Below are 57671 nucleotides of genomic sequence, written 5' to 3' on the forward strand. Positions count from 1 at the left end.
TTCAACTCTAAAATTTCGCCTTTCACATCAACGGTGATTTTCTTAGAAAGATCACCGTTTGCAACAGCTGTTGTCACAGCAGCAATGTTGCGGACTTGTGCTGTTAAGGAACCCGCCATAAAGTTAACGCTGTCTGTTAAATCTTTCCAAGTCCCCGCAACACCTTTAACGTCTGCTTGCACACCGAGTTTTCCTTCCGATCCGACTTCTCTCGCAACCCGTGTGACTTCACTTGCAAAAGAGTTGAGTTGATCCACCATTATATTGATGGTGTTTTTCAGCTCCAGAATTTCCCCTTTCACCTGCACAGTAATTTTTTTAGAAAGATCACCATTGGCGATCGCTGTTGCAACCTCTGCAATACTCCGCACTTGGTCTGTGAGATTACCCGCCATCATATTTACTGCACCGGTTAAATCTTGCCAAGTCCCCGCAACACCTTTAACTTCTGCTTGGACGCCGAGTTTACCTTCGGTTCCTACTTCTCTCGCAACTCGCGTCACTTCACTGGCAAAAGAACTAAGTTGATCTACCATCGTGTTGATGGTGTTTTTCAACTCTAGAATTTCGCCTTTCACATCAACGGTAATTTTTTTAGAAAGATCACCGTTTGCAACAGCAGTAGTGACATCAGCAATGTTCCGCACCTGTGCTGTTAAGGAACCCGCCATAAAATTAACGCTATCAGTTAAATCTTTCCAAGTTCCCGCAACACCTCTCACCTCCGCTTGCACACCGAGTTTACCCTCTGCACCCACTTCTCTCGCCACCCGCGTCACTTCCCCAGCAAAGGAGTTGAGTTGATCGACCATTGTGTTGATGGTGTTTTTCAACTCGCGAATTTCACCTTTAACATCGACGGTAATTTTTTTAGAAAGATCACCATTCGCAACAGCTGTGGTAACTTCGGCAATATTTCTTACCTGTGCTGTTAACGAACCCGCCATAAAGTTGACGCTATCAGTTAAATCTTTCCAAGTCCCACCCACACCTTTGACTTCTGCTTGAACACCGAGTTTACCTTCAGTTCCCACTTCTCTTGCAACTCGTGTTACTTCAGATGCAAAAGAATTGAGTTGATCCACCATGATGTTCACGGTGTTTTTCAACTCTAAAATTTCACCTTTGACATCGACGGTGATTTTCTTAGAAAGATCACCATTCGCAACAGCTGTAGTCACTTCAGCAATATTACGGACTTGGGCTGTTAAATTCCCTGCCATCAAGTTGACGCTATCAGTTAAATCTTTCCAAGTACCAGCCACCCCTGGGACTTCTGCTTGGACGCCGAGTTTACCTTCAGTTCCCACTTCCCTCGCCACCCGCGTCACTTCGCTGGCGAACCCATTCAACTGACCCACCATGGTGTTTACCATTTGGGCTGTTTGGAGAAATTCTCCCTTGAGGGGTCTACCGTCCATCTCTGGCGCGATCGTTTGGGAAAGATCACCATTTGCCACTGCTCGGATCACACGCGCTGTTTCCGCAGTCGGCTGGACTAAATCGGTAATGAGTGTATTGACAGAATCAACACAGCTAGACCATCCACCCCGCATGTTGCCCAGAGTTGCACGCTCACTAATTTTGCCGTCTTTACCAACAACATTACCAATGCGCTGTAGCTCTGCTGTTAGTCGCTCATTTTGATCAATAATATCGTTGAGTGTATCAGCAATCTTTCCTGCCATTCCAGTTTGATCAATAGGCATCCGTGCCGAAAAGTCGCCTTTCTTGACTGCTGATAGTGTTCTGAGCAGTTGTTTTAAATCTAAATTGTCGCTTTCTTTGGTTAACTGTTCAGTGGCCATACGGATGCCTATAAAATAGATTATACTTTTTTGTGGTTGCCTGCTACTAGTTTCAATTACACTTTGCTGACATTGCTAAAGATATATCAACCAAATAGTTAGGCTACAGGAAACTTGGCTCTTCGTCCACTGGCTATGCAGACTTGGATGTATAGACTATAACGAAATTTAGAAAAATCGCGATCAAGCAATAGAGATAAATCTATCTAAGGTATGATTAATTTTTATAAAGTTTGAAATTGGGCATTATACCTGTACCAGACGCGATATATCGCGTCTGGTACAAAATTTATGTGTATCGTGATTAATGTGAAATGGTATAAGACGGTGTTTGAGTCCGTTTTAACGTTAAATCGCCCGTGAGAATTTTTGCTCTTGTGTGAGGCGATGAGCATCAAAATTGACGGCAATATTTCTTACTAATAATCTACCAATTTCTGTAATTCCAATTTCATTTTTGGATAGGCTGACTAATCCATCTGATTCCAAAAGTTGTAATGCTGCTAATTCTTGAGCAAAATACTCATCAAAACAGATGTGATACTTATCCTCAATTTCTTGTTTATCCAGTTTGGCATGAGACATCAGCCGCATAATCACATCTCGTCTGAGAATATCATCTGCATTTAACTTAATACCTTTACCAATGGGTAAAATATCCTCATTAATTGCTTGATAATAATCACGCAATCGCTTGTGATTCTGGGCATAGGCATCTTCTAGCATACTCACGGATGTGGCACCAAAACCAAAAAGTTCTGCTTGCGCCCAAGTGGTATAACCTTGGAAATTACGCTTGAGTGTATAATTACGTTGAGCGATCGCTAATTCATCATGAGGTTTGGCAAAATGATCCATCCCGATGAACAGATATTTATTACTAGTTAACTCTTCAATCGTCATTTTCAAAATCTCTAATTTCTCCTCTGGTGCTGGTAGCGCATCCTTAGCAATTTTTTTCTGGATTGATTTTACCCACGGTACATAGGCAAAATTAAAGACTGCGATCCGATCAGGATCTAACTCGATTGTTTTTTTAATTGTCTGGTGAAAGCTTTGATAAGTTTGATACGGTAGACCATAAATTAAGTCTACATTCACACTTTGAAACCCTGCTTCTCTAATCCAGTCCATTACTTCAAATAGGTTTTTTTCTGGATGGACGCGATTGATAGCTGCTTGCACTTGGGGATTAAAATCTTGAATCCCAAAACTAATGCGATTAAAACCAATCTCTTTGAGAAAGAAAATGTATTCCTTATCAACGTAGCGGGGATTGATTTCGAGAGAGATTTCTGCTTGGGGTTCGAAGCGGAAGTGACGAGTAATATTATTCCAGAGATTTTCTACCTGTCCTAAACTTAAATAATTTGGTGTTCCGCCACCCCAATGCATTTGTACTGCTTGTCTATTTGTATCAATTAAAGATGCTGTGCGCTTGATTTCTCGCTCTAGATATTCTAGATAATTTTTGGCAATATTTTTGTTATTAGAAATAACTACATTGCAGCCGCAGAAATAACAAGCACTCTGACAAAAGGGAATATGAAAATACAAAGATAAAGGCGTCTTTCTTTGATTTGAACAAGCTATTGCATCCTCAAATTCCGATGCTGTAAATGCTGCGTTCAATTCTGTAGCGGGTGGGTAACTCGTATATCTGGGTGTGGGAATATCGTACTTTTTGATGATATCTATGTCGAACTTCACACCAGGAATTTGCAAAACCATCGAATTTTTTCCAATCACTAAGGGTATATGGGTATAGATTTCAGAGGTTATTTATAAAGTAAAAATCAAATCACTGTAGGGTATGTTAGGCGCTTTTATAATGTTTTTCGTGAAAAATTTAGCTCATAAAAGTGCTTAACGCATCGCCAATAACTGGTGTGTTAGGCTGAAGCCATAACACAACGGCAATAAAGCGGGAGGAACATCCACGCCGCTTTTTGCCTCCCCTACTTAAGATTTACTTTATAAATAGTCTCTCAGTGTTCAATTGATAACTACTTCCGTGCTACCAGTGTTATGACCACGTGTTAGGGAATTAAACAAAACTTGTCCAATTGCTTGAATTAAATTTCCTTCTAGTTCTTGAGCCATTTTCATATTGAAACCGAAGGAATTATTTGCTTCTGCAACAATTTTTTCGGCTGTAGCATCGTCAATAGTTAATGTGTCTAATGCTTGACGATACTTGTCTTTAAAAGCTTTTTTGTCTGGAATTTGGTCAAAATTATAAAAAGACGTACCTTGATAACCTTCTAACTTTAAGACTGACTGAGCAATTTTTTGTAACATTTGACCACCAGAAAGATCCCCCATGTAGCGGGTGTATGCGTGTCCGATTAATAACTCAGGTGCAGTTGCAGATAATTCTCGAATTCGAGCAATATAACTTTGAGCAACGGGAGATGGTTGTACACAAGTTCGCCAGTCTTTCCCATAGTAAAATTCCATATCTTTCTCTAAAGCAGCTTGGCGATTTAGTTCTGGGAAATAAATACCGCTGACTATGGGATGAGTTCGATGTTTTTCTATTTCTGTTTCGAGTTGGCTGTAGACATAATACAAGTTACCTAAAAACTTGCCAAAGCAGCTTCTATCTACAACCCCTTTGAGAAAACACTTCATAAATCCAACATTTTCTGCTGCTGTATGGGATTTTTGGGTTCCGGTACGAAGTTTAATCGCTAGATTGTTACTCATTGTTTTTTCCTTCATCTCAAAACGCAAGCTGATATTTACCAGTTCACTGTCAACGCCAGCGTTGAAGAGTTATTATTCAGGTTGATGAAAGGATCTGCATCATGACCATCAGCTAATCACACCACCGATGCAGACCCAAGCCATGTTGATTTCTACCAAAATCATTTAACTATTTAATCACTGGATAACCATATAACTATTTATATTTTTTCATATTTCTCTGATTTTAGATGCATGTGAATCTAAATTTTGTTTGTCAACTAGATATTTGAAATTTGTCACAAAAATTATTTTTGAAATTACTTTAAATAAATTAGCTAAATCATAAATTTAGTTATATGTAGATGGCGATCGCTCAGTTATAGCAAATTAAGGATTTTTGTAAATTTTCCGACACCCCTACACCGTAAACCCTACTTTCTAACCCCTATATTCGCTACCGTAATTAGAAGTACCATCTGGAGAGCAACCTTGCCTGATTCTATTCAACATGCCCAATCACGGCTAGAGTTTATTCCCCAACGCTTCAACCCTGTTGTACTCCGTCTTGCCCAGTGGTTGCTGCCTATTTTGCTACGATTTCGGCTCAGACCCTGGCTACCATCTGGTATTTCTCGCATTCAAGTTAAGAATGCAGAAACTTTAGCTCAGTTATATCAACAATTCCAAGCTGGAAAAGTGCGCTTTTTGATGGCATTTCGTCATCCAGAGGTAGACGATCCACTATGTATGTTATACCTATTGTCGCGAGCAGTACCACGGATGGCGCGTCAGCAAGGAATTTTCCTACAATACCCGATTCATTCGCACTTCATTTATGAACGGGGAATGTTATTGTGGGCAGGAGATTGGCTAGGTTGGTTTTTCTCGAATTTGGGGGGAACTCCCATTCGCCGGGGTAAGCGACTGGATAAGCAAGGTATTCAAAATGCGCGAAATTTGTTTGCTAACGGAAAAATGCCGATCGCAGTTGCTCCCGAAGGTGCTACCAATGGACATAGTGGGATTATTAGCCCTTTAGAACCTGGGGTGGCTCAATTTGGGTTTTGGTGTGTAGAAGATTTGCACAAAGCCAAGCGTTCAGAAGAAGTTTTGATTGTGCCAATTACGATTCAGTATAGTTATGTAAAACCGCCTTGGGCAAAATTAAATTGGCTGTTGAGTCAATTAGAAGCTGACTGTGGTTTACCAGTGCAGACTATAGAAACATCTAATGTCCCTAATCCTGAAGAGATTTACTATCAACGCCTGTTACCACTTGCGGAACATTTGTTAACACAGATGGAAGGATTTTATCAGCGCTTTTATCATCAGGATTTACCTGCAATTAATCATGATGGTGATATTGATGCTGAAGCGATCGCCAATCCCAATCAAATGTTAATCGCTAGACTTCGTCGCCTACAAGAAATCGCTTTGCAAGTTGCCGAGCAATATTTTGGATTACAATCACAAGGAAATTTTATTGACCGTTGTCGCCGTTTAGAGGAAGCGGGTTGGAGTTATATTTACAGAGATGATGTACCAGATATCAATACTTTGTCACCCTTCCAACGGGGATTAGCAGACTGGGTAGCAGCAGAAGCAGAACTGCGAATGCGACATATGCGTTTAGTAGAAACTTTTGCAGCAGTTACTGGGACTTATGTCAAGGAAAAACCCAGTGCCGAAAGATTTGCAGAAACAGCACTACTGATATTTGATCTGACTGCTCGGATCAAAAATAATACAAAACTACCAGGGCGTCCCCGTTTGGGTTGGCGACAGGCGCTAATTACAGTCGGTGAACCAATCTCAGTGACACAACGTTGGGCAAAATATCAAAGCGATCGCCATGCAGCCAGAGTTGGGGTGAATGAGTTGACAAAAGAACTGTATCAAGTTTTAGAACAATTAATTAAGGCATAACGTGTTGCAGCTATATCAAGTTGTATTTGGATGCTTGTATATAGCTGTCAATGTGAACCGATACGGCTTCTTTAGAGCAAAGACAAGAATTCTTCAACACTAAGGTCAACATCTCGAATAATAGCTCGCAGTGTACCTTTAGCCAATTCTTGATGATCTGGAACAACAATTTGAGCAAACGGTTTATCCCTTCGCATAATGATGTGACTACTTTCTCTACGTTTTTGATAGAAACCAATTTTTTCTAAAACTTTGATACACTCTTTCCCCAAAATACTAGGCAACTTACTCACACGACTACCAAGAATGTTTCAAAGTTGTCTTCTGGTACAGATAAGCCATCTTCTTCTAGAGCGGTAACATAGCCTGCAATAGCTTCCTTGATGTTTGACAGAGCCTCTTCTTTAGTTTTTCCCTGGCTATTACATCCCTTTAAACTTGGACACTCCGCAATCCAGTAACCATCTTCATCTTTATATAAGATTACTTGTCTTGTATGCTGGCTCATCTCTACAAACCATATAGTCGTTTCTCATTTTACCTTTGAATCATAGGTGTATGTTGACTTGGATTAATTACAGTTTTGACTATTTGCTTTCACTGGTCGTCTTCCCCACGGCTTGAGAACCGAAATCGCAATGATGATAGAAAGAAAAAGAGCCTGAATTATACTTCCAATCAACACACCTTTCGCATCAAAGTTATATATTGGACTATTTAAAGCTTGTAACCCTTCTTGAGCCGCTAGTTTTTCAGCGGTGTTACCCCAGGGAAATAACCAAAATGTTCCAAAAATGATCAATCCAGTTGTCAGTATCCACTTAGTAATTACCCAGTAAAACTTAGTAAATCCATAATTGGTCATCCAGCACAGAAATGTTGCGCTCAAAACTGAACCAATTGCAGAGGGAATCACAATGTAGTCATCGAGCAGATTAATCGCTGAGTTGAGGGCGTAGAGTACCTCTGCATGAGTTGATTTTGTATTTCTCAATGAGAGAAGAAACATACTTAAGACGGTTCCTGTCCAAAGGGCTGCAAAACCAATATGCGCGGACAACAACCAGTTTTTCTGTCTGATGCTCAACTTTGGCATTTTTCTTTTATGGTGTGACACATAAGATTCATGTAGTGATAATTAATATATTAAGTAATTTGCATAGAGTCAACTTCCAAAGCTTAAAATTGCTAGATTAGGTTTTGAACAATTTGATCTAATATCTTCAAAACTGCTTCCTGGTCTGCTTCTGGAATGTTTGTGGTTGCTTTGTCAATTGTTTGTGCGCCGATTGAGGGTAGGACTTTCATCAGTCGTTTTCCTTCGTCAGTGAGCCAGATGCGGACAATGCGACGATCATCGCGATCGCGCTCTCGCTGGACAAGCTTACGATCCTCCATTCGATCAACCACTCCAGTTAACGTTGCGCCCAACTGCTTCAACTTGTCAGCGATTCCAGTCGTTGAAAGACCATCTTCTTCCCACAGACAACATAAAACAAGGTAGTGAAACGGGGTCAATCCATAAGGTTCTAGCCGCTCTAGGAAATCCCGATACATCAACTGAGATGCAAGTTTTAGCTTGTACCCCAAATTGTAAGGGGCTAGAGCATATCGCCATTGCTGAAGAAAATCAGAATTTGAGGATGAACTAGGCATTTCAAAACAAGATGAATCGCTAATTAACTATTCTATGCTCTGACAATGAATGGTAGAAGCAAACGTCGAATTCAAGAAAAAAGTTAGAACAATTAATTACACATTTTTCAAGCTGTTCCCCGTTAAGAGTTCCCTCTTCCCTGATCTCCAGGAATTAACTTAATTTTGCCTAACCACTTAACTATTTACTAATGGGTACATTAGGCAAGCGACTCCACTCATTCCATGAACCATCATAGTTCCGCACATTTGGATAGCCGAGTAAGTATTTCAAGACAAACCAAGTGCAGGCTGATCGCCCACCAATTGCACAGTAGGGAAACACTTCCTTGTCAGATGTAACACCATTGCTATTGTAGAGCGTCTGTAATTCATCTAATGATTTGAAAGTTCCATCTTCGTTCAGTGTGAGTATATGTTCAATATGAACTGAACCTGGAATGTGTCCTGCGCGTTCCGTCTCTTCTGGTGGATTCATCAAAAAGTGTTCTCCACGGTATTCTTGAATAGTCCGAACATCCAATAACACACGATCAGTTTGACCAATGGATGCGTGAATTTCTTCAGACAATACCCGCAGACTGGCATCAAGTGGTTTTGCATGGTACTGTGTTGGTGCAAAATTCGATAATTCTGTTGTCACTGGACGACTTTGCGACATCCACTTTTGATGTCCACCGTTCAAAACTCGGACATCGTGATGTCCAAACAATTTTAACAGCCAGAAGATCCAAGCTCCTGTTCCAGGGTAGCTGCCATAGGCAACAATAGTTGTTTCATTGGTAATACCAGAGCGTGAAAGCAGTTTCTCTATCGCAGTCGCATCCAGATTGATGCGGAGATCAGGTAGAAGCAGATCAGTGAAGATATTCCAAAAAACTGCACCAGGAATGTGATTATTTTTGTATGGCTCTGGACTCGTATCAACTTCTACTACGCGGATGTTGGGATCGTTGAGATGATTAGCCAACCATTGTATATCAATTAAAACTTCAGGATGAGCATAATCAGCCATAAAGTTACTCCTGAAAATAGTGTGAACTCGGTTAATGGATGAACAATTGCCAATCGAAGAGGAGTAGTTCATCACAGATAAACCGGATAAAGTTAGGTTGCTAACTTTGCAAAAACGCTGAAGCTAGATTAAATTTGGCTACTCAGTTTCGTATAGACCTTGATCGAGTACACTTTGCTCTCGTAGCGATCGCAAAACCGAACAGTAAGAATCATGAAAACTTCTTTACAAGCTTTACTTCAAGCGATCGCTCAAGCTCATAATCAACAAGAAACGAGTCATCAGGATGATCCGGCCTTTAATACAGACAATTTGACGGATCTAAACGCACCATGCCTACATTATTGTACACGACTAGCAGCGCTGCGTTCAAATACAACGGTCTAATTCTGATAACACAATTAATAAGTTACTTGTAACCGACTCAAAAGATATTCTCCTGCAAGAATAGGCGCATAAATTGGAGGATATTCTCTGCAACAACTATCAAGACAAACAATTTCTGTATCGTCGTTGGGATGACAGAAAAACGCTATAGAAAACCGTGATTACTTCAGTCTGTCATCATTAGGAATCATCACCCGGTGTTTGGTTGAACAAAACATATGGTTTGTCCAGCGCTGCATTAAATCACCAGTATTGACTACCACTGTTCCAGGAATTGCTGGTGCTGCAATCCACTCTCCCGATGCTGTTTGCACTTCCAAACCACCAACTTCATCTTGAAACAGCAAGGTGATACTACCGTAATCAGAATGTTCACCCGCACGGACTTGTCCGGTTTGGGGTGCTTGTTCGATGGGTGGATAATGTAGTAGTCGTAAAGTATGATTTTGTTGGTTGTGGTTATTGGCAAAAAAATCTTCTGGTAGTTGTAGAGCTAAAGCAAATGCTTGCAAGACTTTATTTGCAAGTTCTGTACAAACTTGATAAAAAGTAAGAATACTTGAGTTTTGTGCAGGAGAATAGGAAGATAAATTTTGTCTATCTCCATCTTCTTGTTTCCCCACATTAAATGCTTCTTTCAAATCACCCGGTTTATTAGGATCAAGGCGTTCTCTCTCGATACCAACATAACCTTGATTGTTGTGTTCATCACTCCAAGCAAACTGTTGCTTAATTTCTAAGGGGAAGTTGAAAAAATCTTGGCTATGTGTAAATACTTCCTCAATTAAATCTTGAGATATACCATGATTTTGCAAGTACATAAAGCCTATTTGATGACAGGCTTGATAGATTTTTTGAGTGATATGTTCTCGCTCTATAGCATTACCATTGGTAAAAAGATAAAAATCAATTACTGGAATATTAATCATATCGATGGTTTTATTTAATAAAATTTGCTCTCACATATTATTGATCAAATCAAAATAAAATTATCGTAATAGTAGTAGGGTGTGTTATACTATTTTACAAAAAATATGATACAAATACAGACCCTGTAGAGACGCGATATATCGCGTCTGGTGCAAAATTTATGTGTATCGTGATTAACGTGAAATGGTATAACACATCATAAAAAATAGGTGCGTTAGCCTTCGGCATAACACACCCTACATTTAAGTAGATATTTAGGAAATTCTTAATAACTAGTAGTTAGAGATTCAGGACTAACCACTAACTAAATTACACATTAAACCGGAATAACATCACATCGCCTTCCTTGACAACATATTCTTTTCCTTCACTGCGAACTAAGCCTTTTTCCTTTGCAGCATTCATCGAACCAGATGCTACTAAATCATCGTAAGCAACAGTTTCAGCGCGAATAAATCCGCGTTCAAAGTCACTGTGAATTACACCTGCTGCTTGTGGTGCTGACATTCCGGCTGTGATTGTCCAAGCGCGGGTTTCTTTTTCACCAGATGTGAAATAAGTACGCAATCCTAACAGCGTGTAGGTGGCACGAATTAGTGATTTTAAACCACCTTCTTCTACACCCAAAGAAGCAAGGAAATCTGCTCTTTCTTCATCTGATAATTCGATTAATTCTGCTTCGACTTGGGCAGAAACTATTACGACTTGGGCATTTTCATTTGCCGCAATTTCTCTAACTTTTTCAACAAATTCATTACCTGTTGCTAATTCATCTTCCGAGACATTAGCAGCATAAATAATTGGTTTTGAGGTCAGTAATCCTAATAATTTAATTACTGCGGCTTCTTCTTCTGTTAAAGTAATTTGCCTTACTGATTTACCTTCGTTTAACGCGGTAGCTAATTTTTCCAATACTGTCAATTCAAACTGTGCTTCTTTGCTAGTACGGGCTTGTTTTTTCGTGCGTTCAATGCGACGTTCGATTTGTGCTAAATCAGCTAAAGCTAATTCTAAATTAATTGTCTCAATATCCCGCGCTGGGTCAACGGAACCAGCAACGTGAATAATGTCATCATTTTCAAAACAACGTACCACGTGAACGATCGCATCAACTTCGCGGATATGAGACAAAAATTGATTACCCAGTCCCTCACCCTGACTTGCACCTTTGACTAAACCGGCTATATCCACGAACTCAACGCGGGCCGGGATAATTTGTACCGAATTGGAAATCTTGCTTAAAACATTTAACCGTTCGTCTGGTACTGCAACAACACCGACATTCGGTTCTATTGTACAAAAAGGAAAGTTAGCAGCTTCTGCTTTAGCATTAGCTACTAAAGCATTAAATAACGTAGATTTTCCAACGTTGGGAAGTCCGACAATCCCGGCTCTCAGCATGTTAGATTTTGGATTTGAAGTTAAAACTAGACGAAATCAATTTTAAACAGGTTCGGGGATTGTTTGTGGTATTGTTCCTGGAACTGTTTGAGGAATTGGACCAGGTACAGTTTGTGGTATGGGTGCTGGTACGGTTTCAGGAACAGGGTCTGGTATGGGGTGGGGAACCGTTGGTCCTGGTGTTGGTTCAACTGGAGGTACAGGATTTGGTTCTGGGTTAGGAATTGGTGGTTCGTTAGGTTGAGGTTCAGAAATCAGATTAATCATGATAATTCTTTTCTAAAGATTTAACTTTTCTAACCTAGATGACAATCATCATTACTGACATCTTCCTATCTGGCTACATCTAACAGAAACCACAAAAAACTAATTTTACCTGATAAATGCTCAATCAAAATCAAACACCTTTATTAGACACCTTAAAAAGGTGTGCTGAACGTCCACACACACCTTTTTACACCCCAGGACATAAACGAGGTGTAGGAATTTCTCAGAAAATAGCTCATATTTTTGGTCAAACTGTATTTCGCAACGATTTACCAGAATTAACAGAGTTGGATAATTTGTTTGCACCAGCAGGGGTGATCCAACAAGCACAAGAATTAGCAGCAGAAGCATTTGGTGCATCACAAACATGGTTTCTTGTCAATGGTTCTACTTGTGGAATCGAAGCAGCAATTCTGGCTACCTGCGGCATTGGCGATAAAATTATACTGCCGCGCAATGTTCATTCTTCAGTAATCGCAGGATTAATTCTCTCTGGTGCTATACCAATTTTTGTCAATCCAGAATACGACCCCATTTTAGATATTGCTCATAGTATCACTCCCAGCACAGTAGCAGCAGCACTCGCACAACATCCCGACGCCAAAGCCGTGATCATGGTTTATCCTACATACTACGGGGTGTGTGGAGATGTAAAGGCGATCGCACAAATTACCCACCAATACAATATCCCTTTACTGGTAGACGAAGCTCACGGCGCCCACTTTGCTTTTCATCCCCAACTACCCACCCCGGCTTTAAAAGCAGGTGCTGATTTATCTGTACAATCGATTCATAAAACATTGGGTGCGATGACTCAAGCGTCAATGCTGCATATCCAAGGTGAAAGAATAGATCGCGATCGCCTCAACAAAGCTTTGCAGTTAGTACAATCTACCAGTCCCAGTTATTTACTTTTAGCTTCATTAGATGCAGCCCGTCAGCAAATAGCGCTGTATGGTAAAGAGTTAATGTCTCGCACATTGCAACTTGCCGAGGAGGCGAGAACTAGAATTGCAAAAATTCCCGGATTATCTGTATTGAACCCCCTCCCCGCAAGCGAGGTGGGGTCATTTGGTTTTATCGCCCTCGACCCAACACGTTTAACTGTGACTGTTTCTGATTTAGGTTTGACAGGGTTTACCGCCGAAGAGATTCTCGACCAACAGCTAGGTGTGACAGCAGAATTTGCTTCTTTGCAACATCTCACTTTTATTATCAGTTTGGGTAATACTCAAGAAGATATCGAGCAGTTAGTGCAAGCTTTTACTCAACTTACCAAGATGACCTCACCCCCTAGCCCCCTCTCCTATAAAGGAGAGGGGGAGAAAATATGGGATGATATTTTTAGTATGGGAAATTCTGTGCGTATATCGCCTCGTGAAGCTTTTTTTGCTGCGACAGAAGCATTACCAATCCTAGAAACTACTGGACGTATTTGTGCTGAAATCGTCTGTCCTTATCCTCCTGGTATTCCTGTGTTGATGCCGGGAGAAGTGATTACTCAACCTGCGTTGGAATATTTGCAACAAATTCAGGCAATGGGCGGATTTATTAGCGGTTGCGCGGATAGTAGCTTCAGTACAATTACGGTTGTCAAGGCTAAATTTTGAGCAAGTATTTCAACAAAATTGAAGAACCAAGTAAAAGAAAGGATGAGTTAATTTTTCCAGGTCGATGCATTAGCAATGTAAGGCGATACATTAACAATGTAAGCCGATACATTAACAATGTAAGCCGATACATTAGCAATGTAAGCTGATACATTAACAATGTAAGCCGATACATTAACAATTCAGGTCGATGCATTAGCAATGCAGGTCGATGCATTAGCAATGCAGGTCGAAGATAAAACTCTTTAACCCTTCTTTTATACCCTTAAGGTAATTCTTTTCTACGTCGTCCACTTTTGTCTTTGGGATCAAAATGAAGCATGACTGGGATATGTCTGACATGAAAGGGCTGACCTGATCTTTGATGTCTATGAGTTGAGATAAAAGCTAGGCTTCTCATTTTGCAAGGTATGACACTATAATTTGGCAAATTTTTTTTAAGTAAATAATTTTGCCACTTTTCCATAATTGAGCTTGCATCTTCATCAGAGATATAAATTAATAAACCACCATTTGCTTGATTAGAATCACCGCTTGAGTATCTTGTAGTGAGTTGTTGGAACCCTTCCCATAAATAATTGTTGTCCCTATATTTTTTGGCTTCTCCAAGCCACACAAAATCGCTTGTCCTAACAGCAAGGTCAACATGACCACCAATTTTCGGTTCATGTGATGCATCATACCCTAAATTACACAATAGATTCACGATCTCTATAGTCAATCGATCTTCTGTGTCCTTCTGGCGTAGTTCTGGGTTTTCTTGAATTTGATAGATTACTTTATCTATGTCTTTATAAAAAATTTTGATGAAATTATTTTCAAATCCTAAATTCTCTGCCTCATCGGCTTGCTGATAAATTTCATAGTTGTAAAATTGACAGCGCGACTGAATAGCAGCAATTACCCAAGATGATTGCTCTCCTGCTTCAGTTGAAAGTAGTGTGACTAATTCAGGTAGGTAGCCAGCCATTGCTTCGTGTGCAATTTTTGTCAGGACTATTGCTACTCTGTTAGAGAAATACAAATCTGTATGCTTATAGTCATTAATATTTTTCAGGATTGAGAGCAATGGTAAAAATATCGACAAATTATCTAGAGAAGCGAGGAAAACGAGAGTATCGATAACCTTATTGCTAGACGATATTTTGCTAGAATCTTGCAGTAATTCAATTAACTCTGGTACTACTTCTTGTTTTCCAAGTTTTCCTAATGGAACAGCCACTGCTTTTACACCTTTGTGTAATGACTCAAACAGCTCGTTAATAACTTCCTCAGTATTGAAGTGTCCTAATGCATCGGCTACCTGCTCTCGAATGTCTATGATGCTATGTTCAAAAATCCATTGTCCAATAGCCTCATTATCACCAAGCGATGTTAGTAACTCATGAGTCATTCCACGAATAATAAATTTCCTATGCTCGTCCAAATTTAAAGGTATTTCAATACTTGCACAGGAGTCATCTGAAGGATAATAGCGCCGTAATGCTTTGAGGAGTTCTGGAATCGCTTCTTGACAATTAAAATAAGCTAGTGAAATTGCAGCGCTTCTGCGAACAGCGTAATCTGGATCTTGGAGTGACGATCGCAGTGTAGGGATTACTTTATCATTCTCGATCATGCCGAGAACTTCAGCCGCAGTTTTTCGGATACTTCGATGATGTTCATCTGACAATCCTTCTGACAAAATTGGAATAGCTGCACTACTGCGAAGCTTGCCCAGAACAACAGCAGCACACCATCTAATATCCCTATCTAGATTGTCCAAGTGAGAAATTAGATTATCTATGGCGTTTACTCGCTCGTATTGTATTAGAGTTTTTGCAGCCTCCTCCCGAATAGATAAATCCGGGCTTTTTATCAGATTCGTTAAAGCTGATACTGCCTCATCTGTATCAAATAATCCTAAAGCATCGATAATAGCTTTATGAATTTCTGAGTCTTGCTCACAGTTTAATCTCTGAATCAATTTAGACGGAGCATCTGAGTTCCTTAGCTTAAATAGTAATTCTGAGACCTGAATAATGCGATTTGGATCTTTGCTGGTTTCTAAAATTTCTAATGACTCTTCTACACTAAATTCTGGATCAAACTTTGCCAAGAAATCGCTGATTATAGGTTGATTAAAAAAGTTGCTAAAACTTGGAGGTTCACGAAAAAAATTACGTAGTTTTAAGACGGCATCTTCTTGAGAAAGCCTTCCTAATGCCTCAATAATTTCTACTTCTAATGACATTGTCCTTTCAGATAAAATCCTAGAGCCGTTTTCTTCAGGAATCCATCTGTCTAGCTCCGATAGCATCTGAAGCAATGCCGGTATCGCTTCTCGATATCCCAGAAAACTTATCCAAGCAAGAGCTTTTCGAGCAATATCTAGATTTGGGTTTTTCAGGAATTGTTGTAACTGTGGTAGCACTAATTTAGAGCGCGTCCTTCCCAAAAGCTCAACTCTCAGCCAATCTGAAACTTGTGCTTTATTGGATAAATTAGCTGCACTCACTAATCCAACAGTTTGCTCCTGAAATTGGGGCTTCACCTCTCCTGCGAGTCGCGCCCCTAACATCAAATCCACATCCAGCGCTAACTCTATTAATTTTTTCGCCTGGGTTTCAGTTATCTCCGGTAGCCCAAGCATGATAGCAATTGGTTCTGTCCATTTTAGGTAATTCAAATAATGATGTTGAAATCTCTTGTCACTGTTCTCATATTTCAGAAAATCAGACAGTTTACGACGAAGCGATTCTGCCACATAATACTCCTGAAGTAATTGGTGACAAAATTCAATATTACTTTTACCCCGACGCTCTACAACGAGATGATGTCGAATTAAATTATTCAATAATGCTTCTGACCCTAAAATTTCGATTGCAGTTGTTCTGGAAATAACAAAATTTTCGGGTCTTTCATCTGTTAGCATTTCGGATGCTAGATCCTCCAGTTTAGAAGAACATTTCTCGCATTCCTCATCCGATAACCGTCCTTGTTGGTAGAGTTTGTCTTGGTAAAGTCGGACAAATTCGCGAAAAGCTTCTCCTAAACTAAAGCTTTCTAATTGAGAGGATGAATTGACTTTCTGACAGATTTCAGCCAGCATCCACATTACAAAAGGAGTGTAATCTGCTTGCTGTGCGCGATTAAGCCATGCTTGTAATTTTTGTCGATCGCCTGCTGATACTCGTTCCTCAAGAAATCGCCGTCTATCTGCGGGTGAGATAGGTTGAATTTCCAGTTTTGTTTCAACGTCCAAATCCCGATAGCCTAAACCTCGCGTCGTCAAGACGATGGGAATTTGCCTTTTATGACATCTATCCCGAAATCTATTTAGATCAGCGATTGCTTCCTTGGAAGTCAATTCGTTCAAGCCATCTATTAACAGGATGAAACGCCGATCTGTAAACAGGTACTGCTTCAAATCTGTAAGTGTCAGAGACAAATCCCAACTTTCTTCAAACTCTTGCTTAATTAGATGCAGAATACCCGATTCATTATCTGTGGAGATTTTATAAGTTTTTAACTCAATCAGAACAGGAATTTTGGCTGACTCATCTGTTAATGCTTTTTTCGCCTGTTTTAGCAAGTATCGAATCAGCGTTTTTGTTTTTCCTGCTCCTGGTCGTCCAACCAACAAGACATGTTTTGTGTCAGCAACATATTGATGAAGTGCTTCGATTACAGGTAGTGGGGAAGTTGGATTAGAAGGGTTTTCAGATGAAGTCCCTCTACTTTGCTGAGGTTTCAACTCCTTTACCTGTAGATCAAAGTCAAACGGATCTGACTGTTCGCGCTCTGTATCAGTTAAAGCACTATGTGTCCACCATTTTGTGTAGTCACAAAACGAACAGATGCTTTGCAGATAGTGTTGAAACTCGTTAGAGGCGATCATCTGAGAGTAAAATTACAATATTCTTATCTATGATAGGCGGGCTATCCGATACAGTGCGATCGCGATGCTGAATTGCCAGAATCCAGTGTTTGCAGCTTTGCAACCTATTAGCGTCAAAGCTCTTTGCTGTTGACACTTGCCAACATCCCCATTGGATAGGCGATGAAATGAATTGCTGTTTCAGCTAATTTGTCACCGACGACAGATGATTAGTCGCTGTATAAAGTAAAATGGACGTAACTGGATTCGAACCAGTGACCTCTACGATGTCAACGTAGCGCTCTAACCAACTGAGCTATACGTCCGCACTTTTGTGACTATAACATAAATTTTTTACTCAAAGCAAGTTTTACAAATAATTTACTCAAGTGATTTCTGAGCGATAATTCTTCCCAGGATGCAAAAAGGCGGATAAATCCTGTTTTGAAACTGAGGACTGACGCAATTCGTTACAATAAAACTATCTATTGAAATACTTTTATTTGAATTGCCACAATCTTTTAGTTGGGTATCAAGTGATTATGCGCCAAAAAGTCTTAGCCTGGTTAGCTGAGAATGTTCCAAATTCCCGGATGAACCACATTCTCAGGGTAGAAAAAATGGCTGTGGAGTTAGCTGAAAATTATCATCTGGATCGAGAAAAAGCTGCCACGGCTGGGCTAATGCATGATTTGGCAAAATATTTTCAACCTCAAAAACTTTTGGAGATGGCAGAAGTTGCAGGATTGGAAATAGACGAGGTTTTAGCAGCATCACCCCATCTGTTACATGCAGATGTGAGTGCGATCGTTGCCAAAGACACTTTTAGTGTACAAGATGAAGAAATATTACAAGCGATCGCCAATCACACTTTGGGTAGACCAGGCATGGGTCAACTATCTTGTATCGTATTTTTAGCAGATACTCTGGAACCAGGGCGGGGTGACTCTGCTCAATTACAAGCTTTAAGAAAAACAAGTTTTGAAAATCTCGAACGGGCTGTTTGGCTAACCTGTGATTACACTTTTAAATTTTTACTGGAAAGCCCTAGTTTAATTCATCCGCGGGCGATCGCCACCCGTAATTGGTTTATGCAAAAGTCAAGAACTAAACAAGCAATTCTGTCAACAACTGTATAGACTTCCGTTTTTTTGTTAGTATTCAAAAAAACCAGCTCGTGTACAGTTGCAATTAAATGATCATTTGTCAGTAGTTGTAAAAATTATCAAGACACAAGGAAGCAGCTGAGGTTTAATGTCTGATTATTTCCAAGCCAACTTTCCATTCCAATCACTTACTGTTAAAAAAGGTGTAGCAGGGGCTACACGAATTGATAGCAACGATAGCAGTACAAATGTAGTCACCACCATTGCTGAAGCAGCATCAGACCGGAAAGCAGGTGACATTTTAGTACTTAAAGTCACAGATGTATCTTATCTAGCAGACTACTTTGCATTTATGACGGGCTATTCCAGAGTACAGGTCAGAGCGATCGCCCAGGCGGTCGAAGACCAAGTACAACAAGAATGGCAAAGATCTCCCTTACGAATAGAAGGGAAATCCGAAGGAAGTTGGGTAGTACTAGATTACGGCGATGTAATTGTCCATATTATGATGCCAAAAGAGCGTGAGTTTTATAATTTAGAAGCATTTTGGGGTCATGCAGAACGTGTCGAGTTTCCAACATCCGACCATGGTGGGGGTAAATCAACATGATCAAATCTTCAATCTCCAACTGCCCGGTTCCTAGTGATCAACAACCACTCAACGAGTATGAAGAGTTAAAATCTTCTTGGTTATTTAGTGATTGCACCTTAAACTGGCGTGACTACATCACAAAAATAGCTTGGATTTGGGGATTGTCTTGGCTAGTAGCAGCGCCAATAGCAGCAGCAAGCTTTACTCCACACAAGTACACAATTCAATTTATTCTTTGTGGTGCAGCGGGAGGAAGTGTCGGTGTAATACTGGCACTGCTACGCTTATACTTGGGCTGGTCTTATGTACGCGATCGCCTTGCTAGTCCAATCATTTTTTATGAAGAATCGGGATGGTACGACGGTCAAACCTGGACAAAACCACTGGAAATATTAAACCGCGATCGCTTGATAGTCAGCTATGAAATTAAACCTATCATCAAACGGTTACAAATTACCTTTGCTGGCTTGGCTGTGTCCTTCGTTGTTGGTACGATAGTTTGGCAGTTAGTTTAAATAGTCATTTGTCATTTGTCCTTTGTCATCTGTCCAAAGTAAATTGCCAATGACTAATGACTAATGACTAATGACCAATGACAATTGTACAGACGCGATTTATCGCGTCTAATGACTTATAACAAAATCACCATAGATAACAACCCATGACAATGGGAAAACGAACCCAAGCTGCCACATTAGAAGTTAGATTACTGCGCGAAGGCATTATAGAATCAAAGCATATAGTCCAAGCTGTCGTATGCGACGAACGGGGACGAGTGCTGTCGGTTGCTGGGAATGCTGAAACCGCCACTTTTGTCCGTTCAGCCCTCAAACCATTTCAGGCTCTAGCTGTCACTACAACAGGGACATTAGAACGTTATGATTTGAGCGATCGCGACTTAGCAATAATCATTAGTTCCCATAAAGGCACAATTCAGCAAGTTAGGCAAGTATTTAATATTCTCTGGCGGGCTGATATTGATCCATCGGCTTTACAGTGTCCAACTCCCGAAGGCAAGCGTAGCCCTTTAGAATATAACTGCTCTGGTAAACACGCCGGAATGTTAGCTGTGTGTCAGCAATGCAATTGGTCAATGAACAACTACTTGCAGCGTAAACACCCTGTACAGCAGTTAATTATTACCAAAGTAGCAGAATTGCTAAAAATGCCAGCGGAAGAATTTATTAGCGCTCATGATGACTGTGGCGCTCCTACCTATCTCATGCAACTCGCACAAATGGGATACTTATATGCTCAACTAGCTTGTCGCAGTAATTTAGATATGGAGCGGATAGTCCGAGCCATGACTCACCACCCCGCAATGGTAGCAGGAGACGGAGAATTTGACACAGAACTGATGCGTCTAACTCCAGGAGAACTAGTAAGTAAATCTGGTGCTGAAGGAGTGCAATGCATTAGTAGACTTGGTGAAGGCATGGGACTAGCAATTAAAGTCATAGATGGAGCCAAGCGAGCAAAATATGCTGCTGCAATTCACTTGCTGCAACAGATGGGGTGGATTAGTCCTAGTGTTGCCCAAGCCTTATCAGAAAAATTTATGAACCTCGGTAAATACAAGCGTTTAGAAGTAATTGGAGAATTATCTTTTTTGTAGTTGCACATTTTTCAAATATAGTGTTATATTAGGGAAGACAAAGCGACGCGGGATAGAGCAGCCTGGTAGCTCGTCGGGCTCATAACCCGAAGGTCAGTGGTTCAAATCCACTTCCCGCCACCAAATCTAAACCCCTGCAATTCTTATAGATTGTAGGGGTTTTAGTTTATGGGCGTCTATGGATTTTGGATTGACCCCACTTAATACCGTTCACTTTTATGTTGATACAAATGGGCTGCAAGGGTGCAGGGTGCAGGGGGAAAGAATTAGAAACTAATCATTTGTATCAATGATTTCGGCGAACCCAGAAATGATTTCGGCGAACCCAGAAATGATTTCGGCGAACCCAGAAATGATTTCGGCGCATCCAGAAATGATTTCGGCGCATCAAAAAATGATTTCGGTGCATCAAAAAATGATTTCGGTGCATCAAAAAATGATTTCGCGCACCGAGACAAAACTCTGACACCAATTTCAAATTAATTATTTTCCAAGGTTTGATAGTGAATTTTTGCTCAATAGCTGTGGCTGAGAATTCTGAAGTGGACAAAGAACGCTCCAACAAATCCACAGATTCCTCCAAAATCAGCCCCAAATTATTCTGCAAAGACAACTCGGCTGTTTCTCCGTGACATTCATAACAACGCAAAATCCACTTTTGCGAATCATCTTCTGCTTGTTTAAATGCCATTAAGATTAAATTTTCTGCTGATAAATCTAGGAAACTTGCTTCTAGTTCATCTCCATTCACCAAAAGGGGAGGATTCGCGGGACACACTATTACTTGCAAAGGTACATTTAATTCATACCCCCGTCGGACTGTATGGGCTGATTTCCAATCACCAGCATGGGGATACAAAGCATAGGTGAATTCATGTATACCTCTATCAGCTTGAGGATCAGGCCAATTGGGACTTCTTAAAAGTGTTAGCCGTAATTGATTTGATTGAGCATCATAACCATACTTACAATCATTCAGCAAACTGATGCCGTAGGGATAGGGGATCGGGGATCGGGGATTCTCCAGAGGAGACGCTTCGCGAACGGGGATCGGGGATTCTCCAGAGGAGACGCTTCGCGAACGGGGATCGGGGATTCTCCAGAGGAGACGCTTCGCGAACGGGGATCGGGGATTTGTGAGAAGTTCTCCCTTGTCCCCCATGTCTCCCCTCTCCCCCATGTCCCTCCTCTCCTCCTTGTCTCCCCTCTCCTCCTTGTCTCCCCTCTCCCCCTTGTCTCCAATGTCCCCCATGTCTCCCCCTTCTGCTGTCAAATCTGCCCAACGCAGAGCGGGAACTTCCCATTTTGCTTGTTCTGCTGGAGTTTCGGGTTTGGTAGGGCGAGCAATTGCACCACAGGGAATTTCGTAGGTAGCAAAGTCTGCTTCAATATTAAGAGGAAAGGCTGCTTTCACTAATACATGCTCTTCTTGCCAATTTACTTTCATGGCAATTTTCAGTACAGATGAGCCTGTTGGCAGAATGTAATCACAGCAAAACTCTGATTGACCAAGTTGCTGTACCACACGTAGGCGGTATTGTACTAACCCTTGTTCTAGCCATTGGATAGATTTCAGAGTAGCTGGTGGTAGAGGATGCTGGGCATAATTGGGATCAATATTCCATGCATCCCAATATTGACCACTATCTTGAAAAGCTTGTAATAGATTTCCGCCTGCTTGATTGAGAACTTCTCTATGATTAACCTTGTCAAAAACACTCGCTAAATTACCAGTTTGTTCATCAATAATTACTCGCAAAAATTCATTTTCTAAAGTCAATCTTTCTGGCGAAATTTGTTCTTGCTTTTGCAAGCTTAATTTGGTATCTTCAGACTGGGTTATGTTATGTGCATTTTTGGATTGACAAAGACACAGCCAAAAAACACGGTAGCCTACAGGTGGAATATCCCTAGCTAAAAACAGCAGTGTGGAAGCTTCGCCCAACTGGAAAACGATTTGGTTTCCACAATGATCGTAAATCTGCCATTCCTGATTGGGTGCGGTGGTAGAGGGTAAATCAACGCTCACAACCTCAGAACGCTGCCAATTTAGGGAATTGAAGACAACCACAGGTAAACTATCCGGTTGTGGCGGTGTTGGGAAAGAAATTTGAGATGCGATCGCTCGCAAGGACTCTTCTAATATCTCCGTACCGACCTTTTCCACTTCTTGCCACTCAACTAAAGCATCCTCGTAGACTTCAGTAATCGAGGAACCAGGCAAAATGTCGTGAAACTGGTTAAACAAAACTCGCTTCCAAGCTGCTTCCAATTCCGCCTTTGGATAATTTATCCCACATTTGAGAGTGGCGATCGCAGCAAACAATTCTGCTTGATACAACAAATTCTCACAACGACGATTCCAACGTTTTTGATCGCCGTGGGTAGTATAACAACCACGATGGAATTCCAGGTAGAGTTCATCATTCCAGGTGGGGAGAGTGGTTGATGTTTGAGAATTAATCGTTGATTGCAGTTGCTGGAGGTACTTTTCAGCAGTCGTAAATTCTAACTGGGGAAATAGGGGGGATTTTTGCCAGCGTTGGGCAACTTCTAACATATCACGGGTGGGACCGCCGCCGTGGTCGCCGACACCGGGAAGCCAAAGCGAGTCCGTAAATCCAGTTTGAGTTTGCCATTCAATCGCATAATCAGCCATTTTCACAGGGTCGATACCTTCACCCACAGGCGCGGACATCAAACTCAGGATTTCGCTACCATCAGGAGAACACCACCAAAAAGCACCGTAAGGAAACTTTGTCGTATCATTCCACCGCAACTTTTGCGTCACAAAATACTCAATTCCAGACTGCTGCATAAACTGTGGCAAAGTCGCACAAAACCCAAAAGTATCAGGAACCCAAACTATACTCGCCAGCTTACCAAACTTTGCTTGCACATAGCGCTGACCATACAATAATTGCCGCACAATCGATTCACCAGCAATTAAATTTAATTCTGGTTCCACCCAAAAACCACCGACAATTTCCCAAAATCCCGCCGCAACCTTTTCTTGAATCGCCCTAAATAAATCCGGGCGATTTTCCTCCACCCAAGCATACAAAGCTGGCGTCGAATGACAAAAAACTAACTCCGGAAAATCTGACTGTAACCTTAAAACTGACTCAAAAGTACTCTGCGCCGCTTCCCAAGTTTCACTCACCCGCCATAGCCAAGCCATATCCAAATGAGCATGACCCAACAAATAAATTTTGGATTTTGGATTTTGGATTTTGGATTGAATCAACTTTTCTCTTAAAGAAAACAAAGAACTTTTCAAATTCTTGGCGTTCTTGGCGTCTTGGCGGTTCATCACCTCATCCACCACTACCGCCAAACTATCCAACCTTTCAGGCGCAAACTTTGTCAAAAAACACTGCGTCACCGCCAACTCATCAGCCACAAAACCAGGATCTTGACATTGCTCATCAGTTGATTCATAAACTAAAAGCGATCGCACCAACGCACCATCACAATGTCCCGGACTCAGCAAACGTATAGTTATAAAAAACTCTTCCCCTGGGGTCACCGCTTGACTAACTAAAATTCGAGGCGAACAATCAAACAAATCTCCTTCACCCACCAACTCCCCATTTACATAAATTTTCGCAGAATTAGCCCACCAAACCAACGCCAGCCGCAAAGACAAACCTTGGAGTACATAACCCTGCAAATCTTGGGGAATCACCAACTTCTGTGCTAACCATAAAACTTTTTCTCCCCCAGCCCAAGCAATATTTCCCTTAGAATTAATCTCAACAGGCGTCCACTCAGACAAGGAAGATGCACTCACATCAGTCACAGCCAAATCACCTGCAAAACAGCGCCAATTTGAGAGAATATTTTCTTGACAAAAAGAGCGCAATTTCTCAATTGCAGCTGAGATAATTTTGGTATTGGATGGCGATACAGGAGAAGTCATTCGATTTTGGATTTTGGATTTTGGATTGGCTCCACAGATAAATCTGCTTGCTCTGTACTATTAAAGATGTATCGTTCAATTACTAATTGTACAGACACGATGTTCCTCGCATCTACCCACTAATTGTACAGACGCGATTCATCGCGTCTCTATCTAAACAACTAACAACTAAATTCACTACCATGTCTTCTGCTTCCTCTGAACGCTATCAAAGCAGACTTTTTAACTTCGTTCACAAACAATCTCGACGTTGGAGTGAAGGAGTAGGGCGCACCTTTCGTCATCTACAAGTTGCTGCTAATTGGTCTTTAGAAGCACTAAGTTATTCCGTATTTACACTACTTCAAAAAGCGCGGGAATCAGCTGGGAAACAACTACACGCTACTAAACAGCAAACACCAAATCCACAATTACAGGCAAATTATACCGATTTCCAACCCGAAACACCGCCAGCACCTGATATTCCCATTCAGCAGCTGCTAGAAGTTGTGGAGAGTCTGCAAATTATATCAAGAGTCAAGATATCACCTAAAATTCAGGGAATCGCCTCACAATTGTGCGATCGCCAACTGATACTTGTTACATTAGAAAATGAAATTTTAAATATATTAACGCCCCAGCAACAACAAAAGCTAGAAGAGCGAATTATTACAGAAATTGCTAATTATTGGCGTCAATGGCGCTTAACTCAAGTTCAAGAAGAAACAACAAATCCAATTGCTGAAATCAATCGCTTACTGACAAAGTTAACTGGTAGTCATCACAAAAACACAACACCAGCACTACCATCTGGGAATACAAACCAAAATACAGAAGAATTATCTTTACTAAATACCACGCGATCGCTAGCTTTATTAGATGCAACTATTGCTAAGTTAGAGTCCAATGCTTTAGACCCAATTTCTCATAATAGCCGCGAACTCATCCAAATCTTGCAAACTCAGCTGCAAATATTTATTTATGGAAAAGAGCAAATAGCAACTAGTCAACAAACAACAGCCACTCTTGATCATTCCCAAAATCCAACCTCACAAATTCAAACTTTGATTTGGGGAGCAATCAACTTCTTTTTTGGAGAACGCCAGAGTAAAAAGTTAGAACAGACTAAATCTAAGAATCCAATTTCTCCAGATTTACTCATCAATCATCACAAAAAACAACTTCATCAATCTCAGAAATTACTGAAAACTGCCAAAATGCAAAGTAATGAATTAGTAGATTTGTGGTTGAGTGAAAGTGATGTCTTTGGTGATATTCAAGTTATAGGTAAATCTCCTGAACATTTAAATCAAAAAAATCATTTAGTTAGCAATTCTGCAATTTCAAACTCAGTCCTTCCTAACAGTCAAACAGCAAATAATCCTTTGCAAAGCTTGATTTATCGCCTGCAAAGTTTCACATTACAACCTAAAGGAAGATTAGTACAAAAGCACAGTCAAGCAAATAATCTAACTTCTACTCAAACACAAATAACCTCTCAAAAAATCTCTATTGCAGCACAAACAATATTTGCTATTTCTCAACCGCAACGCCAACAAACCACAGAAGTAGAAGCAAAACCAGACTGGATCGAAGCAAAAGCCAAAATCATTGGTTATGATAAACATCCATTAGAACAAATTCTCGCATGGTTAGATAGCATGATGTTGTGGCTAGAAAAAACGATTGTGAGATTATTTAAATTATTACAGCGTCTGTGGCGTGGAAAATAAATTAGTTAAATATTCATGAACAACAACTAACAACAAATAAAATGTTTAAACCTCAACCCATTGAACCTACCCCTGGACAAGAATCAGTCTGGGATTATCCCCGTCCTCCTCGCCTTGAGGAAACAAATAAGCATATCCAAATAATATTTAATGGTGTGACTATTGCTGACACTCGCAACGCCAAGCGTGTCTTAGAAACTAGTCATCCACCTTCTTACTACATCCCTCCAGAAGATATCAAAATGGAATATTTAATCCAATCACCAAAATCTGGATTTTGTGAGTGGAAAGGAAGTGCTGGTTACTACACAATTCGTGTCGGCGATAAAGAAGTAGAAAATGCTGCTTGGTTTTATCCAAATCCTACACCTGGTTTTGCATCCCTGGAAAATCATGTAGGTTTTTACGCTCAATTTATGGATGCTTGTTATGTAGATGGTGAAAAAGTACAGCCACAACCAGGTAATTTTTATGGTGGCTGGATTACGAGTGATATTGTTGGGCCTTTCAAAGGTATTCCTGGTAGTTGGGGATGGTGAGAAATAATAAATATTAGACATTTGGTGAAATTGATTATGCGTAGAGACGCGTTCGCTTTTAGCGTTCCCGCAGGGTAATTTCACGTCTCTACATCATTCTGAAATGTCTGTCAAATTTGCTATAGGGGCGTACAACTATATACCCCTAATTATGTATTTGTATCATTCATGAAGTGATATTATATAACTCAATTTTTATGAGCTAAAACTTGCGGTTCAAATATTAAATATGTCCCTCCTAAACCTTCAACAATCGTCCGAGTATTAGCAGTTAACATTTTTTGGTAAGTATCTCCATATTTACCTGGGTTACCCAAATTTTCTGCCAAAAGTTGCCTTTCTGCAACTTGTACTTGTGCTTGTTTGGCAACTTTATTAATAACATTAGAGTTAGTTGTGCTGTCTACAAAAATTGTTGGTACTGTTGCTCTTCTGATTTCTCGAACTACCGCTTTAATTCTTACAGGTGTAGGTTTAACATTATTAATTCTTTCCAAAGCGCTTATAGATTGAAGATTATAGGCTTTTGTATAATAAATCATCGCACCATCATTAGTTGCAATCAATTTACGGTTTGTAGCAGGAATACTATCAATACGTAACTTAATCCATACATCTAACTGGTTTAATTGTTTTTTAACTTTTTGTGTATTTTTTCCATATAATGAAGCATTTTCTGGTACGGCTTTACTTAAGTTAGTGCTAATGACCTCTGCCATCTTGATACCATTTTTCGGATGATGCCAAACATAAGGATTGGATACTAACTTGCCATTTTTTCTATACTGCAATGGTTTGGGAACTGCACGTTGAGCAACTGCTATTTTAGCTGCGCCGTTTTTACTGGTTCTGATTAATTTGAATAAACTTGTTGGTTCAAAGTTATATCCATTAAAAAAAACTATTTTTGCTTGTTCTATGGCTTGGCGATCGCTTAGTTTTGGTTGATAGCGATTAGGAGCGACACCAGGAGAAATTAAGCAAGTCAGATTAACTGTATTTTCAGCTATCTGTTTTACTAAGTCACAAATGACACTATTAGTCGCAACAACTTTAGGTAGATTCTTGTTTGATTCACCTGAAGATTCAGTGGTTGTAGCAGGGGAATTAAACAAATTACTCACAGAATTACACCCAAAAAGTGCAATAGTGAAGGCAAAACAGATCATACGTAGAGATTGAGGTAATAGTATTTTTTTTAACATAAATTATGATTGGCAGTTAATCATAGCTGTTCTGAAATGGGATCTTTCAAGTAATTAGCTTAAATAATATACAGTCTTGTCGTCAGGACAAACAGCTGTTTCCCACTACAAATAATAGTCAAACAATTTTGGATTTTAGATTTTGGAAAATGGAAATAACTATAATCAGAGCTACAATTAGTTATTTTTGTTGGTTGTTGTTACCGTAGGTAGCCGAGTAAAGCGTACTATGGAAAAATTATTGACAACGAACTACCAACCATCAACTACAAACCACCAACCATCTAGAATTACATTGTTCCTATGGCTTCTACATATTCCTTTGATACAGTAAGTGATTTTGACAGACAAGAGTTGGTTAACGCTGTTGATCAAACTGCACGAGACATTAAAAGCCGTTACGACCTCAAAGATACTCAAACAACAATAGAATTGAGTGAAGAAAGTATCATCATCAACACCGATAGTGAGTTCACCTTAGAATCTGTACATAATATCTTGCGAGAAAAGGCTGCCAAGCGTAATCTTTCTCAAAAAATCTTTGATTTTGGTAAAGTTGAATCAGCTAGTGGAAACCGTGTTCGTCAAGAAATCAAACTCAAAAAAGGTATCACTCAAGAAATTGCCAAGCAAATTTCTAAGTTAATTCGTGATGAATTTAAAAAGGTGCAAGCTTCAATACAAGGTGATGCTGTGCGTGTCAGCGCTAAAAGTAAAGATGAATTGCAAACCGTCATTCAACGTTTAAAACAAGAAGACTTTCCTGTGGCTTTGCAATTTACCAATTATCGGTAAATTTAGTTAGTTGTTAGTTGTTAGTTGTGAGGAAAATCAACCAACAACCAACAACCAACTAGAGATTATATTTATTTCCGAGAACCGATACTTGCTTGAAAAGCAGGACGTTCAGACAGCCGTTTCATGTAGGTGAACACACCTGGATAAGAACTGAGGTCTAGCTTAAGCATCATTGGAATATAAGCTAAGATAGAACCCACTGCAACATCAGCAACTGTAAACCCACCACCCAATAAAAATAGTTGACGTTGGAGAATGTCATTCAGGGGAGCCATTAAACGAGGCATTTCTCGTTCACGATTAGCTTCTACAAATATCCCTGTAGCCAAGGTGGAATTACTAAACAATATCCACTGGGCAATTTTTGCCCTTTCTTCTGGAGAGTGCTGGGTTTTACCATACTTTTCATCTAGATAAAGTAATATTGCTCCCGATTCCCACAGTTGCAAATCACCATCAGTAATTGCTGGTACTTTCCCCATTGGGTTAATTGCTAAATATGTTGGTTGACGATGTTCTCCAGCCTGCATGTCTAGCATGACATATTCGTAGGGAAGCCCTAACTCCTCAAGATACCATTGAACAATTGAAGCGCGACTACGAGCGCCACCGTAAAGTTTAAGCATAGATGATGTTAATTTTTGGTCAAGTGTCAAGTGTCAAGGGTCAAATGTCAAGGGTCAAGGGTCAAAGGTCAAGGGTCAAGTGTCAAGTGTCAAGTGTCAAGTGTCATTAGGTATTGGAAAGAGACTTGTTAAATAATTCTCCCTTGTCCCCCTTGTCCCCCGCTCCCCGCTCCCCGCTCCCCGATCCCCATCAAAGAATCTTATGAGTGTGAGAGTGCTGTTTGACGTTGTCTTCTTTGGTGACAACTCGAGCTGCGTTCAGTACGCGTTTGCGTTCGGTAGAATATTGAAAATCTGTGTAGGTAGTGCCGATGGGAATCAAGGATTTTGCATTTTCCTTGCGCTTGTAGGTGCGAGCAGCTGCAATAGTGCGTTGCAAAAATTCATCACTAAACTGAGCTGTTTGGGGAAAATTAGTTGGTTTTTGTAGTGTATCACCATCCACAATATTTCCTAAAGTTGTGGCATAAGCAAGTTTGTAGGAAGTGGGAATTCCTTTGACAAGGGCTTCTAAAGCGGCTGAGGGAATAGGTTCGATGACTTCGACTTGATGAACTTCTCCGTCTTCTTTGACAAAACAGGTAGCTAAACCGATGACGATGTAATCCTCGGTTGTGAGATCAGGTGCATTAGGATAAGAAGTTGCTGTTGGCATAAGAAATTGTTTGCAAAACAATAGATTCAATTAAAAAATCTGAAGGATTTGTTGGCATTCTAGCAAGTTGTTGCTCCTGCCACTTGACTAGTCTGCTGGATTAATATTTGCTGTTTTCTGGAATTGAACTTGAGGATGAAGTATCTACTCTTAAATTCAAGGCTTAATTTAAATATGAAGTTACTCATCGTGTATTGGTGGGTAATATTCATATATGGTGTTTATATATGTACTCATAGACACCTTAGTAAGTGACACAGGGGCAGAACCACAACCACTGCAAAAATTATAAGTTGATTCACAGAGCCAGCAGCTCAGGCAGGAAGATATGAACAGCCACTCATTTTTAGCATCTGGTGAACAGCAAAATCACAGATACACAAACGTGTTAAAAACTACCAATAATCTTCAGCAACGAGAAAATAACGGTAGCGGCGAATCTGCTTGCGGTGACGGCTACTTACGCTCTTGTGCTTTGAAGTCAGCCCAACAAGGAGACTATTGTGAAGCGATCGCACTGTTGAGTCAATTAATCAACCGTCACCCCCAAAATGCGATTGATTACAACAACCGCGGATTAATTTATTTTCAATGCGGTGAAAGCCAAAAAGCTTTTTGCGATTACAATACGGCTTTGCAGCTCAATCCGAAATTGGTTAGCGCTTATAATAATCGAGCTAATTACTATGCTGCTCGTGGGGAATTAGTAGCTGCGATCGCTGACTATGATCAGGCCCTAGACTTGAATCCTAGTTATGTTCGAGCATGGTTGAATAGAGGTATTACTTTGCGCGATTTGGGACAATACGAAGAGGCGATTGATAATTTTGAGGTAGCACTGCTGTTCGATCAACTAGAAAGTCGTATTTTCGCAGAACGCGGTCGAACTTATCATCTTTGGGGCGACTGGAATTGTGCGATCGCTGATTATCGTCGTGCTTTACTTTTACTACCCTCTGGGAACACCGAGGAGGAAATCCCCGGTTGGCGCTTGCGTTTACAAGTTGAAAACTGGTTTAATGAGTTAACCGAAACTCAGTGAACAGTTATCAGTGAACAGTGAATAGTCAGAAAAACTGTAGAAAAGCATCTAGCCCTAAATTAAAATTTGGGCTTAAAGCTAAAGTCGGTTCAAAACCGACTAGTTAAGTTTTTAACGCATTTTCATGGATTTAAGCTTTGAGCCGAAAACTTATTTTACCGCTGACTGCATCTAAACGGTAGGGATAGAAAAGCTAATAGCTAATAGATGATAACTAGATAGCTTCTAATACAGAAAAATTAGCTATTAACTATTAGCTGTTAACTGTTTTTTGATATACCAGATATTTATACACAGGTTATTAGTAATAAACCTAAAGAATCTAAATTTCAAGTCACAACTCCACTTAAGGAGAAGATTCTACTTGTTCAACTTCTACCGCTTTCGGCTTAATAAGCATGATTTGACGCTGATTGGGGTCAAAGCGGTATCCTTGCTCTTGCATAATGCTTTTAGCTTGGCGCGGATCAAAGTTACGGCTAAACTCTGTATTCAAGCTGTTGACTCGTGCTTCCAATTGCCTGACTTCTGTGCTAATTTCTTGTAACTTGGCTTGCCGTGACCAGTGATATGGCAGAAGTTGTATCAATGCAGATACGGCTGCTGCTGAAATTACAATATTCACCCCGATCTTTGCTGTTGTTTCCAAGGCCATCACTTGGTAAGAACGTTGGCGCAGATGGCGTTTTGGTCGAGGAACAACTTGACGTTTTGGTGTTGGTTGTAGCGGGGGTCTGGACGGTTGAATCGCATTCATAGTATGTAAAAGAACCTCGCTGATGAAATTGATGCTGTAAACAATGCTCCAGCCCTGTTTACGGCCTTATTTAGCTGTCATATTACTTCATTTTTTGGAAATTGCTACACGTGTGCAGCTAGTTAAAAATAAACCTGACGTACGTACGTATTTGCAGATTAAGTCTAAACGGTACTAAACCGCAAGTTTTCAGCAAATGCACTCCGTATAGTCAGGTTGATTGGCTTTTATATCGAATTTGAAAACACGTAATCGAATTTGGCATCCCCAACATGGGCTTTTGGTTGTGCAAACTATACAACAATTCGGAATTAGGAGGGCGGAATTCGGAATAATCATTCATTCCGAATTGCCAACCGCCAATTCCGACTTGTTTTGGTTAACTCAATCGTTTATTTGTAAAGTTCTGTTGCTAACCGCCAAGCCAGAAATCCTGGGAGCAGTGCCACAACCAGAGCGATGTAGACTTGAGTATCAGTCATGGTTTCAAACCTCCTAATCTCAACAAAATTTGATCAGTTCGTTTACTACTTTTCCTTGTTTTGCCAAGATTGGGGAATAGGTTGTTACAAGATGAAACAAATTAGTCAATGATCAAGGGTTGAGAGTCAAGTTTTTCTAAAAAATTTATATAAATATGGCATTTTATCTGGGTATTGACTTTGGGACATCTGGCGCACGAGGTGTGGTGATTGATCAAGTAGGGATTGTGCAGCAACAGGTACGTTACCCGTTTGAGATGTCCCCTAACGTTGATTTAGCAAATATTTGGCAGACGGCTTTATTTAGCCTGCTAGAGCAAATTTCTGGGGAATGGCGACGAGAAATTCAGGCGATCGCCATCAATGGCACTTCTTCGACTGTCTTATTATGTGATGCTAGGGGTAATCCTGTAGATGCGCCTTTGTTATACAACGATGGACGAGGTGGTGTAGTCATGGATAAGTTAAAGAGTGCAGCACCCCCAAATCATACTGTTTTAAGCGCAACTTCAAGCCTTGCTAAACTTTTGTGGATGTCACAGCAAGCTTTTTTCGCGCAAGCTAAATATTTTCTACATCAGGCAGATTGGCTAGCATTTCTGTTGCATGGACAATTAGGTATTAGCGATTACCATAACGCTTTAAAACTGGGTTATGACGTAGAAGCTTTGCAATATCCACAATGGCTAGATAAACTGCAAATTTCTATTCATCTACCAAAAGTAGTAACTCCTGGTAGTCCGATTGGTGAGTTACATCCAGATATTACTGCTAAGTACAATTTCCCCAAAAATTGCTTGGTGTGTGCTGGTACGACAGATAGTATTGCAGCATTTCTCGCCAGTGGTGCAGAGTTACCAGGGGAAGCGGTAACTTCTCTTGGTTCTACATTGGTGCTAAAACTTTTAAGCTGTACCCGCGTAGAAGATTCCAGATATGGTATTTACAGCCATAGATTTCCTTCCTTAAAAAAGGGAGAGACAAAAGAGGATTTATGGCTAACTGGGGGCGCTTCTAATACTGGTGGTGCTGTGCTGCGGCAATTTTTTACTAACACCGAATTAGAAAATCTTAGCCAGGAAATTGATGCTAGTAAAGCAAGTACTTTAGATTATTATCCCTTGTTGAAACCAGGCGATCGCTTTCCGATTAACGACCCTAACTTACAACCACGATTAGAACCACGTCCAGATCATCCAGTGGAATTTCTCCATGGGTTATTAGAAAGTATTGCCCGAATCGAGGCACACGGATATGAGTTATTGCAACAATTGGGAGCAGATAAGTTAATTCGTGTTTATACTGCTGGTGGTGGTGCAGCCAATAACACTTGGACAGCAATTAGAGGACGGTATTTACAAGTTCCAATGCTGCGTTCTGTAAATACAGAGGCGGCGTATGGAACAGCTTTACTGGCAATGCGAGGAATGAGAGAATGAAGTAATTTTCACTAATCTTCACTTGCAGGAGAAATCATCGAACCACTAGCTTCAAGTTGAGAATCCAACTGGACTTGTTCCACTGACGCTTCCATACTGGCATCAGTTACATCAGGAAGATATGTACCAAACAGTTTGTCATAGTTGGATGCAACTGCTAAAAATGCTCCACCCAAAATATAAATGGGTAGCGGTAATTGCAATCCTTTTACCCAGTCAAATAATTGTGCGATCGCAAACAACACTACAAAGCAAACGAGCCAAACTCTCATCTTCCCATCCCCTAAGTTCAAATTTTTCTACCAATTGTAACGAAACAGGTGCGTTAACGAAATAACACACCCTACTGGCGTGTCTAGACTAAAATGTTGCAATAAATCTCTGATTCTATCTCTGTGTTCTCTGCGCCTCTGCGGTTTATTAATGCACTATTTTAGCCTTGACCGAAGAAAGGCACTTATGCTGAGGGCAGAAGGCAGAAGGTTTAAGAAAAAATTTATACCAAAAAATTCAGTCCTCTTCATTCTGCCATTTGGTTTCAAGCCCCCGAATTTATTCGTGGAAAAGATAATAAGATTTGTATCAAGATGCGTAGCACAAGATACAAGGCGTCCTTGTTAGAAACCCCTAAATTTATTTATGGGGTTCCCTTCAGCATAAGTGCCTTCTTCCTTCTGCCTTCTCATACGCCACTACCGAATCTATCAGACCTTTGCTTTTACCTTTCCGCTTTCTAATTAAGCAAGAGTCCGGCGTAATCTGGGTTGAATAACCAGCAAAGCGACGAGAGCAAAACCCAACAATACAGTTAAAGCGCTACCAAAGGTAACGTCACCCCAAAAAGCGTGCATCACTACGCTACTTAAACCCCAATCTTGATGGGTATAAAGATAACGAATTGGTTCAATAGCATAGCTCAGAGGATTCAGGGTAGCAATAATTTGCAACCAGTGGGGCATAAATGATAATGGAGCCAGAGCAGTACTAGCAAATAATAGCGGTAGGTTGGCAACAAAAATTACTGCTATTAGTTCAATGTGTCCGGTTAGGGTAAAAGCTAAACCTAAACTCAGAGCTGTTACACCCAAAGCGAGGAGAAAGACAATTACAGCAATAGTAGCCAAACCAGCAATATCTGGTACTCCTGCACCTAGAAATCCTGCGGCTGCCACAATCACGGCTGCTTGTAGTAAACTTTGGCTAATGATAAAGATTGCTGAAGCCAAGACAATTGAATATCTTGATGCTAAAGGAGCTACTAACAACCGATTCAAAAAGCCAAATTCACGGTCAAACATGACTGGTAAACCAGCATTTAGCGCTCCACCAAAGGCAGTAAAAACAATAATACCAGCACTGAGAAATTGGGCGTAATTTGTCGTACTGCCAAAAATTCCTTTAGGTGCGTTTTGAAATAAAGCGCCAAATAGCACTAACCACATTACAGGTTGAATAATACCTGCTAGTAAGGTAGAAGGACGCCGTTGCAGTTGAATAAACAAGCGACGTGTCAAAGCTAAAGTTTCTTGAACTAACTCACCAAAAAAATTAGGAGTTGTATCAGTGTGAACTTGTGGTGCAGCCACTTGCTGCCATTTGATATCTGATTTGGGGGGTATAACAGTACCACTCATATCAATTTTGGATTTTAGATTTTGGATTTTGGATTGGAAATTGTTAGTGGTTAGTAAAACAACAAACAACAAACCACAAAACTTATCTCATATTCTGCTTTTTCTCTGCTTTGAGGTCACGATTTCCCAAAGCTGCTAGTTCTGCATCCATGAGGGTGCGTCCTGTGGCAGCGAGATAAACATCGTCTAAACTAGGACGAGATTGAGAAATACCAAACACAGGTAGTCCAACATGGTTTAGGGATTGCTGGATAGTAATCAAAGCATCATTTTGTGGTGTAACCACCAAGTTGAGAGAATTTCCTTGAGCGTTGTTGATGATAACTTCTTGTACAAATGACAAGGGTTCAAGTAAATTTTTGGCTTTTTCTGCTTCTTCTGGGGGTGTAAATTCGCGGATACGCAGGGTGATGCGATCGCCTCCCACTTGATCTTTTAATTGTGATGGTGTACCACTGGCAATGACTACGCCTTTGTCAATAATCGCGACGCGATCAGCTAAAGCATCTATTTCTTCTAAATAATGGCTGGTGATCACTACACTGGTTCCTGCTTCGCGTAATTTACGCAGGAATTCCCAGACAATAAAACGGCTTTCTATATCTAACCCTACTGTTGGCTCATCTAAAACTAATACATCTGGTGCATGTACTAACCCAGCTGCCAAATCTAGGCGTTTACGTAAACCACCAGAGTATGTACGAGTCTTTTTATCTGCGTATTCCTGCAAACCGAGTAAATCTAGTACCATCTCAACGCGCTGTTTGATCACCGCCGCGTTTAAATGATAAAGTGCCGCTTGCAGTTGTAATAGTTCACGTCCAGTCAACATGGGATCTATAGCTACTTCCTGAGCTACATAACCGAGACGTTTTCTGGTTGCTCTGGGATTATCAATCACGGAAATACCAGATACTTCGATTTTACCAGCATCTGGTGTGGTGAGAGTACACAGAGCGCGCAGGGTAGTGGTTTTTCCTGCTCCGTTGGGGCCAAGTAAACCAAAAATTTCTCCTGGTTCTACCTGAAAGGAAACATCATTGACGGCGACCACCGAACCGTAGCGCTTTTTGAGGTTTTCAATTAAAACGGCGGGAGCCATGACAGGTAATCCCTAAATAACTATACAAATCTCAACAGTGTCTACTCCTATTTTAAGAGTTAGGAGCTAAGACAAACGATGAGAAAAATATTTAATTTTCATTATTGAATACGGAACGGGGAAACGGGGGTTGAGAGAAGGAGGTATTTTATTTATTAAATCAATATGAAACAAATTGAAATGGGAGTATGTAGCACTTAATGTTTACGGATATTCAGAAACATTGGGCGCAGCAATCGATTCTGCAACTGCGATCGCGAAATTTAATTAACGGTTATCCAGATGGCACATTTCGACCGAATGCGTATGTGACTCGTGCAGAATTTGCAGCAATTTTGACTAAGGCTTTTGCAAATATACGATCAATTCGCAGTGCGATCGCTTTCAAGGATGTTGCCAATAGTTTCTGGGCTGCTAGCGTCATTCGTCAAGCTTACCAAACTGGATTTATGTCGGGTTATCCCGATGGAACTTTTCAGCCTAATTCGTTCATATCACGAGTACAAGTTTTGCTGGCGTTGGTAAGTGGTTTGAAATACACCCCCACTACGATATCGACAGCATTTTTAGCAAAATTTTATGATGATGTAGACCAAATTCCCAAGTATGCAGTTGCAGCAATGGTAGCAGCAACTGAAAAAAGTCTGGTTGTCAACTACCCAAATGTCAAACGTCTCAATCCCAACCAAACAATTACTAGGGGAGAAGTTGTAGCAATTATTTGTCAAGCACTAAAGATTCCCGGAGTTCTCCCACAGTATGTACCTAAATTATCTCCGCAGCTTGCGATCCAGTTACTATTTGATGATGCTGATTCTTTTTCTGGAGGCAGGGCAAGAGTAAAAATTGGCGATCAATGGGGCTATATAGATAATACAGGCAAGCAAGTAATTTCACCTCAATTTTACCATGCCAGTTCTTTTAGTAATACTCAAGAACCGCAACTAGCTTTAATCAAAAATCGACGCAATCAAGAATTACCTTTGATCAATTTACCAATTTCCGGAGCGATCGCCGAAACACGAGGAATTTGGATGACCACAACCGATAGCAAGGTACTTTCGTCGAGGGAAAACATCGCCACAGCAATGGAATTTCTCGCCCAAACAGGTTTTAATGTTGTTTTTCCCGTAGTTTGGAATAACGGTTACACCATGTATCCCAGCCAAATTATGCGCTCAAACTTTGGTGTAGAAATAAATCCGCTTTTTGTCGGTAGAGATCCGCTAGCAGAATTAATCACTGAAGCGAAACGGTTCTCCTTGGCGGTGATTCCTTGGTTTGAGTATGGTTTTGCTTGTTCCTATGCTCAAAAAGGTGGACATATTATCAAGAAAAAACCCCAATGGGCAGCCTGTGATTTTAGCGGTAATCTAGTGAACAAGAATGGTTTTGAGTGGATGAATGCTCTAGATACCGAAGTACAGAATTTCTTGCTGTCTCTGGTGTTGGAGGTAGTGAAAAAATATGATATTCAAGGTGTTCAGGGAGATGACCGAATGCCGGCGCTGCCATCGGAAGCAGGGTATGATAGCAAAACTGTGGAACGTTACACCAACCAGTTTAACCAAAATCCGCCACAGAATTCCAAAGATAAAGTATGGCTTGAGTGGCGTGCAGATATTTTGACAAACTTCTTAAATCGCTTCTATCGAGAAATTGTCAACGCCAATCCGAATTTAATCATTTCTTCCTCGCCCAGTATTTTTCCTTGGGGGTTGGAAGAGTATCTTCAGGATTCCCAAACATGGACAGATTGGGGATTAATTGATTTAATTCATCCCCAGTTCTATCGTCGTAGTTTTGCAGATTATAAATATTTAATTGAGCAACTTTTAAGCAAACTTACACCAGTTCAACAGCCTTTATTAGCACCAGGGATTTTGCTCAAAGCTGGTTCTTACCGAATTTCATCAGAATTATTATTACAGAAAATACAATATCATCGCGATCGCGGTATCAAAGGAGAAGTATTATTTTTCTACGAAGGTCTGCGAGAAAATAATGATGAGTTAGCAAAAGCATTGCGGTCTGGTGCTTATGCAAAACCAGTAACTTTTAATACTGCTGCTATCAAAGCACAGGGATTTACTCGCGATCGCCATAGCGTGAGTTACAGTTATATCAATATTTCTGGGACAACAGCTAGCCAGCCCCAATACGATTGGGTTGATGAGTACAGCCAAGGGCTAGCGCGAGTGAGAATGGGCTTTAAGTGGGGCTATATTGATGCATCAGGACAATTGGTTGGTAAATTGCGATTTGATGCCGCAGAGCCTTTTGTCAAAAGCAATCTCGACCCATCAGCGATAGCTTTAGCACTAGTAAAAATCGGTAATAAACATGAATATATTAATACATCAGGTATAACTATCATTCGCAGCGAATATGATGCTGTCACTTCTTTTCAAGAAGGATTGGCAGTAGTAAAAATACTTGATAAGTATGGATACATTAACACTAGTGGCAAAATTGTAATTCAGCCGCAGTTCGATGAGGCCAATCTTTTTTCGCAAGGACTAGCTGCGATTAAGTTAAATGGAGCATATGGTTATATTGACACCACAGGAAAAGTCATAATTCAACCGCAGTTTACACAAGTCAAATCATTTTCCCAAGGATTCGCCGCAGTAGCCAACAATGATAAATGGGGTTATGTAAATCTTAAAGGTGAAACAGCAATTCCTTTACAGTTTGCTATGGCAGAATCCTTTAGTCAAAATTTCGCCGCCGTAGAAATTGGTAATTTGTGGGGTTATATCGATTTAACGGGAAAAATCGCAATTCAACCCACCTTTGATGAGGCTAAATCGTTCCGGGAAGGATTAGCTTTAATCAAGTTAGGTGCTAAATGGGGATACATTAAAAGTCCTTCTACTTAAAAATGGGTGTGGGGGTGTAATACCATTTCACGTTAATAGCGATACATATGAATCTTGTAGAGACGCGTTCGCTTTTAGCGTTCCCGCAGGGTAATTTCGCGTCTCTACACACCTGTATTTGTATCAAGATTTTTGTGAAATGGTATAAGGCTGTAGGGGTGTGGGAGGAGTTCTATTTTCATGTTTAGCGGTGAAACTTATTTCATTGGAACTCTAATACCATTTTACGTTAATCGCGATACACATAAATAATGTAGAGACGTGCCATGGCACGTCTCTACAAAAAAATATGTTTCACTTTTAAAGGAAATTGGTATAAGGCTCTAGGCGATCGCTCTGTTAAAATTAGCTTTGATTACCCCTATGGGGAATAAAGTTTCCAAAAATGAGCTTGAATCTTTAAATAATGCCTCGAAGTAAGCAAAGCAAAATTACTAACCACGAATCTCACCTTCACTGGTCAGCGAACACTGAACTATTGGGATTAGTATTTGAATTAGTACCCAAGACAGATGTTTCGATCGACCCACAGTATACAACCGGATTACACGCTTGGTTTCTCAATCAAGTGCGTGCTGTCGAGCCAGAACTTTCTGCTTATCTCCATGATGGTGAGTCAGAAAAAGCTTTTACAATCTCTGCATTAGATGGAGAATTAGTCAGCAGTGGTAATTTATTAAACATTTTTGCTAATCATACTTACCAGTGGTATGTAACAGCTTTGTCAAAGCGAGTAGTCACATGGTTGGCACAATGGGTAAAAAATCTACCAACAGAAATTGATTTACGTAACGCATCTCTACGGATTCAAGCTTGTCAAATTGCTCACTCTCCTATAACTTATGCTGACTTACTCAACTCTGAACACGAAGACACAATCGCCCTCAAATTCTTAAGTCCGACAAGTTTTCGTCGTAAAGGTCATCACCTACCCTTACCAATGCCGACAAATGTCTTCCACAGTTATCTTCGCCGTTGGAATGACTTTTCTGGTATGCCCGTTGACCAAGAAACATTTTTAGCTTGGGTAGATGAGCATGTTTTGATTACCCGTCACCAACTTGCATCCGCAAAAGTACTAGCAGGAAAAAGAGGTGCTGTGACAGGTTTTACAGGTACAATAGAGTTTAGTTTAACTAAAGAAGCAGCCAAACAACCAGACTTTTATAAACTGTTTTATGCATTAGGGAAACTTGCGCCTTACTGTGGTACTGGTCACAAAACTACTTTTGGATTGGGTCAAACGCGCTTGGGTTGGTCATTACAAGCAACACCAGCAGTATCAAATGTCGAAAGTTTCTTAGCAAAAAGAATTGAAGATTTAACAGATATTTTTAAAGCACAACGCAAGCGCACAGGGGGAGTACGGGCGGAGGAAATAGCGGTAAAATGGGCTACAATTTTGGCAAGGCGGGAAATGGGAGAATCGTTGCAAGTTATAGCCCAGGATATGGAAATGCCCTATGAAACTGTAAAGACTTACGTAAAATTAGCACGACGGGCTTTGTTAAAAGGCTAATAAGCCCAGAGTTTGTTTAGGACTCAGAAATTTGGTTTATATCAGGTTCGGATAATTAGTTATACTTCCCACAGTCATTGTACCCCACCCCCAACCCCTCCCCGCGTGCGGGGAGGGGTGGCGAAGCCGGGGTGGGGTTCAAAGGTAATTATAAGTAATCAAGCGAACCTGATATTACAACTCAGAAATTAGATTTAGGACTCAGAAATTAGATTTAGGACTCAGAAATTAGATTTAGGACTCAGAAATTAGATTTAGGACTCAGAAATTAGATCTAGGACTCAGAAATTAGATTTAGGACTCAGAAATTAGATTTAGGACTCAGAAATTAGATTTAGGACTCAGAAATTAGATTTAGGACTCAGAAATCTGTGGCGAAAACTTGTATCTACGAGTCGCGTTGCTTCTCCTCGTTCCACTTTCACTAAATTTTCCCTGGAAGCAGCAATAGTTACATACAGGGAAATTCCGCTATCAACTGCTGCTAACACCATAGCAGCGGATAGGGTTTTTGTTCCACCAGTGTAATCAGCTAAAATTTTGTCATCGGGTGCTGTTTGTTGAAGTTGGGAAATGCACTGATGAATTTTGAGGTAACATTCTGATAAATCGTCGGGGTTTTGGATGAGAATGAGATCGCGATTTGGTTGAAAGCGATCGCGTAGCGTGCCGGATGGCATATCGCCCAATTCTACCTGTGTGGGAATATTAGGTAATCTTTCGATGATTTCTGTACCGCGTCGCACTTCGCAAGGTGTCCCTTCACCAATAACTTGCGACTTGCTACCTTTGTCACCATCAGATGCAATGAAGATGACTCTCTCTGGTTGCAGGGTGCGAATTGAGGTGACAATCGGTTGGAAGGAACCGCCAACAGTGACGAGGAGAATTTTGGACATGGATAGTGCGTAGTATTTGAGTGCTAATAAGCACCATGCTACAGGAATATCGCATTAGATTCTTTGCGGATGACGGCTAATTTTTCCATAAAATCATCGAATGTTGGATCGTTGGCAAATATCCCCACATACCTCATCTGGGATATACTTTCCTTCGTCCAATCTTCTGGATTTACCTCAATGGTTACAAACTTACCTGTAGCTAATTGTGCCTCTAGAGCAGATTTTATCTTGGAGATTGCTTCTTTCTCTGTCTTACCCTCAACAGTTAAATTTGGTATCCCAACGACCGAGGCGATAAATTTTTCATCGGATTGATTTTGGACAAAAACTTGATACTGCATGATAAATTTTCCTTCTTCTACACACAAATTTTATTAGTTTATTACCTTAAAAGTCCTTGGTGTGTAGTTTCCTTTACTCATTCGCAGCACACCAAAGATCATATTTTTGCTGAAGGTTCAGCCAAAGCTCAGGAGTAGTCTGAAAAGCTGTAGCTAAACGAAGAGCCATATTTGGTGTAATGCTTGCCTGCTCATTGACTATTTCGGATACCGTCTTGCGAGATACATTAAGAATTTCAGCAAGTTCAGTAATTGTCATATTCAGAGGCTCAATATACTGTCGCTTGATTAACCCTCCTGGATGTCTAGGTTTTCTTTTGGTAATCATAACTTTTAAATCTTGCATTTCTTAGTCCCCTTGCGGGGAAGTGGTAAAGACAGACTCAACTGTTCAATCACCATACTAGAGGAGTGTTTCAATACCCTTGCGGGTAGGATTTAGACAACTTAGTTACTATTTATTGCAACACTTAAACTATTCTCTAGCATAATAAAAAGATTAGCTTGACTTTTTGAGAAAGTCAAGCTAATGTCGAGCCGTCTTAAATTAATCCTCACTCAAATTGAGCAAGAACAATTTCCTCATCAGGGAAATTAGCAACTAGTTTTAGATTCCCACCAAGAGCCTTGATGTAGCGGGAGAGGCTAGAAACTTGAATATCTTCTTGGTTTTCCAACTCACACAGAGTAGACTCAACAGCGCTGAGGTCTGTTTTCAAATCATCATTTGTCAGCCCCAATGACTCTTGCAGTTCAAGGAGGGTAAGATGAAGTAGCATTATTTGAGCGCGAGTTTTGTTTTTTGCCCTTCTTTCAGGTGTCATTTGCTTTCGCAATTCGCTAAAAGGCTTTGTTTTCATATCAATCCTTCATCTTGAAGCTCTCTTATTAGTTCGTCGTAGAGCTGATCAGCTTTTGGTACATTTTCCTCATACCAGCGATCATTACCTTTTTTATTGCCTCCTAAAAGGAGTACTGCAACTCTACGGGGATCGAAAGCATACAAGATTCGATAAGGTTGTCCTTTGTGTTGAACCTGCAGTTCGCGCATACGTGGATGACGAGAGCTTTCGATACCAGAACTGTAAGGAGAGCGAAGATTAAGTCCCTTTTCTTCAAGCAACTCTACTACAGTATCAATAGAATCTTGAGTTGCTTCATCAAGTATTAAGTACCACTGCTCGAACTCGTCTGTATACTCGACTTCGTATGTCATATCGTCCCAGTTCCTTTCTACGAAAACTATCCTGCCGTTTGCTGTTTGAAGAGTTGAGTCGGTCCAGCTGTTTGCTGTTTGAAAAGTTGAGTCAGTCGAGTTAATTCCCAGAAAAGGAGGTGGTTCACTCATATATGAGCTTATTTGCTGATTCATTTTTCTTTTTTTAGAGATGGTCTTACCTTATATGGTATTAGACTTAAGACATAGTCAGTAGTAAAAACTATTTATTAATCAACACACTTCACACTTTTAATACTCCCATCTTCCTTGAGAGACACAATCTTCACCTTCACTGTCTGTCCTTCCTGGAGAACACTAGCTTTCTTCGGTTCTTTCTCAGTTAACTTAATTGTTCCCAGTATTTCGTAAGTCACCTTATTACTATTGATTTTGGTGACTTGTGCCTCCAATATTTGCCCAACTTGGAATTCTTGCGACTTCACAACTTTCGCAATTTCTAATTGACGCGCTGATTCTACAGCTGATGGAGTAGAAATGGTAATTTCTCCTATTGGTACACCCGCATTTTTGTAATAACGCATCAGGCGAGATACCCAACCTAAAATTTGCAGTATGGTCTGAGCATCGGTGATGGTTTTAAGATAATCACTACAAGCTTTTTCGATACTGCGATAATAATCTATTGTTCTGTTGCTGTGACTAATTTGTCTACCGTTATTTACCAAGGTTTTGAGATATTTGAAAAACCTGGAAGTTGCATCTGGTTGATTCGCAACAGTACGCAGATAAGCGATCGCTTTCCCTAATTCGTTGACATCTGCATCTGCTTTGACTAAAGTTTGAGCGATCGCATGAGCAATATCCCATTCTTGCTCTGTCAAGGATTCGGAATCAAATTCAACTAAAGTCATAATTAGTACATTCCTGCTGGCGGTTCACGGTCGGTAGGATAACGCAGTATGGCTGTGAGTTCCTCTAGTTGGGGTTTTTGAATCAGACGTGAGTGAGCTACTTGAATATTTTTTTGTATAAAATTTTGTAATTTTTCTTCTATGAGTTCATCAGATTCACTTAGCTGATATGATGAATAGCGCTGTTTGAGGTTTTGCGGTTGTTCTATTTTTTCCACTGTCACCGTCATTGTTCCCATACCAATAGGTTTACCACCACCGACTTTTAAAGCGATGCGGTATTTGGGGTCTTGTCCTAAGATAATTAATAAAGTTCCTAACTCTTCTGCTAGTAAATTCTTAAAGTGCAACTTGGTTGTAAAAGTATACTCTCTGGCGGCTTGCTGTACGGGTACACCAGAATTTTGTCCTTGATCAATTGCCCTAATTGTATGGTAGTAAAATTTGCGACCTGCTGCTAGACCACGAACAAAGTATGCTTGGCGTTCTTCGGGACGGGGACGATACAGTGAAGGCATAAAGCCAGCAGTAAATCCCATCTTCTCACACTTGGCATCGTTGAAATCTAGTAATCCTTGCCAATCTAGCGCACCAAATACCCGACTGGCTGGACAAAGCTGTTCTTTATTGCGACAAGGTAATCTTTCCGGGGGAATTTGAGATTTATACTTAGAAGTAATTACTGCTAAAGTGCTGTTGGTAATTGCTTCGTATACAGACCGGATACAGCCTTTAAGACAACTACCGCCAATTGAAAGTTTTTGATCAACACCTTGTATCATGGTTTTAATTAGGGGAATACGATTGTTACCAATATCGCTACCCATGACAACAACCCCAGTGGAGACGTGGAGAGATGTCTGCACTTTCAGCTTTAAATACAAAGTACCATGTAGGCGATCGCTCAAATATTTGTGATGTCCCACAGGACGCTGTAGGTTGGGACGTTCTTTAGGAAAAGAAACGAATTGATAAGGTTTTGGTGCTAGTTCCGGTGTTGATGAATCTGGGCGATTTGGACGTTGCGGACGATTTGCAGTCATGATGATTTTCCAATTGTGAGAGCAACAAAGTGTACTGTTGCTGTTTTGGTATCGATGAAATAGCGCTGGGCTATATCCAAGTTTGTAGGAGAAAAACCTTTAGGAAAACGAGTTTCAGTAGGAGAATATAAATGAGCATTTCGCTTTTGAGTTTGCCAATCTTCACCGAGTCTTTCAAATTCAGGATATTCACCTGCAATACTTAAAATCAGGACTTCATAAGTATTTTTTTGCTTGTATTTCCATCGCAGTTCACATTCATGATTGAACATTTGTCCTTCTAGCATGGGAAACTGATCATTTGTAGGTGATTTTTCGATAATTCCACTAACTTTGTGAGTCCAGCGTAAGAAATAATAGCTAGTTTCAGTTGTGAATTCTTTGATTAAATCTAGAAGTTCAGTTACTGATAAAGGTTCTTTTTTATAACCGACAAAAGCTTTCATTTTGCTCCTACAAGTAATTTACTCCAAGACCTGACGGAGCGTTCAAACAAATCTTGAACTCTTCCTTCTTCCCAAATAAGTTGTACACCAAAACCTAAATCCATTTCTTGGGCTGCAACAGGTGTATCCTGATGGTCTTCTGTAGGAAAAGCATATAATTTTGCTTCATCTGGTTCTAAAAACTCACCTACACCTAAAAGAAAAGTATTAGACCATTTTTTTTGACTACCAAAAGCAAGAATGTCTTGTTTATCTTCTGATAAAACACAGCCAGGATACTGCACAACAGCTTGATTTAACTTCACCTCTACAGTACCCAAACCACGAGATTTAGCAAAACCTAACCCAAACCAACCATCATTTAAATCTCGCAATATTAAACCAATTAAACCTAACTGTGCGAGGGTAAAATTCTTTAAATGAATTTTGGTACGAAATTCCCCAGCAGTACAAACCTGATAATTAAAAGGACCCACAGCAACAGAACCAAATACTCGGTCGATTGCTACACCATTACGTTCTTCTATTTTTAATGGTTGGGATTTATCAGGATGAGCATCTTCTATTCTGACGCGGCTAGCAATAGAAGTATTACCAAACATTTTGTCTGTAAATGAAGATAATTTGTAAATTTCACTAGACGATTTATTTTGGAGATAATCGTATTTATCGTTTAATGGATCATTTGCCCAAAGTAAGTTTAAATTATTAGAATCGCGTTTGTCTCTACCTACCGTCCTGACAATTCGTTCTGCATGGGCGCGAATAGCACCTTTTAAACTACTTCCTGGTAAATATATAGAACGTCCTCCTGCATGATATGTTTCCACAAACTCCATATCAGGTTTAGTTGGATCAGCCCCTTCTTTACCCGATTTAATCAGAATCGGGCCATCGGGAATGATAGTTAGATCAATGGTGCAGTGATTAACGAATCTTTTATGCATGATTATATTGAGTGAAAAAATCAAGCTTAAGCAGCTACCAGATTATTTAGTTGCAAATCACACTGTTTAAAAATGTAATTAACAGCAGCAAAAAGTTTATCTAAATCATAGATAGTGTAAGGAGTAATATTTGCAGTAAATTTGTCTGCTTCTAGTTTGCCAAATTGCCAAGTTGTACCATTAGAAACAATTCCAAATATAGTTATGGCAAATTCATTATTTAATCGCTGTGCTGCTATCATCTCAGCAATACATTGCGCCCAACCAGCTTCAAAGTTATCCTGTTTTGCTTCTACTAATATGAAATATGGCTTATCGAAAACTACTTTTCCTAAAGGCGATCTTCTCGCCAGGATATACTCTGGGAAACCTGACAATTTTTCATCATAATTAAGGGATTGGTGACTCCATAGAGTAAATCTGCTACTGTAGCGTTTCCATACTTCTTTTAAAACTGGGTAGATCAAATTTTCGCAAACAGCAAATTCTGAGTTGTTAACCACTCCTTCCCGCATCACTGTTTCTAAATCCTCGCGGAAATAATCAGAGACTTGAAACTCTACTTCACCCATAAAATTTGATTCAGTATAGGTGACTTGAAATGCTTTGAGAACTTCACTAATGGTTTTATAGTTACTGAAAGCCATATTGACCTCCTCAAGAATTTGGCTGAACAATGGTAGAGTGTCTAGCTATATTTTCTCTGAGATAAGTAATCAGATCATGAGTCCAAATATCTTTGAACTGTTTACCATCTGCATAGCTGGGGAGATGATCTGTCGTATGATTACTGACTAATTCCTGTAAATATGTCAATAATTTTTCTGGATTGTTCTCAACATCAATCCAGTTCATTTTGTCTATTTCTAGTTTAACTACACCCAAACCACGAGAACGTCCACCACCTAAAGGAATCTGTTCTGTTTCAAATTGATGCAAACCGATCATTAAAAGTCCTAATTCCCAGGGTTTAGCATTTTCTACTATTGCTTTCAATTCAAATACTGTTCCTGCGGGAACTACTTGGAAATCATAGAGTTTTCCATCTGCTGCTGTTTCTGTATCGCGATCAATTGCAACACCATCGCGTTCTTGATATTGTCCAAACCAATATTCTGGATTTACTGTTAAGTCTCGGATTTGGAATTTGCTAGCAATCCAAGGAGAACCAAAGAGGTGAGAGATTAAATCTGTATTTTTGATAATTTCCGCAGTTAAAGCTTCATCGTTATCAAAATTCTCTTTTAACTGCTTCATTTCCTGAGATGTAATTGACCATTCTTCTTCATTTGCTGGGTTGGCGACTAGTTTGGGATCGCTTCCCACAATTCCCCTAAGAAAACTTTCAAGACGCGATCGCATTGCGCCTTTAAAGCTAGATCCTGGAATTAATGGATTACCCAAAGCATCTTTGATCACAGGTAAATCAGATCCTATTGGTTCACTCGAACGACCAGCGCTAATTCTTAAGGCGGTGATTGTGGTGAGTTTACCTGTGATTTGTAGGCGATTTTTGAAAGTGTCAAACATTGTTCTTAAAATTTAGATTAGTTTGAAAATTGTTTATAGATATGCTTTAAGTTTCGAGGTTAGTAGGGAATTGTGGTGGTTGCAATTTCAAGTTAGTTGGAGTGACAGCCTCAATAGCAGATTGGATAAAATTCACAAATACTTTGCTTACATCCTCATAATCACTACTAGTAATTGGTTGAAATCCATGAGCAAATAATGAGTTATTACGAACTTCTAAGGTACTAATAATTTTGTTTGCGTTTTGCTGATAAAGTTGTCCTATTGGGTCATCAGGCAGTTTACTTAAAAGCTCATAGCTATTTCTCAAAGCCAGTTGAATTATTTTTTTAAAAGAAGAGCGTTTTTGCTCATATTCATCCCGCAAAGATTCCGGTAGTTGCTGAATATCAACGTCACCTGTTCTAATACCATATGATTTCAGCAGACGAATCTGAGCTAATAATTCCAAAGCTCGGTAAACTCTACCAACCGCATCATCATAACGTTCTTGAACAGCCCGTCGTTCGGCATTTAGTAGTAAGTCTTGGACAATTTCATAACCGTGTCCTTCTGTACCATTACTAGAATCAAAGTTTTCATTGATCTGTCCTCGACTGTTAATAACACGCTTAAGAAATAATGCCAGTTGTCGAATTTCACGATATTTCATCTGAGACTCAAAAAATTCCAAAGCCTCTCTATGTTCAAACCGATCCCAAGCATCCAATCCACGGCAACAAGCATATAAGCTTTGAATTTGCCGTCTAGTCTCAGATGGCAGTACCATTGATGACAGAAGTCGCTTTAGTTGAGCGATCGCTGCTGGATAGTTGTACTGTTGTAAAAAAATAGGTAAAAATTGTTCAATAGTACGTTGTGCAACTACAGGTGCTACAGTTGCTTGTCCAGTCAATTCTCCTCTTTCAATCTTAATAATGTTTGTTCTGACAGTTGTAGTTACATATAATGTGGCTTGATAATCAAGAGCAGCCATTGCCAATCCTATAGACATAGATTTAGTTCCGCCTGTATAATCAGCCACAGTTTGAGCATCTGGGAACTGTTGTTGAATGCTCTGAATAGATAATGAGGCTTTCTGGTAGCATTCTGATAAATCATCTGGTTCTTGAATTAAAATTAAATCTCGATTTTGTTGAAAGCGATCACCTAATCCTATTTGTGTAGGAATATTAGGTAATCTTTCAATTACTTCTGTTCCACGTCGAACTTCACAGGGAGATCCTTCTCCTATGACTTGGGATTTACTACCTTTACTACCATCAGAACACAGAAAGATAACGCGATCAGGTTGAAGTTCACGAATAGCAGTTACAATCGGTTGATGAGAACCACCAACTGTGACTAAAAGAATTTTTGGCATAGTAAAATAATCTCCTAGCTAGTTTTGCTTATATTTTTATATTTCAAATGACGCGCACCATAACCTAAATAACGGCGAATTAATTCTAACCAAATCGGTTTAAAATCAGTTTGACAACACTCAGCAATTGCTTGAGCATTTTTCTTAATGTTGCCATCAATATCTTCAATAATTTTTTCAGCTAGTGATTCTTTACCTCTACCCCATTTTTTATCTCTACCAACTTGATAACGGATAAAGTTTTTAATTACTTCTGCACTCTCAGTTGTGTCAGAAACTCGTACTAAGTTACGAAATTGAGATTCTTCTAAGTCGCCATACTTTGTATTATCTAAAGCTTCTTGAATCCATATAACTAATTCATCTTCAGCTTGGCGTATACCTTTTTGAATTTGTAAATCTGTTTTTGATTCTATAGATAAACTCATACTGCTTCCTCTCGCATGACAAGATGAAATTCGTTGCAAATTTGTATTTGACCAAAACCTTCACAAGTGCGATCGCCTACTCCGTTTACTTCCAAATTTGCTAAAGCTTTCAGCCATAAATCTTTCTCAGTTGTACTAAATAAATATACAGAACCTTTGTTAGTAATTAACTCCACGTCTTTCATCAATCCCCAAGCAGAATTCCAGCCGGAACGGTAATCATAAGTACTGTAAGCAGCGTGAAGTTGCAGGGAAGGATCATTTACTTCTGCAAACTGTTGAAGCATTGCTGATGAAATTACAGTAGTGCGTCGCCAGTTTTCTATCAAAATAGTATCCGCTTGCAAATCAAGAGTAAAATAGGTGCGATTTTCTGGTAAATCATTTAAGGGATTACCAAAAATATCCTGCCATTTACGCCAGCGTTGACGTAATTTTTTATTAAATAGCTCTACCTGCTGAGTTATTTTTGGCTGAATTTCCACAGGTGGCTTTGCAGTTATTTTGACTCTTCCTAACCCCCGTGAAGTTGCACCACCCAAGCGGAGGTCTTCTTTGTGATTATCAATAAATTCCTGTAGAGATTCTGCTAATTCATCTTTTACAAAAATTCTACCTGTATAGATTACAGGTTTTTTCCTATTATTTTGAGATTCGTTTAAAACTTCAATACTGTAAAGTACTTGTTCTTCTGAAGTTGCTCGACGCCGATTAATCCCAACTCGTGTTAGCAGGCGGGTATTTACAGAGTGACTGTAAAATTTGACATTAATTTGGCTATAAAAATCTGTTTTAAAATTATCAACTCTATCTCCATAAGTTTGCTCTTCTGTAGGACAATTTGGATCGTAAAGCTGACCATAGCCTTCAGCACAAAAATGATCAATCAACGTATCAAAAACACCATTATGTTTAGGATCGTTTGGTTTGGATTTAAAACCTGGCTTAGTTTTAGAACTTAAAGCAGTACTAGGTAATACCCTGACTTCTGACTGTACTCTAGTAGATTTATCTCCTTCAATGGTAGCAGGATAAGCATTTTGAAATATTGCTGGATTTTCACCTAAAAATAGCTCGTGAAAATTATCTCCATCACTAATAGACGTATTCGCTTGTCTTAATATTTGACTAGCAATTGCACCGCGAATTACAGAACCAGGAATATATTTTTCAACTTCACTCACAGAAGCACCAGGTTTTTGTCGCCCAATTGCTAAAGGAGAAAGTGCTTTGATTTCTATATCGATTCGTTTCATTGCACATACCCCTTTTCAAGAAAATTCCATGCTTCTTGTTCCAAAGGTAAATCAGGAAAATCCCAATTTAACCAGCCTAAACCCACTGATTTACTACCACCCAAAGCATGAATATGTCGCAATCCGGCTAATATTAATACTCCTGCAAAAACTGGCGCATTTGAGAGATGAATTTGTCCAGTAAATCTGAGTTTGGCGTTTGCTGGAGAGGTTTCTAAGAAGTAGAGTTTTCGTTCTTCGGCGGTGTGACGACGACGGTTAATAGTAACACCTGGACGCAACACTTCTGGTAAGTTATCCGGTTCTTCAGTGCAGATTAAATCATCAAAGATTACACGAGAAGGTAAAGTTGGATTACCGAATATTTGACAAATCAAACAATGATGTTGCTCTTCATAGTCTGATACTTGATATTCTCTTCTTTCAAAATTACCAGTTAAGCCTGCTCTTTGAGGACACATAGTTTGCGGATTCGGAGAATAACAAATGTCCCAACGCAATCCTCTGGCAATTTTTTCACATTCATGACGTAAACGACCTTTAATCTGTGAAGCTGGAATAAGCAAATTTCCTTCTGAGTTACGGACAATTGATTTATCAGCCAGAGAAGCAGAAGAACCACCAGCACCAATACATAATGCTGTGTCAATTATGGCGGTAATTTCGTGTGAAGTAATGGGGTTTGATAATTGTTGAAGATTAATCATCACTCAATCCCCGTAGGTGAAAGTTTTGATGATTCAGTCTCTGATATTTCGATAAACTCGTAGAGTTCCACCATTTCCCGCCAAATAGTTTCAAAAAGAGGATAGTCTGATTTGTCATACTCAAGTGTTCCATCGTCATACATCCAAGGAGCTAAATTTCCACCGTTATTTTCGTCTTTGGGTTTACACCAAGCTTCTTCAAATTCTGTTTGCAATTCTGATTTACCTTGGTTCAGTCGTACTCGAAAATAGCGATAATTGAGAATTGCTGTATGTTTACCCTGTTCTAATAAACTGCGAATTTGGTAAAGTTGTGATTTAGGAAAATTAGCCTTTTTCAGTGCTGATATTGCTGTTAATAATCCTCCCAATTCATGAAAAGTGTAGGGAGCTGCATACAGTTTTAATTTTTGTCGAAAATTTTTAGTCAGTGCTTGTTTGCGAAAGTCTTTGATATTTGACGAAATCATGGTGACAGCTTTCATTGTTAAAAAGTCTACTGTCCCACCATAATATTTAGCTTTTTTTAATTTCTTCGCACGTTCTTTTGCTGATTTGAGGAGTTGTTCGACTAAATTTTGAGCGTAGTATATAGGAGTGTTCGAGGCTGTGATTAAAACACCAATGGAAACACTTAGTTGACATTGAAAAACTGGAGCTTCTGTAGGTTTGTAGCGATGATATTTTTTCAGATCACTATGTTTACAGTTTTCAAGAGTGTAATCGCCAATGATACATTTAATATTTACGTTAGCTGGCTGTTCTTCTGTTAATGGTACTTGTTTGAGCAAAATTTTCTCAAACATTTCTCCAATTATTTGAGCTATTTGCAAAGCTTGATTTGCTGGCACAATTAGAAGAATATCATCACCGCCAATAGTAATTATTTCAAAGGGATGTAGTAACTCTCCATTACGTAAATTGTATTCTTCATCATTGAAGTTTCGCAATTCGTGAGGATGTAGTTTTTCTGCTAATGCATGGTAAACTGCGTGTGTTGTTGCTAATTCCACATCTTCGCTAAATTCTTGATACTCCTGTGGGGTTTTAATTTCCTTTTGAATATAACCACCCATATTGTTACCATCAGCATAGATATAGGCAATAAAACCGTTACTAGCATTTGCAATATGATTGAGTGATTGAGAAATTTTAACTTGATTGGGATGAATATTTTCGTAGTATTTTTGTTTTAAGCTCGGATTTTTATCTAAAAACAGCTTGAACCTATATACCCAACTTTCAATTCTATTTCTTTGCCAATCGAGCTTAGATTCTTCGTACCATGTAGGATTTTTTCCAAAACCTTCTTTTGCGCGATCGCCTACTAAATACTTACGAACAGAAGCTTCCGAAAAGTAAGTTTCTCTGGGTAATTCTTCTACACGTATAATCGCAGATCGACGTTCTCCTCCATCCCGTATCAAGTAAGGATGGGTTTCAAACATGGGAGGATAACGACGACTGGGACGATTAGGAACATCCTGACCACTACGACGTTGGTTGAAGAGTATTGCTAATTTTGTTGTCAGTTCATTAAAGCTTTTGCGACTTTGGAATACTTCTAATTTTTCTGCGTCATTTTTTGGATAACCAAAGTAAGCTTGAACTATGGGTTTGTTATATTCCCGACAATACCAATCAAACCATAATGTATTTTCAATAGGTTCTCTGAGCAACCCAAACTGTAGTTCTAATAGTCTAAATTTCTCTCCTACAGCACAAGAATTAGCTGTTAAAGTTTCTTCTGTGTAGCGTTTTTCAATTGCATCAGCTAAATCATTAATATAAGCTGCTGGACAAAATGCCAGAATATTGCCACCTGTAGAATAAATTATTAATTCTGGAATTAGTACATCAGAAAGTTTGTATTGATGAGTTTCTTCATCGTGGTTGTATTTTTCAGAAAAATTTTTATCTAACCATTGTCTAATCTCATTACATTGAGCTTGATAAAGGTTATTTTCTTCAGGTCGATAAGTTATATTAAAAAAGGCAGGTAAATCTATGAGGTTTATGCGATCTAATAAAGCAGATGCACCACGAATATCTTGAATTTTAGCTGCTTCAAATACATATTGCTTAATCTTAGTTGCGCCACCATAAACTAAGCCAATGCAAGTCTTTTGGTTCCATAATTCAGGATAATTATTTTTTAATTCATCAAGGGTTTTGGGAAAATAACCTTCAGGAATGCTTTGCAGTTGTTTAACTTGCTCAACAAGGGATTTGGTTACTTCTGGTACTTCTTTTCCTTCATTCAGAGCCTGTCGCATTTGCTGTAACATGCTCAAAGGAAACTCAGGTTGCTTTTTGTCTCCCCAAGCTAAACACCAGCAAATAGCTGTTGTGATGCTATTGGGATTGTTGACTTGTAATGTAGCTTTAGTCATCCGATTTAGGATTTAGGATTTAGGATTTAGGATTTTAGAAAACGGAATTGATTCTCAGGATTTATTCGCTTTCTTGTACCCTGCTCAGAATTATCAGTCAATAATTGTCTAAGTCTTAAGCTACAGGGCTTCAGTGTCTTTAGACCTGAATCTTTGACTACACTTTATAGTAGTTTTACTGAACGTATCAAATTATAGTCTACGCTCGGAATTAGACTTTTCCACATCCTAGCCAAAATACCAGAAACTCCACTGATTATGTAAAAAGTTACAAAATATTTGTTCAGTATAAAAGTTTGCAATGCAAATATATAGCAATCCTAAATCATTTGTGAGAGGCAAGATTCCCCAATACTGCTCGGATAAGACAAATCAATTGACATTTAAATCCACCAGAGACGCGATATATTAGCCTCCCGTTGTCACACCTGACGTATGATTACGAACATCGCCAGGTATTGTAAAAATTGGGATGCTTGCGGGCGAGTTGGTTGTTTAGTCTGATAATATTTATCGAACTCAGGTTAATACAGCAATTCCTGAACTTGATGCTGACTCCACAAAGTTCTATAAAGACCCGGTTGTTGTAATAATTCTGCTTGTGTACCTGTCTGGATAATTTTACCTCTATCCATGACAAAAATGCGATCCGCAACAGCCGCAGCTGAAAGTTGGTGAGTGATAAAAATCACAGTTTTACGTTTCGTCCCACCAGAAAGATTGTTCAATATTGCTGTAGCCGTTTGATTGTCAACGCTAGAGAGGGAATCATCTAATATTAAAACAGGGGCATTAACTAGCATTGCCCTTGCTAAAGCTGTACGTTGGCGTTGACCACCAGAAAGGGTTATACCGCGTTCACCAACTATAGTTTCGTATTGCTGGGGGAAATTTAAGATTTCCGGGTGAATTTGGGCATTTTTGGCAGATGATTCGACTTCTTGCTGTTCTGCTAAAGGATCACCGTAGCGGATGTTATTTTTGACGGTGGTGCTAAAGAGAAAGCTATCTTGGGGTACATAGGCGATCGCACTGCGTAAGTCTGTTAGGGCGATTTTAGTAATATCTATTCCATCTAAAAATAACTGTCCTTCGTCAATATCCAACAGGCGAGGTAAAGCATTAGCCAAAGTTGATTTCCCTGAACCAATACCCCCAACAATTGCGACTGTCTCTCCTGGGTCGATACTAAAGCTAACTCTATCTAAAGCGCGAGTGGAAGCACCAGGATAAATGTAACAAAGGTTTTTTGCTGTCAATCGTCCTTGTACTTGCTCTGTCGGTAAATGAATTGCATCTGGTTCATCTTTAATTTTGGCTGTGACAGTCAAAATTGACTCGACGCGATCAATACTCACTTCACCTCGTTGGTAAGTGGTGATTGTAAATCCTAACAAAGCAGTGGGAAAAACTAAACGTTCTACATACAACAGCAGGGCGACAAAGCTACCAACATCGAGAGTTCCGGCGGCGATCCGTGTTGCTCCCAACAAGATGATCACCAGTGAGCTAACATTGGCTACTCCACCAATTAAGGGAAACAGTGTATTTCGGCTTTTTGCGAGTTTGAGGTTAGCTCCCAATAATTGCTGATTTTTCTGAGCAAAAGCACGCCGTTCGTTTTCTTCTTGGGCATAAATTTTAATTAAGGAGATACCACTGATATCCTCTTGAATCAAATCGCTGATGTCAGAGAGTTGATTCTGCACTGCTAACTGCTCATTGCGGAGGCGATCGCTAAACAGACGCACAAAATACAACATTAAAGGGTAGACTGCTAACGCTGCCAATGTCATGTCTACACTAATTGAGAGCATGACTGGTAATGTCAAAAGGTAAGCAAAAAAGGTATTTGCCAGACTCAATACTGCAAAACCTAATAATCGCCTGACATTATCTACATCACTAGTAGCGCGACTAATCAAGTCCCCAGCAGTGTTGGTAGTAAAATAGGATGGCTCTAGCTTGAGTAAGTGTTCAAAAATTCGTTGTTTCAGTTCAAATTCGACTTGACGCCCAATACCAAATATCCAAATGCGCGACGCCATGCGAATAAACCACATTGCTGAAGTCAGGAGGATAATTGGTAGTACGTAACTGAATAATTGATTGAAGCTAAATGTGGCTGAGAGTTTGTCAACTGCTGAACGAATCAATAAAGGAATGTAAACACCTAGTCCATTGACAGTCAATAGAGCCACAACACCAAAAGTTGCTTCCCGCCAGTGGGGACGCAGGTAAGTAGCAAGTACAGCAAGGCGTCGTGTTTGTGCCATTCCAGCAAATTAAATAAGGCCACTCAGCTACAAATGTAGCATTGTGGCCTCTCGAATTACAGTTTTGTTTGCTTTATCGTTGACCACCACGTAGGAAAAAGTAAATCTGGTTGAGATAACTTTCCCAAACTCGTGTTGTCAACGCCAATGTGTCCGCACTGGGTACAAAGTCTTCCAATTGCAACCCACGTCTGCGAACTTCAGTTGGAGTTTGTAACAGATATGGATTTAATTGTGCCTGTGAAAGAATGCGATCGCCGACTACATCTGACACGTTTGCTACAGTAGAGTTTTGTTTAAATGCCACTAATGTCCCAGATGTGGGTGCAGACAGAGCAATATCAGGATTAGCAAATCTGGCGATGGGCGATTGAACTAAAAAATAGGCAACTGCTGGCGTACTAGCCAACAATAAAATCGTTAACCCCACAGCGACATATGTTCCTCCTGGTTTTCCAATCGCACCATCTTTTAAACTCTGGGCGGCAAAAATCATTAATAAAATTGATGCTCCCAAAGGTTTGAGCGGAAAAGACACTACTCTCCACAAAGAAGCAATGGCTGGTTCTGTAGGATTAACAAACGACAGAAGTACAACAGCAGCCAAAATTACTAAAAATAATCGCCCGACAAAAGTTCCTTTCGGATAAAATCTTTGGAACAAAGACACAAGAACCGCTAAAAGAAGCAGCCAAAGAAGAACCCGGCTTAGAAGTACAAACATAAATGAACTCTCAAATCTTCTGGTGCAGTCAGCCTAGCAGTTTTGGG

The 57671-nt window shown here is 39.9% G+C and carries 53 protein-coding genes, 2 tRNA genes and 2 pseudogenes (1 of these 57 cut by a window edge); 15 read left to right on the plus strand and 42 right to left on the minus strand.

The features are described 5' to 3' along the window. The 3 genes from B4U84_RS20875 to B4U84_RS20885 all read right to left on the minus strand — a co-directional run. The coding region (locus tag B4U84_RS20875) for a HAMP domain-containing protein (RefSeq protein WP_131121022.1) at positions 1-1808 on the minus strand (1808 nt) is incomplete at its 3' end. Between the two features lie 348 nt (positions 1809-2156). Further along, positions 2157-3539, minus strand: coding sequence for an oxygen-independent coproporphyrinogen III oxidase (gene hemN / locus B4U84_RS20880; RefSeq protein ID WP_131120442.1), 1383 nt, complete (start codon positions 3537-3539; stop codon positions 2157-2159). A gap of 264 nt (positions 3540-3803) precedes the next feature. Further along, positions 3804-4517 carry a biliverdin-producing heme oxygenase gene (locus tag B4U84_RS20885; protein WP_131120443.1) on the minus strand — a complete coding sequence of 238 codons (714 nt, stop codon included), beginning with the start codon at positions 4515-4517 and terminating at the stop codon, positions 3804-3806. A 471-nt stretch (positions 4518-4988) separates the two neighbouring features. Here B4U84_RS20885 and B4U84_RS20890 point away from each other — a divergent pair, with 471 nt between their 5' ends. After that, positions 4989-6425, plus strand: a complete 1437-nt coding sequence (locus tag B4U84_RS20890; protein ID WP_131120444.1) for a lysophospholipid acyltransferase family protein — start codon at positions 4989-4991, stop codon at positions 6423-6425. Between the two features lie 71 nt (positions 6426-6496). On the opposite strand, the gene B4U84_RS20895 is transcribed toward B4U84_RS20890, so the two are convergent. From B4U84_RS20895 to B4U84_RS20915, 5 genes are all read right to left on the minus strand, one after another. Beyond that, a complete protein-coding gene (locus B4U84_RS20895) occupies positions 6497-6718 on the minus strand; it encodes a type II toxin-antitoxin system HicA family toxin (protein ID WP_131120445.1) in 222 nt (73 codons plus the stop codon). Then, the gene (locus B4U84_RS20900) at positions 6715-6933 is read right to left on the minus strand and encodes a type II toxin-antitoxin system HicB family antitoxin (protein WP_131120446.1); all 219 of its coding nucleotides are present in this window, start codon (positions 6931-6933) and stop codon (positions 6715-6717) included. Before B4U84_RS20900 ends, B4U84_RS20895 begins: the two co-directional genes overlap by 4 nt. Positions 6934-6996: 63 nt before the next feature. Continuing rightward, complete coding sequence (locus B4U84_RS20905) at positions 6997-7521, minus strand: hypothetical protein (protein WP_131120447.1); 525 nt, start codon at positions 7519-7521, stop codon at positions 6997-6999. Positions 7522-7613: 92 nt separating this feature from the next. Next, complete coding sequence (locus B4U84_RS20910) at positions 7614-8081, minus strand: MarR family winged helix-turn-helix transcriptional regulator (RefSeq protein WP_017311084.1); 468 nt, start codon at positions 8079-8081, stop codon at positions 7614-7616. A 181-nt stretch (positions 8082-8262) separates the two neighbouring features. Next, the gene (locus B4U84_RS20915) at positions 8263-9096 is read right to left on the minus strand and encodes a sulfurtransferase (RefSeq protein ID WP_131120448.1); all 834 of its coding nucleotides are present in this window, start codon (positions 9094-9096) and stop codon (positions 8263-8265) included. Positions 9097-9309: 213 nt separating this feature from the next. On the opposite strand from B4U84_RS20915, the gene B4U84_RS30735 reads away from it, so the two are divergent. Continuing rightward, complete coding sequence (locus B4U84_RS30735; protein ID WP_017311086.1) at positions 9310-9483, plus strand: hypothetical protein; 174 nt, start codon at positions 9310-9312, stop codon at positions 9481-9483. 14 nt (positions 9484-9497) lie between these two features. Here the strand turns inward: B4U84_RS30735 and B4U84_RS20920 are convergent. The 3 genes and pseudogenes from B4U84_RS20920 to B4U84_RS20930 all read right to left on the minus strand — a co-directional run bounded on the left by B4U84_RS20920 (position 9498) and on the right by B4U84_RS20930 (position 12081). Further along, positions 9498-10412, minus strand: a pseudogene (locus B4U84_RS20920) (isopenicillin N synthase family dioxygenase). A gap of 310 nt (positions 10413-10722) precedes the next feature. Then, positions 10723-11814, minus strand: coding sequence for a redox-regulated ATPase YchF (gene ychF, locus B4U84_RS20925; protein WP_017311088.1), 1092 nt, complete (start codon positions 11812-11814; stop codon positions 10723-10725). Positions 11815-11856: 42 nt separating this feature from the next. After that, positions 11857-12081 carry a hypothetical protein gene (locus tag B4U84_RS20930; RefSeq protein WP_131120449.1) on the minus strand — a complete coding sequence of 75 codons (225 nt, stop codon included), beginning with the start codon at positions 12079-12081 and terminating at the stop codon, positions 11857-11859. A gap of 116 nt (positions 12082-12197) precedes the next feature. On the opposite strand from B4U84_RS20930, the gene B4U84_RS20935 reads away from it, so the two are divergent. Further along, complete coding sequence (locus tag B4U84_RS20935; protein WP_131120450.1) at positions 12198-13691, plus strand: aminotransferase class I/II-fold pyridoxal phosphate-dependent enzyme; 1494 nt, start codon at positions 12198-12200, stop codon at positions 13689-13691. Between the two features lie 265 nt (positions 13692-13956). Here B4U84_RS20935 and B4U84_RS20940 read toward each other — a convergent pair whose 3' ends face one another. From B4U84_RS20940 to B4U84_RS20945, 3 genes are all read right to left on the minus strand, one after another. Next, complete coding sequence (locus tag B4U84_RS20940; RefSeq protein ID WP_165490327.1) at positions 13957-17427, minus strand: HEAT repeat domain-containing protein; 3471 nt, start codon at positions 17425-17427, stop codon at positions 13957-13959. Positions 17428-17557: 130 nt separating this feature from the next. After that, complete coding sequence (locus tag B4U84_RS30740; protein ID WP_165490328.1) at positions 17558-17707, minus strand: hypothetical protein; 150 nt, start codon at positions 17705-17707, stop codon at positions 17558-17560. 95 nt (positions 17708-17802) lie between these two features. Next, a tRNA-Val gene (locus tag B4U84_RS20945) sits at positions 17803-17876 on the minus strand. Positions 17877-18092: 216 nt separating this feature from the next. Here B4U84_RS20945 and yqeK point away from each other — a divergent pair. From yqeK to B4U84_RS20970, 5 genes are all read left to right on the plus strand, one after another. Continuing rightward, positions 18093-18689 carry a bis(5'-nucleosyl)-tetraphosphatase (symmetrical) YqeK gene (yqeK, locus tag B4U84_RS20950; protein ID WP_131120452.1) on the plus strand — a complete coding sequence of 199 codons (597 nt, stop codon included), beginning with the start codon at positions 18093-18095 and terminating at the stop codon, positions 18687-18689. A gap of 115 nt (positions 18690-18804) precedes the next feature. Beyond that, positions 18805-19266 (plus strand): ribosome silencing factor, encoded by a 462-nt coding sequence (gene rsfS, locus B4U84_RS20955; RefSeq protein WP_017311092.1) that lies wholly within the window; start codon positions 18805-18807, stop codon positions 19264-19266. Continuing rightward, complete coding sequence (locus B4U84_RS20960; RefSeq protein ID WP_131120453.1) at positions 19263-19763, plus strand: CGLD27 family protein; 501 nt, start codon at positions 19263-19265, stop codon at positions 19761-19763. The genes rsfS and B4U84_RS20960 overlap by 4 nt, the downstream gene beginning before the upstream one ends. 146 nt (positions 19764-19909) lie before the next feature. Continuing rightward, on the plus strand, positions 19910-20863 hold the full coding sequence (locus tag B4U84_RS20965; RefSeq protein ID WP_026081940.1) for an asparaginase: 954 nt from the start codon (positions 19910-19912) through the stop codon (positions 20861-20863). 46 nt (positions 20864-20909) lie between these two features. Next, a tRNA-Met gene (locus B4U84_RS20970) sits at positions 20910-20986 on the plus strand. A 346-nt stretch (positions 20987-21332) separates the two neighbouring features. Here B4U84_RS20970 and B4U84_RS20975 read toward each other — a convergent pair. Beyond that, a pseudogene (locus B4U84_RS20975) lies at positions 21333-24785 on the minus strand (alpha-mannosidase); the annotation flags it as partial. A gap of 182 nt (positions 24786-24967) precedes the next feature. Between B4U84_RS20975 and B4U84_RS20980 the strand changes: the two are divergent. Next, positions 24968-26497 carry a hypothetical protein gene (locus B4U84_RS20980; RefSeq protein WP_131120454.1) on the plus strand — a complete coding sequence of 510 codons (1530 nt, stop codon included), beginning with the start codon at positions 24968-24970 and terminating at the stop codon, positions 26495-26497. 41 nt (positions 26498-26538) lie between these two features. Further along, positions 26539-27036, plus strand: a complete 498-nt coding sequence (locus tag B4U84_RS20985; RefSeq protein WP_131120455.1) for a DUF427 domain-containing protein — start codon at positions 26539-26541, stop codon at positions 27034-27036. Positions 27037-27224: 188 nt separating this feature from the next. Here B4U84_RS20985 and B4U84_RS20990 read toward each other — a convergent pair whose 3' ends face one another. Then, positions 27225-28241, minus strand: coding sequence for a metal ABC transporter solute-binding protein, Zn/Mn family (locus B4U84_RS20990; RefSeq protein ID WP_131120456.1), 1017 nt, complete (start codon positions 28239-28241; stop codon positions 27225-27227). 303 nt (positions 28242-28544) lie between these two features. Here B4U84_RS20990 and B4U84_RS20995 point away from each other — a divergent pair, with 303 nt between their 5' ends. After that, positions 28545-29036 carry a YajQ family cyclic di-GMP-binding protein gene (locus B4U84_RS20995; RefSeq protein ID WP_131120457.1) on the plus strand — a complete coding sequence of 164 codons (492 nt, stop codon included), beginning with the start codon at positions 28545-28547 and terminating at the stop codon, positions 29034-29036. A gap of 71 nt (positions 29037-29107) precedes the next feature. On the opposite strand, the gene B4U84_RS21000 is transcribed toward B4U84_RS20995, so the two are convergent. After that, positions 29108-29665, minus strand: a complete 558-nt coding sequence (locus tag B4U84_RS21000) for a glutathione S-transferase family protein (protein ID WP_131120458.1) — start codon at positions 29663-29665, stop codon at positions 29108-29110. A gap of 190 nt (positions 29666-29855) precedes the next feature. After that, complete coding sequence (locus tag B4U84_RS21005) at positions 29856-30320, minus strand: hypothetical protein (RefSeq protein ID WP_017311104.1); 465 nt, start codon at positions 30318-30320, stop codon at positions 29856-29858. 328 nt (positions 30321-30648) lie between these two features. Here B4U84_RS21005 and B4U84_RS21010 point away from each other — a divergent pair, with 328 nt between their 5' ends. Beyond that, positions 30649-31362, plus strand: coding sequence for a tetratricopeptide repeat protein (locus tag B4U84_RS21010; RefSeq protein ID WP_131120459.1), 714 nt, complete (start codon positions 30649-30651; stop codon positions 31360-31362). 346 nt (positions 31363-31708) lie between these two features. On the opposite strand, the gene B4U84_RS21015 is transcribed toward B4U84_RS21010, so the two are convergent. Continuing rightward, positions 31709-32119: a slr1601 family putative cell division protein gene (locus tag B4U84_RS21015; RefSeq protein ID WP_017311106.1), complete on the minus strand. Its 411-nt coding sequence runs from the start codon at positions 32117-32119 to the stop codon at positions 31709-31711. Between the two features lie 392 nt (positions 32120-32511). Beyond that, positions 32512-32601, minus strand: coding sequence for a photosystem I reaction center subunit XII (gene psaM / locus B4U84_RS21020; RefSeq protein WP_016861912.1), 90 nt, complete (start codon positions 32599-32601; stop codon positions 32512-32514). A 155-nt stretch (positions 32602-32756) separates the two neighbouring features. On the opposite strand from psaM, the gene B4U84_RS21025 reads away from it, so the two are divergent. Further along, the gene (locus tag B4U84_RS21025; protein ID WP_131120460.1) at positions 32757-34040 is read left to right on the plus strand and encodes an FGGY-family carbohydrate kinase; all 1284 of its coding nucleotides are present in this window, start codon (positions 32757-32759) and stop codon (positions 34038-34040) included. 11 nt (positions 34041-34051) lie between these two features. On the opposite strand, the gene B4U84_RS21030 is transcribed toward B4U84_RS21025, so the two are convergent. The 3 genes from B4U84_RS21030 to B4U84_RS21040 form a co-directional block, all read right to left on the minus strand. Further along, a complete protein-coding gene (locus B4U84_RS21030; RefSeq protein WP_017311108.1) occupies positions 34052-34312 on the minus strand; it encodes a hypothetical protein in 261 nt (86 codons plus the stop codon). Between the two features lie 465 nt (positions 34313-34777). Further along, entirely contained in the window at positions 34778-35674 is an 897-nt protein-coding gene (locus tag B4U84_RS21035) for an ABC transporter permease (RefSeq protein WP_044452628.1), read from the minus strand. Between the two features lie 82 nt (positions 35675-35756). Then, a complete protein-coding gene (locus tag B4U84_RS21040; RefSeq protein ID WP_131120461.1) occupies positions 35757-36776 on the minus strand; it encodes an ABC transporter ATP-binding protein in 1020 nt (339 codons plus the stop codon). 200 nt (positions 36777-36976) lie between these two features. Between B4U84_RS21040 and B4U84_RS21045 the strand changes: the two genes are divergently transcribed. Both B4U84_RS21045 and cas6 read left to right on the plus strand, forming a co-directional pair. After that, positions 36977-39658 (plus strand): WG repeat-containing protein, encoded by a 2682-nt coding sequence (locus B4U84_RS21045; RefSeq protein ID WP_131120462.1) that lies wholly within the window; start codon positions 36977-36979, stop codon positions 39656-39658. A 406-nt stretch (positions 39659-40064) separates the two neighbouring features. Further along, positions 40065-41177, plus strand: a complete 1113-nt coding sequence (gene cas6, locus B4U84_RS21050) for a CRISPR-associated endoribonuclease Cas6 (RefSeq protein ID WP_017311112.1) — start codon at positions 40065-40067, stop codon at positions 41175-41177. A gap of 341 nt (positions 41178-41518) precedes the next feature. On the opposite strand, the gene B4U84_RS21055 is transcribed toward cas6, so the two are convergent. The 19 genes from B4U84_RS21055 to B4U84_RS31965 all read right to left on the minus strand — a co-directional run. After that, a complete protein-coding gene (locus B4U84_RS21055) occupies positions 41519-42076 on the minus strand; it encodes a hypothetical protein (protein WP_131120463.1) in 558 nt (185 codons plus the stop codon). 38 nt (positions 42077-42114) lie between these two features. Further along, entirely contained in the window at positions 42115-42420 is a 306-nt protein-coding gene (locus tag B4U84_RS21060) for a type II toxin-antitoxin system HicB family antitoxin (RefSeq protein WP_131120464.1), read from the minus strand. Positions 42421-42493: 73 nt separating this feature from the next. Next, positions 42494-42748 (minus strand): HigA family addiction module antitoxin, encoded by a 255-nt coding sequence (locus tag B4U84_RS21065; protein ID WP_131121023.1) that lies wholly within the window; start codon positions 42746-42748, stop codon positions 42494-42496. A 226-nt stretch (positions 42749-42974) separates the two neighbouring features. Then, entirely contained in the window at positions 42975-43280 is a 306-nt protein-coding gene (locus tag B4U84_RS21070) for an XRE family transcriptional regulator (protein WP_131120465.1), read from the minus strand. Next, positions 43277-43792, minus strand: a complete 516-nt coding sequence (locus B4U84_RS21075) for a type II toxin-antitoxin system RelE/ParE family toxin (protein ID WP_131120466.1) — start codon at positions 43790-43792, stop codon at positions 43277-43279. The genes B4U84_RS21070 and B4U84_RS21075 overlap by 4 nt, the downstream gene beginning before the upstream one ends. Positions 43793-43866: 74 nt before the next feature. Further along, positions 43867-44511, minus strand: a complete 645-nt coding sequence (locus B4U84_RS21080; protein WP_131120467.1) for a hypothetical protein — start codon at positions 44509-44511, stop codon at positions 43867-43869. Between the two features lie 2 nt (positions 44512-44513). After that, positions 44514-45554: an RAMP superfamily CRISPR-associated protein gene (locus B4U84_RS21085; protein ID WP_131120468.1), complete on the minus strand. Its 1041-nt coding sequence runs from the start codon at positions 45552-45554 to the stop codon at positions 44514-44516. Beyond that, the gene (locus B4U84_RS21090) at positions 45551-46000 is read right to left on the minus strand and encodes a hypothetical protein (protein WP_017311121.1); all 450 of its coding nucleotides are present in this window, start codon (positions 45998-46000) and stop codon (positions 45551-45553) included. Before B4U84_RS21090 ends, B4U84_RS21085 begins: the two co-directional genes overlap by 4 nt. Then, a complete protein-coding gene (locus B4U84_RS21095) occupies positions 45997-46947 on the minus strand; it encodes an RAMP superfamily CRISPR-associated protein (protein ID WP_044452632.1) in 951 nt (316 codons plus the stop codon). Before B4U84_RS21095 ends, B4U84_RS21090 begins: the two co-directional genes overlap by 4 nt. 26 nt (positions 46948-46973) lie before the next feature. After that, entirely contained in the window at positions 46974-47594 is a 621-nt protein-coding gene (locus tag B4U84_RS21100; protein ID WP_044452560.1) for a hypothetical protein, read from the minus strand. 10 nt (positions 47595-47604) lie between these two features. Next, on the minus strand, positions 47605-48477 hold the full coding sequence (gene csx7 / locus B4U84_RS21105; protein ID WP_131120469.1) for a type III CRISPR-associated RAMP protein Csx7: 873 nt from the start codon (positions 48475-48477) through the stop codon (positions 47605-47607). Positions 48478-48523: 46 nt separating this feature from the next. Beyond that, entirely contained in the window at positions 48524-49840 is a 1317-nt protein-coding gene (locus tag B4U84_RS21110) for a TIGR02710 family CRISPR-associated CARF protein (protein WP_017311125.1), read from the minus strand. Between the two features lie 14 nt (positions 49841-49854). Beyond that, the gene (locus tag B4U84_RS21115) at positions 49855-50268 is read right to left on the minus strand and encodes a hypothetical protein (protein WP_131120470.1); all 414 of its coding nucleotides are present in this window, start codon (positions 50266-50268) and stop codon (positions 49855-49857) included. Continuing rightward, positions 50265-51524 (minus strand): type III-D CRISPR-associated RAMP protein Csx10, encoded by a 1260-nt coding sequence (gene csx10 / locus B4U84_RS21120; protein WP_131120471.1) that lies wholly within the window; start codon positions 51522-51524, stop codon positions 50265-50267. Before csx10 ends, B4U84_RS21115 begins: the two co-directional genes overlap by 4 nt. After that, positions 51521-52231 carry an RAMP superfamily CRISPR-associated protein gene (locus tag B4U84_RS21125; protein WP_131120472.1) on the minus strand — a complete coding sequence of 237 codons (711 nt, stop codon included), beginning with the start codon at positions 52229-52231 and terminating at the stop codon, positions 51521-51523. The genes csx10 and B4U84_RS21125 overlap by 4 nt, the downstream gene beginning before the upstream one ends. Beyond that, the gene (gene cas10, locus B4U84_RS21130; RefSeq protein WP_131120473.1) at positions 52231-54624 is read right to left on the minus strand and encodes a type III-B CRISPR-associated protein Cas10/Cmr2; all 2394 of its coding nucleotides are present in this window, start codon (positions 54622-54624) and stop codon (positions 52231-52233) included. Before cas10 ends, B4U84_RS21125 begins: the two co-directional genes overlap by 1 nt. A 524-nt stretch (positions 54625-55148) precedes the next feature. Beyond that, positions 55149-56900, minus strand: coding sequence for an ABC transporter ATP-binding protein (locus B4U84_RS21135; RefSeq protein ID WP_131120474.1), 1752 nt, complete (start codon positions 56898-56900; stop codon positions 55149-55151). A 73-nt stretch (positions 56901-56973) separates the two neighbouring features. Next, positions 56974-57624, minus strand: coding sequence for a septal nanopore formation protein FraI (gene fraI, locus B4U84_RS21140; protein WP_131120475.1), 651 nt, complete (start codon positions 57622-57624; stop codon positions 56974-56976). Further along, on the minus strand, positions 57609-57671 hold the final stretch of the coding sequence (locus tag B4U84_RS31965) for a hypothetical protein (protein WP_278248347.1). The gene runs 63 nt beyond the window's last position; 63 of the gene's 126 nt are visible here — the last part of the coding sequence; the start codon falls outside the window, past its right edge; the stop codon is at positions 57609-57611. The genes fraI and B4U84_RS31965 overlap by 16 nt, the downstream gene beginning before the upstream one ends.

The organism is Westiellopsis prolifica IICB1, from assembly GCF_004323185.1.
Lineage (GTDB): Bacteria > Cyanobacteriota > Cyanobacteriia > Cyanobacteriales > Nostocaceae > Pelatocladus > Pelatocladus prolificus_A.

Excerpts from the sequence above, each read along its gene's own strand:
- B4U84_RS21095 (WP_044452632.1), bottom strand. The coding sequence starts at position 46,947 with ATGCATAAAAGATTCGTTAATCACTGCACCATTGATCTAACTATCATT.
- B4U84_RS21110 (WP_017311125.1), bottom strand. The coding sequence starts at position 49,840 with ATGCCAAAAATTCTTTTAGTCACAGTTGGTGGTTCTCATCAACCGATT.
- B4U84_RS21080 (WP_131120467.1), bottom strand. The coding sequence starts at position 44,511 with ATGACTTTAGTTGAATTTGATTCCGAATCCTTGACAGAGCAAGAATGG.
- B4U84_RS20990 (WP_131120456.1), bottom strand. The coding sequence starts at position 28,241 with ATGTTAAAAAAAATACTATTACCTCAATCTCTACGTATGATCTGTTTT.
- B4U84_RS21025 (WP_131120460.1), top strand. The coding sequence starts at position 32,757 with ATGGCATTTTATCTGGGTATTGACTTTGGGACATCTGGCGCACGAGGT.
- B4U84_RS20915 (WP_131120448.1), bottom strand. The coding sequence starts at position 9,096 with ATGGCTGATTATGCTCATCCTGAAGTTTTAATTGATATACAATGGTTG.
- B4U84_RS20905 (WP_131120447.1), bottom strand. The coding sequence starts at position 7,521 with ATGCCAAAGTTGAGCATCAGACAGAAAAACTGGTTGTTGTCCGCGCAT.
- B4U84_RS20985 (WP_131120455.1), top strand. The coding sequence starts at position 26,539 with ATGTTTAAACCTCAACCCATTGAACCTACCCCTGGACAAGAATCAGTC.
- B4U84_RS20960 (WP_131120453.1), top strand. The coding sequence starts at position 19,263 with ATGATCAAATCTTCAATCTCCAACTGCCCGGTTCCTAGTGATCAACAA.
- B4U84_RS21035 (WP_044452628.1), bottom strand. The coding sequence starts at position 35,674 with ATGAGTGGTACTGTTATACCCCCCAAATCAGATATCAAATGGCAGCAA.
- B4U84_RS21045 (WP_131120462.1), top strand. The coding sequence starts at position 36,977 with ATGTTTACGGATATTCAGAAACATTGGGCGCAGCAATCGATTCTGCAA.
- cas10 (WP_131120473.1), bottom strand. The coding sequence starts at position 54,624 with ATGACTAAAGCTACATTACAAGTCAACAATCCCAATAGCATCACAACA.
- rsfS (WP_017311092.1), top strand. The coding sequence starts at position 18,805 with ATGTCTGATTATTTCCAAGCCAACTTTCCATTCCAATCACTTACTGTT.
- B4U84_RS21075 (WP_131120466.1), bottom strand. The coding sequence starts at position 43,792 with ATGAATCAGCAAATAAGCTCATATATGAGTGAACCACCTCCTTTTCTG.
- B4U84_RS20980 (WP_131120454.1), top strand. The coding sequence starts at position 24,968 with ATGTCTTCTGCTTCCTCTGAACGCTATCAAAGCAGACTTTTTAACTTC.
- B4U84_RS21015 (WP_017311106.1), bottom strand. The coding sequence starts at position 32,119 with ATGAATGCGATTCAACCGTCCAGACCCCCGCTACAACCAACACCAAAA.
- B4U84_RS21010 (WP_131120459.1), top strand. The coding sequence starts at position 30,649 with ATGAACAGCCACTCATTTTTAGCATCTGGTGAACAGCAAAATCACAGA.
- B4U84_RS20935 (WP_131120450.1), top strand. The coding sequence starts at position 12,198 with ATGCTCAATCAAAATCAAACACCTTTATTAGACACCTTAAAAAGGTGT.
- B4U84_RS20930 (WP_131120449.1), bottom strand. The coding sequence starts at position 12,081 with ATGATTAATCTGATTTCTGAACCTCAACCTAACGAACCACCAATTCCT.
- csx10 (WP_131120471.1), bottom strand. The coding sequence starts at position 51,524 with ATGAAACGAATCGATATAGAAATCAAAGCACTTTCTCCTTTAGCAATT.
- B4U84_RS21125 (WP_131120472.1), bottom strand. The coding sequence starts at position 52,231 with ATGATTAATCTTCAACAATTATCAAACCCCATTACTTCACACGAAATT.
- B4U84_RS21135 (WP_131120474.1), bottom strand. The coding sequence starts at position 56,900 with ATGGCACAAACACGACGCCTTGCTGTACTTGCTACTTACCTGCGTCCC.
- B4U84_RS30735 (WP_017311086.1), top strand. The coding sequence starts at position 9,310 with ATGAAAACTTCTTTACAAGCTTTACTTCAAGCGATCGCTCAAGCTCAT.
- B4U84_RS21030 (WP_017311108.1), bottom strand. The coding sequence starts at position 34,312 with ATGAGAGTTTGGCTCGTTTGCTTTGTAGTGTTGTTTGCGATCGCACAA.
- B4U84_RS21090 (WP_017311121.1), bottom strand. The coding sequence starts at position 46,000 with ATGAAAGCTTTTGTCGGTTATAAAAAAGAACCTTTATCAGTAACTGAA.
- B4U84_RS20900 (WP_131120446.1), bottom strand. The coding sequence starts at position 6,933 with ATGAGCCAGCATACAAGACAAGTAATCTTATATAAAGATGAAGATGGT.
- B4U84_RS21065 (WP_131121023.1), bottom strand. The coding sequence starts at position 42,748 with ATGATTACCAAAAGAAAACCTAGACATCCAGGAGGGTTAATCAAGCGA.
- B4U84_RS21055 (WP_131120463.1), bottom strand. The coding sequence starts at position 42,076 with ATGTCCAAAATTCTCCTCGTCACTGTTGGCGGTTCCTTCCAACCGATT.
- yqeK (WP_131120452.1), top strand. The coding sequence starts at position 18,093 with ATGCGCCAAAAAGTCTTAGCCTGGTTAGCTGAGAATGTTCCAAATTCC.
- psaM (WP_016861912.1), bottom strand. The coding sequence starts at position 32,601 with ATGACTGATACTCAAGTCTACATCGCTCTGGTTGTGGCACTGCTCCCA.
- fraI (WP_131120475.1), bottom strand. The coding sequence starts at position 57,624 with ATGTTTGTACTTCTAAGCCGGGTTCTTCTTTGGCTGCTTCTTTTAGCG.
- B4U84_RS21005 (WP_017311104.1), bottom strand. The coding sequence starts at position 30,320 with ATGCCAACAGCAACTTCTTATCCTAATGCACCTGATCTCACAACCGAG.
- ychF (WP_017311088.1), bottom strand. The coding sequence starts at position 11,814 with ATGCTGAGAGCCGGGATTGTCGGACTTCCCAACGTTGGAAAATCTACG.
- cas6 (WP_017311112.1), top strand. The coding sequence starts at position 40,065 with ATGCCTCGAAGTAAGCAAAGCAAAATTACTAACCACGAATCTCACCTT.
- B4U84_RS21115 (WP_131120470.1), bottom strand. The coding sequence starts at position 50,268 with ATGAGTTTATCTATAGAATCAAAAACAGATTTACAAATTCAAAAAGGT.
- hemN (WP_131120442.1), bottom strand. The coding sequence starts at position 3,539 with ATGGTTTTGCAAATTCCTGGTGTGAAGTTCGACATAGATATCATCAAA.
- B4U84_RS20965 (WP_026081940.1), top strand. The coding sequence starts at position 19,910 with ATGACAATGGGAAAACGAACCCAAGCTGCCACATTAGAAGTTAGATTA.
- B4U84_RS21000 (WP_131120458.1), bottom strand. The coding sequence starts at position 29,665 with ATGCTTAAACTTTACGGTGGCGCTCGTAGTCGCGCTTCAATTGTTCAA.
- B4U84_RS21100 (WP_044452560.1), bottom strand. The coding sequence starts at position 47,594 with ATGGCTTTCAGTAACTATAAAACCATTAGTGAAGTTCTCAAAGCATTT.
- csx7 (WP_131120469.1), bottom strand. The coding sequence starts at position 48,477 with ATGTTTGACACTTTCAAAAATCGCCTACAAATCACAGGTAAACTCACC.
- B4U84_RS20885 (WP_131120443.1), bottom strand. The coding sequence starts at position 4,517 with ATGAGTAACAATCTAGCGATTAAACTTCGTACCGGAACCCAAAAATCC.
- B4U84_RS21040 (WP_131120461.1), bottom strand. The coding sequence starts at position 36,776 with ATGGCTCCCGCCGTTTTAATTGAAAACCTCAAAAAGCGCTACGGTTCG.
- B4U84_RS20910 (WP_017311084.1), bottom strand. The coding sequence starts at position 8,081 with ATGCCTAGTTCATCCTCAAATTCTGATTTTCTTCAGCAATGGCGATAT.
- B4U84_RS21060 (WP_131120464.1), bottom strand. The coding sequence starts at position 42,420 with ATGCAGTATCAAGTTTTTGTCCAAAATCAATCCGATGAAAAATTTATC.
- B4U84_RS20995 (WP_131120457.1), top strand. The coding sequence starts at position 28,545 with ATGGCTTCTACATATTCCTTTGATACAGTAAGTGATTTTGACAGACAA.
- B4U84_RS21070 (WP_131120465.1), bottom strand. The coding sequence starts at position 43,280 with ATGAAAACAAAGCCTTTTAGCGAATTGCGAAAGCAAATGACACCTGAA.
- B4U84_RS21085 (WP_131120468.1), bottom strand. The coding sequence starts at position 45,554 with ATGACTGCAAATCGTCCGCAACGTCCAAATCGCCCAGATTCATCAACA.